At 42.0% G+C, this 57,671-nt stretch carries 55 protein-coding genes, 7 tRNA genes, 1 pseudogene and 1 riboswitch (2 of these 64 cut by a window edge); of the genes and pseudogenes, 24 read left to right on the top strand and 39 right to left on the bottom strand.

The features are described from left to right. From pgi to plsB, 17 genes are all read right to left on the bottom strand, one after another. Positions 1-1,640, bottom strand: partial view of a glucose-6-phosphate isomerase gene (gene pgi / locus A4G17_RS05105; protein ID WP_123957153.1) — the 5' portion only. Its footprint begins 1 nt before the window's first position; the window shows 1,640 of its 1,641 coding nt (coding positions 1-1,640); the start codon lies at positions 1,638-1,640; only part of the stop codon is in view: it crosses the left edge, with 2 bases visible at positions 1-2. Positions 1,641-1,708: 68 nt separating this feature from the next. Continuing rightward, entirely contained in the window at positions 1,709-1,954 is a 246-nt protein-coding gene (gene ubiK, locus A4G17_RS05100; RefSeq protein ID WP_123957154.1) for a ubiquinone biosynthesis accessory factor UbiK, read from the bottom strand. A gap of 111 nt (positions 1,955-2,065) precedes the next feature. Beyond that, positions 2,066-2,140: transfer RNA gene (locus A4G17_RS05095), tRNA-Gln, on the bottom strand. A gap of 47 nt (positions 2,141-2,187) precedes the next feature. Further along, a tRNA-Gln gene (locus A4G17_RS05090) sits at positions 2,188-2,262 on the bottom strand. A gap of 24 nt (positions 2,263-2,286) precedes the next feature. Next, positions 2,287-2,371 (bottom strand) — tRNA-Leu (locus A4G17_RS05085). 2 nt (positions 2,372-2,373) lie between these two features. Further along, a tRNA-Met gene (locus tag A4G17_RS05080) sits at positions 2,374-2,450 on the bottom strand. A gap of 175 nt (positions 2,451-2,625) precedes the next feature. Beyond that, the gene (aroE, locus tag A4G17_RS05075; RefSeq protein ID WP_123957155.1) at positions 2,626-3,453 is read right to left on the bottom strand and encodes a shikimate dehydrogenase; all 828 of its coding nucleotides are present in this window, start codon (positions 3,451-3,453) and stop codon (positions 2,626-2,628) included. Positions 3,454-3,456: 3 nt separating this feature from the next. Beyond that, positions 3,457-4,011, bottom strand: coding sequence for an L-threonylcarbamoyladenylate synthase type 1 TsaC (gene tsaC, locus A4G17_RS05070; RefSeq protein WP_123957156.1), 555 nt, complete (start codon positions 4,009-4,011; stop codon positions 3,457-3,459). After that, positions 4,011-4,541 carry a DNA topoisomerase family protein gene (locus A4G17_RS05065; protein ID WP_123957157.1) on the bottom strand — a complete coding sequence of 177 codons (531 nt, stop codon included), beginning with the start codon at positions 4,539-4,541 and terminating at the stop codon, positions 4,011-4,013. Before A4G17_RS05065 ends, tsaC begins: the two co-directional genes overlap by 1 nt. A 3-nt stretch (positions 4,542-4,544) precedes the next feature. After that, the gene (yqfB, locus tag A4G17_RS05060; RefSeq protein ID WP_123957158.1) at positions 4,545-4,880 is read right to left on the bottom strand and encodes a N(4)-acetylcytidine aminohydrolase; all 336 of its coding nucleotides are present in this window, start codon (positions 4,878-4,880) and stop codon (positions 4,545-4,547) included. Continuing rightward, positions 4,864-5,316 (bottom strand): recombination regulator RecX, encoded by a 453-nt coding sequence (gene recX / locus A4G17_RS05055; RefSeq protein ID WP_123957159.1) that lies wholly within the window; start codon positions 5,314-5,316, stop codon positions 4,864-4,866. Before recX ends, yqfB begins: the two co-directional genes overlap by 17 nt. Before the next feature lie 43 nt (positions 5,317-5,359). After that, entirely contained in the window at positions 5,360-6,463 is a 1,104-nt protein-coding gene (gene recA / locus A4G17_RS05050) for a recombinase RecA (RefSeq protein ID WP_123957160.1), read from the bottom strand. Positions 6,464-6,570: 107 nt separating this feature from the next. Beyond that, entirely contained in the window at positions 6,571-7,173 is a 603-nt protein-coding gene (locus tag A4G17_RS05045; RefSeq protein WP_123957161.1) for an aminotransferase class IV family protein, read from the bottom strand. Beyond that, positions 7,151-8,122: an aminodeoxychorismate synthase component I gene (locus tag A4G17_RS05040; protein WP_123957162.1), complete on the bottom strand. Its 972-nt coding sequence runs from the start codon at positions 8,120-8,122 to the stop codon at positions 7,151-7,153. Before A4G17_RS05040 ends, A4G17_RS05045 begins: the two co-directional genes overlap by 23 nt. 124 nt (positions 8,123-8,246) lie before the next feature. Beyond that, positions 8,247-9,224 carry a thiamine ABC transporter substrate binding subunit gene (gene thiB / locus A4G17_RS05035; protein WP_123957163.1) on the bottom strand — a complete coding sequence of 326 codons (978 nt, stop codon included), beginning with the start codon at positions 9,222-9,224 and terminating at the stop codon, positions 8,247-8,249. Between the two features lie 52 nt (positions 9,225-9,276). After that, a riboswitch (TPP riboswitch) is annotated at positions 9,277-9,374 on the bottom strand. Positions 9,375-9,412: 38 nt separating this feature from the next. Continuing rightward, positions 9,413-10,330, bottom strand: coding sequence for a Dyp-type peroxidase (locus tag A4G17_RS05030; RefSeq protein WP_123957164.1), 918 nt, complete (start codon positions 10,328-10,330; stop codon positions 9,413-9,415). Positions 10,331-10,343: 13 nt separating this feature from the next. Then, positions 10,344-12,800: a glycerol-3-phosphate 1-O-acyltransferase PlsB gene (gene plsB, locus A4G17_RS05025; RefSeq protein ID WP_123957165.1), complete on the bottom strand. Its 2,457-nt coding sequence runs from the start codon at positions 12,798-12,800 to the stop codon at positions 10,344-10,346. Between the two features lie 154 nt (positions 12,801-12,954). Here plsB and lexA point away from each other — a divergent pair, with 154 nt between their 5' ends. From lexA to tehB, 7 genes are all read left to right on the top strand, one after another. After that, complete coding sequence (gene lexA, locus A4G17_RS05020; protein ID WP_123957166.1) at positions 12,955-13,584, top strand: transcriptional repressor LexA; 630 nt, start codon at positions 12,955-12,957, stop codon at positions 13,582-13,584. Between the two features lie 152 nt (positions 13,585-13,736). Further along, positions 13,737-14,045: an iron donor protein CyaY gene (gene cyaY / locus A4G17_RS05015; protein ID WP_123957167.1), complete on the top strand. Its 309-nt coding sequence runs from the start codon at positions 13,737-13,739 to the stop codon at positions 14,043-14,045. Then, complete coding sequence (gene recQ, locus A4G17_RS05010; RefSeq protein ID WP_123957168.1) at positions 14,045-15,859, top strand: ATP-dependent DNA helicase RecQ; 1,815 nt, start codon at positions 14,045-14,047, stop codon at positions 15,857-15,859. The genes cyaY and recQ overlap by 1 nt, the downstream gene beginning before the upstream one ends. Before the next feature lie 287 nt (positions 15,860-16,146). Continuing rightward, a complete protein-coding gene (locus A4G17_RS05005; RefSeq protein ID WP_123957169.1) occupies positions 16,147-16,497 on the top strand; it encodes a DsrE/DsrF/TusD sulfur relay family protein in 351 nt (116 codons plus the stop codon). A 9-nt stretch (positions 16,498-16,506) separates the two neighbouring features. Next, the gene (locus A4G17_RS05000; protein WP_123957170.1) at positions 16,507-16,830 is read left to right on the top strand and encodes an HI1450 family dsDNA-mimic protein; all 324 of its coding nucleotides are present in this window, start codon (positions 16,507-16,509) and stop codon (positions 16,828-16,830) included. A gap of 34 nt (positions 16,831-16,864) precedes the next feature. Then, complete coding sequence (hpaC, locus tag A4G17_RS04995) at positions 16,865-17,350, top strand: 4-hydroxyphenylacetate 3-monooxygenase, reductase component (RefSeq protein WP_123957171.1); 486 nt, start codon at positions 16,865-16,867, stop codon at positions 17,348-17,350. 90 nt (positions 17,351-17,440) lie between these two features. After that, positions 17,441-18,304, top strand: a complete 864-nt coding sequence (tehB, locus tag A4G17_RS04990) for an SAM-dependent methyltransferase TehB (RefSeq protein WP_123957172.1) — start codon at positions 17,441-17,443, stop codon at positions 18,302-18,304. 120 nt (positions 18,305-18,424) lie between these two features. Here tehB and hmpA read toward each other — a convergent pair whose 3' ends face one another. From hmpA to A4G17_RS04950, 8 genes and pseudogenes are all read right to left on the bottom strand, one after another. Next, entirely contained in the window at positions 18,425-19,579 is a 1,155-nt protein-coding gene (gene hmpA / locus A4G17_RS04985) for an NO-inducible flavohemoprotein (protein WP_123957173.1), read from the bottom strand. A 150-nt stretch (positions 19,580-19,729) separates the two neighbouring features. Then, a complete protein-coding gene (glgP, locus tag A4G17_RS04980; RefSeq protein WP_123957174.1) occupies positions 19,730-22,123 on the bottom strand; it encodes a glycogen/starch/alpha-glucan family phosphorylase in 2,394 nt (797 codons plus the stop codon). 138 nt (positions 22,124-22,261) lie between these two features. Then, positions 22,262-22,429: a DUF5363 domain-containing protein gene (locus tag A4G17_RS04975; protein ID WP_165894260.1), complete on the bottom strand. Its 168-nt coding sequence runs from the start codon at positions 22,427-22,429 to the stop codon at positions 22,262-22,264. Between the two features lie 27 nt (positions 22,430-22,456). Continuing rightward, complete coding sequence (locus A4G17_RS04970) at positions 22,457-24,415, bottom strand: heme lyase CcmF/NrfE family subunit (RefSeq protein WP_123957175.1); 1,959 nt, start codon at positions 24,413-24,415, stop codon at positions 22,457-22,459. After that, positions 24,412-24,933: a cytochrome c maturation protein CcmE gene (gene ccmE / locus A4G17_RS04965; protein WP_123957176.1), complete on the bottom strand. Its 522-nt coding sequence runs from the start codon at positions 24,931-24,933 to the stop codon at positions 24,412-24,414. The genes A4G17_RS04970 and ccmE overlap by 4 nt, the downstream gene beginning before the upstream one ends. Before the next feature lie 259 nt (positions 24,934-25,192). Then, positions 25,193-26,475 (bottom strand): annotated as a pseudogene (gene dctM, locus A4G17_RS04960) (C4-dicarboxylate TRAP transporter large permease protein DctM). Next, entirely contained in the window at positions 26,472-27,098 is a 627-nt protein-coding gene (locus tag A4G17_RS04955; RefSeq protein WP_123957178.1) for a TRAP transporter small permease, read from the bottom strand. Before A4G17_RS04955 ends, dctM begins: the two are co-directional and overlap by 4 nt. A 73-nt stretch (positions 27,099-27,171) precedes the next feature. After that, on the bottom strand, positions 27,172-28,167 hold the full coding sequence (locus A4G17_RS04950; RefSeq protein ID WP_123957179.1) for a TRAP transporter substrate-binding protein: 996 nt from the start codon (positions 28,165-28,167) through the stop codon (positions 27,172-27,174). 213 nt (positions 28,168-28,380) lie between these two features. On the opposite strand from A4G17_RS04950, the gene A4G17_RS04945 reads away from it, so the two are divergent. Then, a complete protein-coding gene (locus tag A4G17_RS04945; RefSeq protein ID WP_123957180.1) occupies positions 28,381-29,448 on the top strand; it encodes a PhoH family protein in 1,068 nt (355 codons plus the stop codon). Between the two features lie 70 nt (positions 29,449-29,518). Here A4G17_RS04945 and A4G17_RS04940 read toward each other — a convergent pair whose 3' ends face one another. The 5 genes from A4G17_RS04940 to A4G17_RS04920 form a co-directional block, all read right to left on the bottom strand. Then, complete coding sequence (locus A4G17_RS04940) at positions 29,519-29,764, bottom strand: outer membrane assembly protein (protein WP_123957181.1); 246 nt, start codon at positions 29,762-29,764, stop codon at positions 29,519-29,521. A gap of 37 nt (positions 29,765-29,801) precedes the next feature. Next, a complete protein-coding gene (locus tag A4G17_RS04935) occupies positions 29,802-30,803 on the bottom strand; it encodes an SPFH domain-containing protein (RefSeq protein WP_123957182.1) in 1,002 nt (333 codons plus the stop codon). Between the two features lie 12 nt (positions 30,804-30,815). After that, the gene (locus A4G17_RS04930; protein WP_123957183.1) at positions 30,816-32,087 is read right to left on the bottom strand and encodes a hypothetical protein; all 1,272 of its coding nucleotides are present in this window, start codon (positions 32,085-32,087) and stop codon (positions 30,816-30,818) included. Between the two features lie 40 nt (positions 32,088-32,127). Then, positions 32,128-34,008, bottom strand: coding sequence for a SurA N-terminal domain-containing protein (locus tag A4G17_RS04925; RefSeq protein WP_123957184.1), 1,881 nt, complete (start codon positions 34,006-34,008; stop codon positions 32,128-32,130). Between the two features lie 101 nt (positions 34,009-34,109). Beyond that, positions 34,110-34,916 (bottom strand): sulfite exporter TauE/SafE family protein, encoded by an 807-nt coding sequence (locus tag A4G17_RS04920; protein ID WP_123957185.1) that lies wholly within the window; start codon positions 34,914-34,916, stop codon positions 34,110-34,112. 260 nt (positions 34,917-35,176) lie between these two features. Here A4G17_RS04920 and A4G17_RS04915 point away from each other — a divergent pair, with 260 nt between their 5' ends. The 5 genes from A4G17_RS04915 (at position 35,177) to rpsO (ending at position 40,851) form a co-directional block, all read left to right on the top strand. Beyond that, entirely contained in the window at positions 35,177-36,859 is a 1,683-nt protein-coding gene (locus tag A4G17_RS04915) for a solute:sodium symporter family transporter (protein ID WP_123957186.1), read from the top strand. A gap of 3 nt (positions 36,860-36,862) precedes the next feature. Further along, positions 36,863-38,311: a sulfatase family protein gene (locus A4G17_RS04910; protein ID WP_123957187.1), complete on the top strand. Its 1,449-nt coding sequence runs from the start codon at positions 36,863-36,865 to the stop codon at positions 38,309-38,311. A 130-nt stretch (positions 38,312-38,441) separates the two neighbouring features. Next, a complete protein-coding gene (locus A4G17_RS04905) occupies positions 38,442-39,026 on the top strand; it encodes a Crp/Fnr family transcriptional regulator (RefSeq protein WP_123957188.1) in 585 nt (194 codons plus the stop codon). A gap of 89 nt (positions 39,027-39,115) precedes the next feature. Beyond that, a complete protein-coding gene (locus A4G17_RS04900; RefSeq protein WP_123957189.1) occupies positions 39,116-40,432 on the top strand; it encodes a cation:proton antiporter in 1,317 nt (438 codons plus the stop codon). Positions 40,433-40,581: 149 nt separating this feature from the next. After that, the gene (gene rpsO / locus A4G17_RS04895; protein WP_005597777.1) at positions 40,582-40,851 is read left to right on the top strand and encodes a 30S ribosomal protein S15; all 270 of its coding nucleotides are present in this window, start codon (positions 40,582-40,584) and stop codon (positions 40,849-40,851) included. A gap of 128 nt (positions 40,852-40,979) precedes the next feature. On the opposite strand, the gene grcA is transcribed toward rpsO, so the two are convergent. Beyond that, positions 40,980-41,363, bottom strand: a complete 384-nt coding sequence (gene grcA, locus A4G17_RS04890) for an autonomous glycyl radical cofactor GrcA (RefSeq protein WP_123957190.1) — start codon at positions 41,361-41,363, stop codon at positions 40,980-40,982. A 184-nt stretch (positions 41,364-41,547) separates the two neighbouring features. On the opposite strand from grcA, the gene ung reads away from it, so the two are divergent. Next, a complete protein-coding gene (gene ung, locus A4G17_RS04885) occupies positions 41,548-42,216 on the top strand; it encodes a uracil-DNA glycosylase (RefSeq protein ID WP_123957191.1) in 669 nt (222 codons plus the stop codon). Between the two features lie 34 nt (positions 42,217-42,250). Here ung and A4G17_RS04880 read toward each other — a convergent pair whose 3' ends face one another. Beyond that, the gene (locus A4G17_RS04880; protein ID WP_123957192.1) at positions 42,251-43,237 is read right to left on the bottom strand and encodes an oxidoreductase; all 987 of its coding nucleotides are present in this window, start codon (positions 43,235-43,237) and stop codon (positions 42,251-42,253) included. A gap of 94 nt (positions 43,238-43,331) precedes the next feature. Here A4G17_RS04880 and ybaK point away from each other — a divergent pair, with 94 nt between their 5' ends. Then, positions 43,332-43,805 (top strand): Cys-tRNA(Pro)/Cys-tRNA(Cys) deacylase YbaK, encoded by a 474-nt coding sequence (gene ybaK, locus A4G17_RS04875; protein WP_123957193.1) that lies wholly within the window; start codon positions 43,332-43,334, stop codon positions 43,803-43,805. A 49-nt stretch (positions 43,806-43,854) separates the two neighbouring features. Here ybaK and murP read toward each other — a convergent pair whose 3' ends face one another. Next, a complete protein-coding gene (gene murP / locus A4G17_RS04870; protein WP_123957194.1) occupies positions 43,855-45,273 on the bottom strand; it encodes a PTS N-acetylmuramic acid transporter subunit IIBC in 1,419 nt (472 codons plus the stop codon). A 278-nt stretch (positions 45,274-45,551) separates the two neighbouring features. Between murP and ybfE the strand changes: the two genes are divergently transcribed. The 8 genes from ybfE to A4G17_RS04830 all read left to right on the top strand — a co-directional run bounded on the left by ybfE (position 45,552) and on the right by A4G17_RS04830 (position 53,904). Next, positions 45,552-45,824, top strand: a complete 273-nt coding sequence (gene ybfE / locus A4G17_RS04865; RefSeq protein WP_123957195.1) for a LexA regulated protein — start codon at positions 45,552-45,554, stop codon at positions 45,822-45,824. Positions 45,825-45,860: 36 nt separating this feature from the next. Continuing rightward, on the top strand, positions 45,861-46,385 hold the full coding sequence (fldA, locus tag A4G17_RS04860; RefSeq protein WP_123957196.1) for a flavodoxin FldA: 525 nt from the start codon (positions 45,861-45,863) through the stop codon (positions 46,383-46,385). A gap of 33 nt (positions 46,386-46,418) precedes the next feature. Then, positions 46,419-46,865: a ferric iron uptake transcriptional regulator gene (fur, locus tag A4G17_RS04855; RefSeq protein ID WP_123957197.1), complete on the top strand. Its 447-nt coding sequence runs from the start codon at positions 46,419-46,421 to the stop codon at positions 46,863-46,865. 98 nt (positions 46,866-46,963) lie between these two features. Continuing rightward, entirely contained in the window at positions 46,964-49,612 is a 2,649-nt protein-coding gene (locus A4G17_RS04850) for a PqiB family protein (RefSeq protein ID WP_123957198.1), read from the top strand. A 79-nt stretch (positions 49,613-49,691) separates the two neighbouring features. After that, a complete protein-coding gene (gene luxS, locus A4G17_RS04845) occupies positions 49,692-50,201 on the top strand; it encodes an S-ribosylhomocysteine lyase (protein ID WP_123957199.1) in 510 nt (169 codons plus the stop codon). A 117-nt stretch (positions 50,202-50,318) separates the two neighbouring features. Then, the gene (locus A4G17_RS04840; protein WP_123957200.1) at positions 50,319-52,154 is read left to right on the top strand and encodes an ABC transporter ATP-binding protein; all 1,836 of its coding nucleotides are present in this window, start codon (positions 50,319-50,321) and stop codon (positions 52,152-52,154) included. A gap of 128 nt (positions 52,155-52,282) precedes the next feature. Continuing rightward, positions 52,283-53,761: a membrane-bound lytic murein transglycosylase MltF gene (gene mltF, locus A4G17_RS04835; protein WP_123957201.1), complete on the top strand. Its 1,479-nt coding sequence runs from the start codon at positions 52,283-52,285 to the stop codon at positions 53,759-53,761. Then, on the top strand, positions 53,761-53,904 hold the full coding sequence (locus tag A4G17_RS04830; protein ID WP_165894259.1) for a hypothetical protein: 144 nt from the start codon (positions 53,761-53,763) through the stop codon (positions 53,902-53,904). The genes mltF and A4G17_RS04830 overlap by 1 nt, the downstream gene beginning before the upstream one ends. 68 nt (positions 53,905-53,972) lie before the next feature. Here A4G17_RS04830 and A4G17_RS04825 read toward each other — a convergent pair whose 3' ends face one another. The 6 genes from A4G17_RS04825 to serB all read right to left on the bottom strand — a co-directional run bounded on the left by A4G17_RS04825 (position 53,973) and on the right by serB (position 57,205). Continuing rightward, positions 53,973-55,271 (bottom strand): NAD(P)/FAD-dependent oxidoreductase, encoded by a 1,299-nt coding sequence (locus A4G17_RS04825; RefSeq protein WP_123957202.1) that lies wholly within the window; start codon positions 55,269-55,271, stop codon positions 53,973-53,975. A 49-nt stretch (positions 55,272-55,320) separates the two neighbouring features. Beyond that, positions 55,321-55,397, bottom strand: a tRNA-Arg gene (locus tag A4G17_RS04820). A gap of 67 nt (positions 55,398-55,464) precedes the next feature. Then, positions 55,465-55,541 (bottom strand) — tRNA-Arg (locus A4G17_RS04815). 13 nt (positions 55,542-55,554) lie between these two features. Then, positions 55,555-55,648, bottom strand: a tRNA-Ser gene (locus A4G17_RS04810). A gap of 194 nt (positions 55,649-55,842) precedes the next feature. Beyond that, a complete protein-coding gene (locus A4G17_RS04805; RefSeq protein WP_123957203.1) occupies positions 55,843-56,334 on the bottom strand; it encodes a YajQ family cyclic di-GMP-binding protein in 492 nt (163 codons plus the stop codon). Position 56,335: 1 nt separating this feature from the next. After that, positions 56,336-57,205: a phosphoserine phosphatase SerB gene (gene serB, locus A4G17_RS04800; RefSeq protein ID WP_123957204.1), complete on the bottom strand. Its 870-nt coding sequence runs from the start codon at positions 57,203-57,205 to the stop codon at positions 56,336-56,338. Positions 57,206-57,329: 124 nt separating this feature from the next. On the opposite strand from serB, the gene A4G17_RS04795 reads away from it, so the two are divergent. Then, a protein-coding gene (locus A4G17_RS04795; RefSeq protein ID WP_123957205.1) for a YtjB family periplasmic protein crosses the window boundary here: on the top strand, positions 57,330-57,671 show its 5' portion. Its footprint extends 321 nt past the window's final position; 342 of the gene's 663 nt are visible here — the first part of the coding sequence; it begins with the start codon at positions 57,330-57,332; its stop codon lies off the right edge, out of view.

Here is a 57,671-nt window from a genome sequence, read left to right as displayed (position 1 = left end):
TATCTCCAAGCCTTAAACTGATTGATTAACCCATTGGTTGAGCTATCGTGGCTGGTGATGGTTTCACTGTTTTCCAACTCTGGCAAAATGCGGTTAGCAAGCTGTTTGCCAAGCTCAACCCCCCATTGGTCAAAGCTGTAAATGTTGAAAATCACACCTTGTACGAAAATTTTGTGTTCATACATTGCAATCAACGCCCCTAAAGTGAATGGCGTGATTTTTTGCACTAAAATAGAGTTGGTCGGGCGGTTTCCAGTAAACACTTTGAACGGCACGATTTCTGCAACATCTGCAAGACTTTTACCTGCTTGTACGAACTCTTGCTCAACCACCTCTTTCGATTTACCAAAGGCAAGGGCCTCCGTCTGTGCGAAGAAGTTAGAAAGCAGCTTGCTGTGGTGATCACCAATCGGGTTGTGCGTTTGTGCTGGTGCGATGAAATCACACGGGATCAACTTGGTGCCTTGGTGAATCAGCTGATAGAACGCATGCTGACCGTTTGTACCTGGTTCCCCCCAGATAATTGGACCCGTTTGGTGTTTCACCACGTTGCCATCACGTCCAACAAATTTGCCGTTTGACTCCATATTACCTTGTTGGAAATAAGCCGCGAAACGGTGTAAATATTGGTCATAAGGTAAAATCGCTTCCGATTCTGCCCCTAAAAAATTGTTGTTCCAAATACCGACCAACGCTAACGTAGTTGGAATATTTTGCTCAATAGGTGCATTTAAGAAATGCTGATCCATTGCATGTGCCCCATCAAGCAGCTGCTCGAAGTTTTCAAAGCCGATCGATAACGCAATGGATAAGCCGATCGCAGACCAAAGCGAATAACGACCGCCAACCCAATCCCAAAACTCAAACATATTTGCCGTATCAATACCAAATTTCGTAACTTCTTTCGCATTAGTTGAAAGTGCTACGAAATGTTTAGCTACCGCAGTTTCGTCTTTCGCTACAGCTAATAACCAATCACGAGCCGTATGGGCGTTAGTCATCGTTTCTTGGGTGGTAAACGTTTTTGATGCAACCAAAACCAAAGTAGTTTCAGGATTCACTTTACGTAAGGTTTCAGCAATGTGGGTACCATCCACATTTGATACAAAGTGCATCGTGAGATGATTTTTATACGGACGCAATGCTTCCGTCACCATATAAGGCCCTAAATCCGAGCCGCCAATCCCGATATTGATTACATCGGTAATCGCCTTACCCGTATAGCCTTTCCACTCGCCCGAAATCACACGCTCACAAAAACGTTTCATTTTTGCCAACACCGCATTCACATCAGGCATCACATCTTTGCCATCTACTTCCACGGGGGTATTTGAACGGTTACGCAACGCCGTGTGCAATACGGCACGATCTTCGGTACGGTTAATTTTTTCACCATTAAACATCGCATACGTTGCTGATTTTAAATGGCATTCTTCAGCTAATTGACGCAATAATGCGAGTGTTTGTTCATTGATGGCATTTTTCGAGAAATCAACCAGGATTTGATCGTTAAAACGCAGGGAATATTTATTAAAACGGTCTGGATCTTGTTCGAAAAGTTTTGGGATAGCTAGGTTTTCGGCTTTGTGTTGCTCGAGTGCATTCCAAGCAAATGTTTGGGTTGGATTGATATTTTGCATTTTATTGCCCTTTAAAAGTTAAAATAAATGGATAAACAAGCGGTTAGTTTTGCTAAAAATTTTGCAAATTAGTCCGCTTGCTGAGTTAATTCATCTAAACGCTTTTCGAGTTCGTTCAATTTCTCACGGGTACGCAATAACACTTGCGATTGCACATCAAATTCCTCACGCGTTACTACATCTAATTTCGCCAGTTGAGCCTGCAAGATTTGTTTAAATTTTTCTTCGAGATCATTGCCGACATTTTTCAGGCTTTGAGGAAGTGCATTGTGAAGTTGTTGTGCGAGGGATTCTAGATTTTTCGGATTAAGCATAAAATTCTCCAGTCAAATTGAGCGACAATTTTAAAGAATTTTGGCTCAAATCAAAAGGAAAAATCAAGGAATTAAAGGGAAATCTAAGCGAGATCAAAATAAAAAATGAGATGGCTGGAGTACTAGGATTCGAACCTAGGAATGCTGGGATCAAAACCCAGTGCCTTACCGCTTGGCGATACTCCAAAAGAAAAAACTAACACAAGGTTAGTTACTGAGATTTAAAAATAAGATGGCTGGAGTACTAGGATTCGAACCTAGGAATGCTGGGATCAAAACCCAGTGCCTTACCGCTTGGCGATACTCCAGTCGTTTTATTTGCTAAGCCATAATGGTGCGGGACGAGGGACTTGAACCCACACACCTCTCGGCGCCAGAACCTAAATCTGGTGCGTCTACCAATTTCGCCAGTCCCGCAATGGTGGCTACAGCGAGATTCGAACTTGCGACCCCAACATTATGAGTGTTGTGCTCTAACCAGCTGAGCTATGTAGCCATTTGCGTAACCATATCGGCTTTGCGGGGCGTATTATGCTGATTTCACCTTAGCTCGTCAAATACTTTTTTCTAAAAATTCCTATTTTTTGCTTGTTTGAATAGAGTTTCGGCAAATTGCGATAAAAACCAACACTCTTTTACGGAACTTATTGATTTTATAAGGGCAAAATGCACTAAAGTGCTGATTTTTTCATTTCAGCCTGCAAAATGGCTAACACAGGTTCAATCTGCGGTAATACCCCTTCCCACAATTCAAACGCATAGCTAGCTTGCCCAACTAGCATTCCCAAACCATCTTGACACGCCATTGCTCCTTGTGAACGAACGTAGTTTAAAAATGGCGTCTGCATATCCACAGTATATTGCATATCATACACCTTTGCGGTGGAAAAAACTACTGACGGCAATTCGACATATTTGCCTTGCAACCCTAGCGAAGTGGCATTGATGATTAAATCGTAAGACTGTTCAGCCATTTCGTGTAAACAAGCGGTCTGAATCTTGCCACACTTTGCAAATTTTTCCGCTAAACTGACCGCTTTCTCAGCAGTGCGGTTATATAAGGTGACCTGTTGCTTCTCCTGCAATAAAGGGTACAAAACGCCCTTCGTTGCTCCACCCGCCCCTAAAATAAGCACTTTTTGCTGTGGTTTTAGCCATTCCAACCGTTTCAAATCTGCCACTAAGCCTAAACCATCCGTATTATCGGCATACAAACGTCCATCATCTAAACGTTTTAACGTGTTGCAAGCCTTCGCTTGCAGGCAACTCTCACTATGCAAATCCGCTAGAGCAAAGGCTCTCTCTTTGAATGGGGAGGTGATATTTGCCCCTCTAGCCCCTTGTGCAAAAAAGTCTAATAACTGCTGCTCGAACTTTTCTTCATCGCCTAACCTTGCTTGATATTGCAAGCTTTTCTTTGTTTGTTCAGCAAACAATTGATGAATGCGAGGAGATTTACTTTGGGTAATCGGGTTGCCCCAAACAGCATATTGATTCATAACTTAGCCCTGCCTAAAAATTTGTTGGGTGAAAATATCACGAATTTCAGAAGGATTGTTTTTTCCGCCTGTTTCAGCGATGACAACAGGGAAATTGTCACCAAATTGTGCCATTACTTCTTGAGCCGTTCTGCAAGGCGGCAATGTAGTTAAATTTGCACTGGTAGACGTTAAGGCAAAGCCCGTCGCCTCACATAATTTCACCACCGCAGGTACTTGGCATAACCTGACCGCAATAGTTTCAAATTGCCCTTTAAGATAACGTGGCACGTCTGTTTTTGCTGGCATTACCCAAGTAATCGCTTTCTCGTAAGAGTGCTCGAAACGTTGCCATTCTGGCTTAGAAAGCTGAGTTTCATCAATATAAGGTAATAAAAGTTCACGATAAGGAGAGATCAAAATCAACCCTTTCGATTCAGGGCGTTGTTTTAACGCTAACAAGTGTCTCACCGCTTGCTCGCTATTTGGGTTACATCCCAAGCCAAAAACCGCTTCTGTTGGGTAAGCAACCACTTGATCTTGCTTGAGTTTTTCGACTATTTCATTAAAAGAGTACATTATTCGTTATCGCTAAAAAGGTATTGGCACAGTTTATTCGCACAAAGAAATGCAGATTTTCCCCGTATTCTTTTCTGAGTGACCAAAGGGTAATGGCATTGCGGGCATTCTCTCTCGATTGGCTTACTCGGCACAGTAAATTTGCATTCAGGGTAGCCACTACAGCCATAGAAATGTTTACCCGAACGCCCTATTCGTTCGACTAATTTATAGGTTTTACATTCAGGACAGCTAAATTCTTCGCTTGTTTCAGGCTCATTATGCACGGTAAATTCACAATTAGGGTAGGTGCTGCAGCCGATAAAAATACCAAAATGCCCTTGTTTGAGTTGCAGCGGCGAATGGCATTGTGGGCAAAGCTCATCCAAGGTTTTAATAATATGGGCTACTTGTTGCAACGGTTTGAGATAATCACATTTTGGATAAGCCGAGCAGCCGAGAAAAAGTCCGCCTTTCCCGCGTTTAATTTGCAAGGGGGAGTGGCATTGCGGACAGCGTTCCGTCTGTTTGGTGGATTTAAACAAACTCATTGACTACTGCTCTGTTTGCTCATTCTTCAACAATTCAAACTCAATCACCACAAAGTGATCATCTTGTGGATAAATTTCACGAATCACTAGTTTGAGCTGATCTAGCGTCATATTTTCTTGCTGAGCGTGCTGCTCGTTCAAATCCGCAAAGGTAATAGGCGTAACCGATAATACATGAATATGTGCAAACAAGCGGTCAGTTTCGTAGGTCGAAACGCAAAGTTGCTGATTTGGCTGAAAATGAGCTTCAGATAAATCGCGAATTGTGATCGTTTTTTTACCGCTTAAAATATCTGCTTCAAAACGGCTGAAAAAGGTAATTTTATTGGTAATCGTCATAATCTAGATCCATTAAGTGGCTAAAATGATCGCTGTAAAAACCGTGACTGACCATATATCGCCACATTTTTTGCTTAGCCTTGATATCCCAATTTGTTGAGCGTTTTTTCTCAAACACGCGTTCAGCCAGTTCAAACCAATCTACTTCACTATTTTCCATTTCTTGACTAATCAGCCAATCAGCAATGCCTTTAAAACGTAGTTCTTGCTTTAAACGGTTTGGTCCATAGCCTTGCTGTGAACGATAATGAATGAACTGACGACAAAATCTCTCATCGCTTTGCCATTGATGTTCTTGTGCTTTGACAATCGCCTGTTCGATTTCTTCTTCGAGAAAGTCTTTCTGCTTCAGTTTTTGTCGTAATTCTGCTTCGCCGTAATCCCGCTTTGAGAGCAAATATACAACATATTGAATTGCGGTCGATTTTTGTTTCATGCCAATATAACAAAAATGCGGTGCATTACACCGCATTTTTCAATTAAAGTTCTTCAAATTGTTCATCTGCACTGTCATTATTATCCGATCCTGCGGCTGTTACAACCTTATCAGGATTTGCCATTAACAATGCACGTAACTCTTGCTCGATTTTATCTGCTTGTTCTGTATTCTCTTTCAGCCATTTCATTGCATTGGCTTTGCCTTGACCGATTTTTTCGCCATTATAAGAGAACCACGCACCTGATTTCTTAATTAGATCGTGATCAACGGCTAAACCAAGAATTTCACCCACTTTGGAAATACCTTCACCGTACATAATATCAAACTGTGCCGTGCGGAATGGCGGAGATACTTTATTTTTCACAACTTTGACTTTGGTTTCACTGCCTAAAATTTCTTCACCGTCTTTTACCACGCCAGAACGACGAATGTCTAAACGCACAGACGCATAGAATTTCAATGCATTACCGCCAGTTGTAGTTTCTGGGTTGCCAAACATCACACCGATTTTCATCCGAATTTGGTTGATGAAGACCACCAAGCAGTTAGTATTTTTCACATTCCCCGTTAATTTACGCAAGGCTTGCGACATTAAACGAGCTTGTAAACCCATATGTGAATCCCCCATTTCACCTTCAATTTCGGCTTTTGGTGTTAAGGCGGCAACAGAGTCCACGATAATGACATCAACAGCCCCCGAGCGTACTAATGCATCGCAAATTTCAAGGGCTTGTTCGCCATGGTCTGGCTGTGAAATCAATAACCTATCGGTATCAACGCCCAATTTTCGGGCATAAACAGGATCTAATGCGTGTTCCGCATCAATAAAAGCACAGGTTTTGCCGATTTTTTGAGCTTCAGCGATAAGTGATAACGTTAACGTCGTTTTACCCGATGACTCTGGTCCGAAGATTTCGACAATACGCCCCATCGGTAAACCACCGATCCCAAGGGCTAAGTCTAAACCAATTGACCCCGTTGAAACGGCTTCAATATCAAGATCTTGCGTTGCACCTAAGGTCATAATAGAACCTTTACCGAACTGTTTTTCAATTTGAGCAAGTGCTGCGGCTAAGGCTTTTTCTTTACTTTCTGGATCAGTATGTTTAGTAACGGTTGAGACTGATGATTTTTTTTCTGCCATAAAATAATCCTTGTATTTGATTTAACAGTCATAAAGTTTGTTGCATTATACTGTTTGAATATACAGTTTCAAGTTTTTTTTCAAATTTTTCGATCTGTATCGCAAACCTAACGTAAAACACTTGACGAATCGATCGAAACCGCTCGCTCTGGCTCAAAGGGATTTAATGCATTAATAACCATAATTTTCTCATAACCAAACAAATCATCTATATGAATTGGCATAAGTTCCACTTTCTGCTGATCTAATAAATAGGTTAATTGCGTGCCCTTTAATAAATAATGCTGCGGGCTATACCATTTTTCATTCTTTAAAAAGAGTAAATTTCCAATAGTACAATCACTCACAAAACCATTATTGATAATAATCACTTCATCAATTTGCAAATCTTTAGCAAAATCTAACCGCTTGCGATCGCTATATTTGAATTGATAATCTAAATCTTCTGTATAAACACATTGAAAACGTGTCATTTTTCGTGGTGTATAAGCATAGAATTTAATATCAAATGCTATGGCTGAATAATCAATGCGGCAGCGAAAAAAGCCTGATTTAAACGCAGTTGGAATGGTTATTTTGGTTAAATCTAAAATTGTTTCCGATTTAAAAAAATGTTCAAACGCCAAATTGACACGTTGTTGATGGTAATTCAAACGCTGGAATTGACCATCAATGACGGCTAAGGTTTCAAACAAGGGAAATTGGCACATAAACTTTCTCTAATATTTCATTATATTCTTCGTTTAAATCACTTAATGATGTAATACCACCACCACTACGAAAAATAAGTTGGTTATTTTTTTGTTCAATATAACGAATTGCCACCGCGCTATCTAAATTTTCGCCATCAAAATAACCAAAAATACCTGTGTAATAGCCTCGTTCTTGCTGCTCTGCCTGGCGAATAATTTCAACGGTTTTCACTTTCGGTGCTCCGCTAATTGAACCTGCTGGCAATAATTTTGCCAATATTGTGCCGATTTCCGCTTGCCAATTTTCTGACAATTCCCCACAAATTTCGGAGCTCGTTTGATAAATCGCACCACGGTGGGTTTGCACTTTTTCTAAATAGCGATATTTACGAACCTGAATATTATTAGCGACTAACGCCAAATCATTACGAATTAAATCGACAATGGTATTATGTTCGGTAAATTCTTTTTCTGAATGAATTAACTTTTCAACGGCATTTTCTTCTTTTGCATTCATTGTACCTTTCATTGGATAAGAATAGATTTTATTCTGTTCGATCCGCACAAAACATTCAGGCGAGAAACAGACAAACTGATTTTCTAATCGCAATTTATATTTAGCTTTGCTGGCGAGAAAAATCTGTTTTAGATCGTAATTGGAAGCGATTTTTGTTTGACAAGTTAAGTTTAATAAATAGCTATTTCCTGCTTGAATCTGCTCTTTTACTAATTCAAAACTTTGTCGGTAATCTTGAAAATCCGTGGGGGTAATGTTTAATTCAAATTGTGGAAAATGAGTTACATTTTCTGCCCAATTCGTTATTGATGGAAATGCAAAAAAGATCCCATTTTCAACTGCTTGATCTAACGGGTAAATTTGCGGTTTTTTTTGTTCAAAATCTATTAAAAAAAAGAAAGGCTGTTTGCGTTCACCGAATAAATTGGCTTGTTGAATAAAATACTGCATTGGCTATCAATAAAAGCGAAGAATGGCAACATTATAGCAATTTTTGCGAAGTAAGAATGGCGTTTTAGGGAATTGATTTGATAGTTCTTCCCCAACGAAGTGGGGAAGATGTCAATACAAGCGGTTATTTACTCACTGCTTTTTGCCAAGTGGCTAACCATTGCTTCACGGTGTCGGTGCTTGGCTGGGTAAAATTTGTCGCAGGATAGGTTGGTAATGTCTTGAATAATGGATCTGCTTGGCTGCTAACTACAGGCTTCATCACGTTGTGGAATGAGATGATTTTTTGTGCTTCTGGCTGTTGTAAGAAAGCTAAAAATTGTTTAGCTAATTGTGGCTGCTTGCTGGCTTTGGTGATCGCTGCAACTTCCACTTGGACTAAATGCCCTTCAGCAAAATTTGCTGCCACATAGTTTTCATCTTTTTCGTGCCATTGGTGATAAAGTGGTGAAGTCGCATAGCTGAGTACTAAATCCGACTCGCCTTTTAAAAACGCCCCGTAGGTTTCTGACCAACCTTTACCCACGGTCACTGTATGCTTGGCGAGGCTTTGCCACGCTTGTTCAGCGTTATCGCCATAAACACTATTTACCCAAAACAGTAAGCCACGCCCAACAGTACTTGTGCGAGGGTCTTGATAAATTACTTTGAGATCTTGACGTTCAACCAATTCTTTGAGGCTTTTTGGTGGATTCGCCACTTTTTGTTTGTGGTAAATAAAAGCATATTCGCCAAAGTCAAAAGGAACGAAAGTTTTATCTGTCCAGTTAAGATCTAACCCTTTGTTTTCTAACCCGCTTTCCGCAAATAGTCCTGATTTTTCCGCTTCTGGCATCACAAAGTTATCAATGCCTAACATCACATCCGCTTTGGTTTTATTGCCTTCCAGACGGATACGATTGAACATTGTTACGCCATCTTCAAATGGCATAAATTTCAGGTCGCAGCCACATTGTTGTTCAAAAATCGGCTCTAGTTTTGGACCAGCCCCCCAGTCGGAAGTAAAAGAATCGTAAGTGTAAACCGTTAAAGTTGGTTGGTTTGCCAACACTGAAAAAGAAAGGGCAAGGGAAGAAAGGGCAAAAAGAGGTTTAAGTTTCATTGAAATTTCCTTCTAAATAATTGAAATAGAAGGATTTAAAACTGGAAAATACGGCTGTTCCTGTCTCAAATCCCTACGCTGATATTAGTCAGATCAGGTTCTATGGGTATTTCTCAGCTTCTGCATTACAAAGCACCCCAATGAGAACGGGCGGATTATACCGCCCGATTTAGGCTTTCAGCAAGCGGTCAGTTCCGCTCAATTTTTTGCAAATTGCACAGCTGCTCAAGGCTTGGAGCATAATAGTAGCTGCCCGTTACCGCTTTGGTAAAGCCAAGCAAGCGATCAGTTTTGCCGTCTAATTCGCCAAACATACTTAACAACTGTTTGTCTATATTGTGCAAGCGTTTTGAGAATGCCAAGAAATACAAGCCGTGTTCACCACTGGCTAAGCCGTATGGCAAACTATGGCGTAAAATTTTTAGCCCCTTACCATCTTCTTTCAGATCCACTCGCCCAACGTGTGATTGTGGCGGTACATCATCTAATTCTACGCTATCTACTTTGGTTCGACCGATTACTTGCTCTTGGCGATCAACCGACATCTTGTGCCATTTATCTAAATGATGCACATAACGTTGGCTTAATACATAGCTACCACCAGCATCTTCACCTTCGTCAATCAACGCAATTTCACGCAGTTTTTCATCGGTTTTTGGATTCTCAGTACCATCAATAAAGCCTGTAAAGTCCCGCTCTTCCACCCAACGAAAACCGTGAATTTCTTCAACCACTTGAATGCACTCTTTGAGTTGCTCAACAAGCATCAATGCTACGCTGAAATTGACATCTGGACGATTTGATTGAATATGCACTAACAAATCCCGTTGCGTTGCTGGAGCAAATTCCCGTTCAGCTTTGCCAAGCGGTTGGAAATCGTGCAATTCCGCTGCGGATTGCGCACTTGCTAACTGCTGCCAAAGCTTTGTGCCAAAGGCAATAGTAAGCCCAAGAGGCTCGTTTTCAAATTGTGCTTGAATTTGTTTAAATTGTTGATGAACATGTTGAATTTTTGAACGCAAAGATTCCGTATCGGATACCATTGCTTCAATAAAAATACCCGCTTTACGATGGGTTAAGGTCATGCCACTTTGTGGGGTTGCCATTGTATTCTCCAAATTATGCTTCTGTTGATTGCGACTGAGTATTCTCTTCGCCTTTTTCTAATTTTACCATTGCCCCTTGGATTGTTTGTTGCACTTCAAGGGAAATCAAACCACGCAGTAGTTCTTCTGTTTCTTGCACTTTAGCAACCACGGCATTGCCCTCTTCATCAAAATACCCTTGTTCTTTAAGTGTGTTACTAAAAGTTGAAAATAAGGCTTTATCGAAGAATTCAGGGGCATTGATGCCATGCAACACCGATAAACGTTGAGCAATTGAACGGCTCTCTTTTTCCAGTTCATTGCGGCTGATTTCAGGTTGTTCAATTAAAATGCTTAAGCTAATGTAGTAACGTTGCAACACTTCTCTCACACCAGCAGAATGTAGCTGTAAAGTACGAATTCGATGACGGTTAATCATCAACATTTCACTTTCATTCTTAATCAGTTGCTGGCGAGTGAACTCCTGCAAAATGGCTTCCACTTGGTTACGCACATCGTTTTGATCAAAATGCAAAAACAATTCTGCTTGTAAGAAAGGGTAAATGCGATTGATACTTTGAATAATGAGATCTTTTGAAATTGCCTCGTGGTGCAACACAATACTTGCTACCAACGACGGCAGCACAAACAAATGTTGAATGTTATTGCGATAGTAAGTCATCAAGACCGCCGATTGACGATCTAAACGAATAATTTCACCGAAGCTATCTTTCTCAGAAACCACACCTGAACGTGGCAAGGTGATAACATGATCGAGCATTTCATCGGCTGAATCTGTTGGCAAAGTCACATCTTGTGAATACGGCACATTTTTGAATAATTCTAGATAGCTTTCGACTTGTTCGATCAATTGTTCACGAGTAAGCGAACGCTGGCGAGAAGCCAACAACACTGAGCCAATTAAATTCTTCGCATTCACCGCGGCCGCATTATTGATATTGACCATCACCTGTTTAGATACTGCTTCCACTGCATTATTTAGCCATTTCGGGCGTTCGCCCTCTGCAAGCGGTTCTTTCCACTCTGGAAATTGCAAATTCAGATAGTGGTTGAGCTGAATCGGTTCGCCAAAATTCACATAGCCTTGACCCAGGTTACGAAGTTTTTTGATCACCCGTAACACTAAGCCTGCGTTTTCTTTCTCTTTCTCCGCCCCACGCAATTCTTTGGCGTAGGTATCCACTTCTAAAACATGTTCGTAGCCAATATACACTGGCACAATGCTGATCGGACGAGACAAACCTCGTTGCAAGGCTTGTAAGGTCATCGACATCATACCCGTTTTCGGTTCAAGTAAACGCCCCGTGCGTGAACGACCACCTTCGATGAAATATTCCACCGAATAGCCACGGTAGAATAATTCTGCGAGATATTCACGGAAAATCGTTGAATATAAGCGATTGCCTTTGAAGGTACGACGTAAGAAAAAAGCGCCCCAACTACGGAATAGTGGACCTGCAGGCCAGAAGTTTAGATTCACCCCCGCAGCAATATGCGGTGGTACTAACCCTTGATGATAAAGAATATATGAGAGCAATAGATAGTCCATATGGCTACGGTGGCAAGGCACATAAACCAGTTCGTGTCCTTCTAATGCCAATTTACGCACACGTTCAGCGTATTGGACGTTAATGCCTTGATAGAGCTTGTTCCACAACCAACTCAAAACACGATCAGCAGTACGCAAACTTTCGTGTTTTACGTTTGCCGCGATTTCATCCAGAATTTTTTCGGCTTCTTTACGAGCTTTCTCAGGCGAACTTTTCGGCTTTTTCGCTTCATCTTCAATGGCAGCTAAGATCGCAGGCGATTGCAATAACTTGTTAAACATCGCTTGACGATTTGGCAAGCGAGGTCCTGTTGCTGAATAACGCTGTTTAGCAAAGTGCATTTTTGCTACACGAGCCAGTTTTTGTGCGATACCTTCATCGGCTCCATGCGTTTCGACCATATAACGTAGTGAAACCGCTTGCGAGAAGCGTACAAAATTGTCTCGACCGAACCATAAAATCATCCAAAAACGCTCAAATCCCCCCAGTAAGCGTAATACAGGCAGCCCTTTTTCTTTACCTGGTGCACGCCCCCATAACACGGAGACAGGAATCACTTGCACGTCCAGCTGTGGATTTTCTCGGTGTAAATCTAAATAGCGATAAAAAACAGATTCAGTTTCACTTTTGGCACCTTTACTTTTAAAAAAACGGCGACCTTCATCTAAAAATACATAACGTGGCAATAATTGCCCATTCACTTCATTATGTTGCAAAGGATCAGGCAAATTTAATGCCAAACAGTTTTTCTGTAAAACTAATAAATCCGTCTGTGAAGTATAAGGTAGTACGTAAACAAAAGGCTGATTGAGATTCAAACCAAGTTCTTGAACAGGCTCTGTTGGGATTGAATGTGATTTGACTAATAAAGAAAGGGGTAAATTTAAAACTTTACGATAAAAGCTAACCAGACTAGACATTTTTATATCCTTTTATTTAATAGTTATGGATTGGATTAAAATTATTGTGATTTTAACATAAATTTCTTCAAGAAAATTCAATTTATTAGTTACAAACCACTTTTCACTGTATATAATGACACTGTTTTCTGTATATAAAGACAGTGAGGAATTTATGAAACGTCAGCATCTAACTGCTCGCCAGCAAGAAATTTTCGATTTTGTGAAACAACATATCGAAACCACTGGCATGCCGCCAACACGGGTTGAGATCGCTCGTGAAATCGGCTTTAAGTCCCCAAATGCCGCCGAAGAACATCTCAAAGCCCTTGCTCGCAAAGGCTATATCGAGATGCTTTCGGGTACTTCGCGTGGTATTCGTATACTCGTTGATACCGAAGCTGCCGCAAATGACGATGGTTTACCATTAATCGGTAAAGTGGCTGCGGGCTCTCCAATTATGGCAATTGAACATGTGGAAAATCATATCCCCGTAAATGGTGCAATGTTCTCTCCCGCAGCCGACTATTTGCTCAAAGTGGAAGGCGACTCCATGGAAAAAATTGGTATTTTAGATGGTGATTTACTTGCCGTACATAAAACCACCTCGGTTCGTAATGGCCAGGTTGTCGTCGCTCGAGTGGATGATGAAGTGACGGTTAAACGCTTAGAACGCAAAGGCGACTTAATCTATCTCCATCCAGAAAATGATGCACTTAAGCCAATTATTGTTGATCCTCGCACTTCATTTATTGAAATTGAAGGCTTAGCCGTCGGCGTTATTCGCAGTAATTCGTGGATGTAATACATTTGCAAAACGTTCTGCGGAACTGACCGCTTGTTCTCAACGACAAGCGGTCAGTTCCTATGCATTTTTTGCAAATCTAGATTGAAAAGCCACGCAGAAAAGCCCAAAATAGCAGTTTATTTTTTATCTAGCAAACAAGAGAAACAACGATGAATTTAGCGGAATTTCAGCAAGAAATTGAAAAGGTGTGGGCAAAGATTGAAGAACAATTAGATGAGCAAGGTTGCGATGTGGATTGTGAAACACAAGGCTCGGTAATGACGCTCTATTTTAATGACGATTCACAGATCGTAATCAATAAACAGGAATCAATGCTTGAATTATGGCTTGCCAGCAAATTGGGCGGTTTCCATTTTGCTTACCGTGATGGCGATTGGCTAAGCTCAGAAGGTCGTTCATTTTGGCGTCACTTAGAAGAAGCGGTTGCTCGCCACGGTGAAACCGTTTCGTTTAGTTAATGTCCTATTCCCCCCTTGCTAAAGCCGAAGACATTTTACATAACGTCTTCGGCTACCAATCTTTTCGTCACGGACAAGCAGAAGTCATTGATGCCATTTTGACAGGCAACGACTGTTTAGTGATTATGACCACGGGCGGCGGAAAATCCCTTTGCTATCAAGTGCCCGCACTCTGTCTAGATGGCATCACATTGGTAATCTCGCCGCTGATTTCCTTAATGAAAGATCAGGTCGATCAGCTTTTGGCAAACGGGATCGAAGCGGCTTATCTCAACTCTAGTCAAACTTTAGCCGAACAGCAGCTTGTTGAGCAAAAAGCGTTATCGGGACAACTCAAACTACTCTATCTTTCCCCCGAAAAAGTGATGACCTCTAACTTTTTCCACTTTATTCATCACTGCAAAATCAGCTTGCTCGCGGTGGATGAAGCCCATTGTGTTTCTCAATGGGGGCATGATTTCCGCCCTGAATATACTTTGCTTGGTGGATTGCGAAAAACTTTCCCAAACACACCGCTTGTTGCTCTGACCGCCACGGCAGATCCCACGACTCGAGCTGATATTATCCAGCATTTGCAGCTGGAAAATCCGCACACTTATCTAGGCAGTTTCGACCGCCCAAACATTCGCTACACCGTGCAAGAAAAATTCAAGCCGATGGATCAGTTAGTCAGATTCATCCACCGTCAAAAAGGCAAAAGTGGCATTATTTATTGCAATAGCCGCAAAAAAGTGGAGGAAATTAGCGAAAGACTGGCAACTCGTGGTATTGCGGTAATGGGCTACCACGCAGGGATGACGGCCGAGCAGCGGGAAACCGTACAAAATGCCTTTCAACGAGATAACATTCAAGTGGTGGTGGCAACTATTGCGTTTGGTATGGGGATCAATAAATCGAATGTGCGGTTTGTGGTGCATTTTGATTTACCCCGCAGCATTGAGTCCTACTACCAAGAAACCGGACGGGCAGGACGAGACGATCTGCCCGCAGAAGCAGTGCTGTTTTACGATCCTGCGGATTACGGCTGGCTGCATAAAATTTTATTGGAAAAGCCCGAAAGTGAACAACGTCAAATCGAACAACATAAATTGCAAGCCATCGGGGCATTTGCCGAATCGCAAACGTGCCGCCGTTTAGTACTGCTCAATTATTTTGGCGAATCTCGCCAACAGCCTTGTAAAAATTGCGATATTTGCCTTGATCCGCCCCAAAAATATGATGGCTTAGTCGATGCCCAAAAAGTGATGTCGGTTATTTATCGTACCGGGCAACGCTTTGGTTTACACCACATTATTGCGGTGCTACGTGGGTTAAATCATCAAAAAATTCGAGATCTTCAGCACGATACCCTTTCCGTTTACGGCATCGGCAAAGACAAATCTCAAGAGTATTGGATCAGCGTCACCCGTCAGCTCATTCATTTGGGCTTTATTCAGCAAAACATTGTGAACCATTCTGCATTACAACTCACCGAACAGGCTCGTCCAATTTTGCGGGCAGAAATACCGCTGGAATTAGCAATGCCACGGTTGAGCTTTTCTGCGACCGCTTATGTGCAGAAACCGCAACCAACACGCCATTATGATAAGGATCTGTTCGCCCGCTTGCGCTTTTTACGTAAACAGATTGCTGATAAAGAAAATGTGCCACCTTATGTAGTTTTCAACGACGCCACTTTGCAAGAAATGGCAGAGTTTTTACCGATTACGGAAGAAGAAATGCTTTCGATTAACGGAGTTGGAGAGCGAAAATTAGAGCGTTTTGGCCCTGCATTTTTACAGCTAATCCAAGAACATACCCAATATAGAAATTAATTATTTCTACAATAATTCGTCATCTTTGTCACAAATTCTGAAATACCTGTGGCATTCGCGAATTGCAAGCTCCGAAAATATTGATGGGCATGTCATCCACTATTGTGTAATGAAATTAGCAGCCGATCGTCTAACAGAAATTAATCCAGCTGTTACGATGGTTTCACGACTATTTATTGCAAAATGCGTTTGGGTGGGATAATAATAGCTTCTCTTCCTTTTTGCTTTTACTAAAGGAAAAATTTGTAAAACTTTCTCAGTATCTAACCGCTTGTAAGGATGCTTTTATGCAAAAACTTCTCTTTATTATCAACGCCGCCCCTTATGGTAATGAAACATTCTTCAGTGCATTACGTTTGGCATTACAAATTCAAGACCAGCACAACGCAGAAATTAAGCTATTTTTAATGTCTGATGCCGTCGTTGCTGGACTAGCCAAACAGAATCCAACGGAGAGCTATCACGCTCAGCAAATGTTGGAAATTCTCTCTGCTCAAGGAGCAATCGTTAAACTATGCAAAACCTGTACTAACGCCCGAGGTATGACCGAATTGCCACTGGCTGATGGCGTGGAAATTGGTACACTCATTGAACTTGCTGACTGGACAATGGCTGCAGACAAAGTCTTGAATTTTTAAGGAATACAAATGACAACGGAAAATAATACACTCTCTCCCGATGAAGCCATTGATATCGCTTACGATATTTTCTTAGAAATGGCTGGGGAAAATCTCGATCCTGCCGATATTCTACTGTTCAATTTGCAATTTGAAGAACGTGGCGGAGCCGAAATGGTTGAAACCAGCGATAATTGGGATCAAGAAATTGGTACCTTGATCGATCCTGAAGCCTTCGCAGAAGTTTGGATTGGTTTATACAATGAAAAAGATGAAATGGACGATATTTTCGCCCGTTTCTTAATTTCACACAATGCAGAAAATCGTGAGTACCACGTGATTTGGAAAGAATAAAAACAACAAAAATCAAAAATAAAAGGAGAAAATAATGGCTGAATTTTCACAGCAATTTCGAGACGCAATGGCACATCTTGCTGCTGCGGTACACATTGTGACAAGTAATGGTGAAGCAGGTAAAGTGGGGATTACCGTTTCATCGGTTACCTCGGTTACTGACAGCCCACCAAGCGTACTTTTTTGCGTTAATCAAAATAGCGAACTGCACGATGTGGTGAAACAGAATGGTAAAGTATGTATTAATGTACTTAGCCATGAACAAGCCGATCTTGCCAAACATTTTGCGGGAATGTCAGGCAGCACGATGGAAGAACGTTTTAGTTGGAACCAATGGAATGAAGGTCAGCACGGTGTGCCACTACTTCGTGATGCGGTTTCTTGCTTACAAGGCGAAATTGTCGAAAGCTACCCCGTTGGCAGCCACTCTATTTTTATTGTGAAACTCTCTGACATTAGCCATTCACCAAAGCACGGGCTGATTTATTTTTCGCGCCAATTCAAGGCCGCTGAAATTTGATCTTAATCAAATAACAAAAAGACCGACTAAAATAGTCGGTCTTTTTGTTATAAGATAGCTACGTTTTATCACTTCATTTTAGGAAAAATTATGCAAGATCTTATTCTCTACAAACAAATGCCCATTTGGACGAAAGACAGCCTGCCGCAAATGTTCCAAGAAAAGCACAATACCAAAGTGGGAACTTGGGCGAAACTGACGATTTTGAAAGGGGCAATTAAATACTACGAGCTCACCAAAGAAGGCGATGTGGTGAGCGAAGAAGTATTTGATGTAAATCATCAACGCCCCTTTGTTGAACCACAAGTTTGGCATAAGGTGGAAGCCTTAACCGATGATCTTGAATGCCAACTTGGTTTTTACTGCAAGCCTGAAGATTATTTTGCGAAAAAATACAATCTCACCACGACTCATTCAGAAGTGTTAAATGCAATGCATTATATTCAGCAGGGCAAAGTGTTGGATTTAGGCTGTGGACGCGGGCGTAATTCGCTCTATTTGAATCTGCTAAGCTTTGATGTGACTGCAGTCGATCACAATGCCGAAAGTATTCATTTTCTTGACCACATCATCGAAAAAGAAGGGATGAAAAATATTCGCACCGATGTGTACGACATCAACCAAGCAGATATTTCGGGCGACTTTGATTTTATTGTTTCTACCGTAGTGATGATGTTCTTAAATCGCGATCGCATTCCCGCTATCATCGAAAATATGCAGAAAAACACCAAAATCGGCGGCTATAATTTGATTGTGTGTGCAATGAGCACCGCAGATTACCCTTGTCCAATGCCGTTTTCATTCACTTTTGCGGAAGGTGAATTAGCGGAATACTACAAAGGCTGGGAATTGGTTAAATATAATGAAGATCTCGGCCATTTACATAAAACCGATGAAAATGGCAACCGCATTCAGCTTAAATTTGCCACTATGTTAGCTAAGAAAGTCGCCTAATTCAGACTTACAAGCGGTCATTTCCGAGCAAAAATTTGCAAAAAATGGGGATAAACTGACCGCTTGTCATGAAAAATGCGAGCATTACGCTCGCATTTCTACACGGTTTTAAGTGCTATTTTATACACTTACTACACTCATTTTTGGCCCAAACGGCTCAAAGTGTATATCGCTTTCAGCCCAGCCACTCTCTTTTAACGCCGCAAGCACATCTTCCATAAAGCCAATTGATCCACAGAGATAAACATCTGATCCTTGTGGTAAATGTTGCTTCACGAAATTCACATCAATACGTGGTGCATTTTCAGTATATACAATGTGAGCAACTGCGTGTTGAGCTTTTTCAAGTAAGGTTTCAACTTCTGCTTTAAATGCGTGATTTTTTTCATTAAAGCAAGAATGAACCCAATAAATTGGACGAGCAGGATTTTGATTCACTTGTTGCTCAAGCATTGCAACAACAGGGGTAATCCCTACCCCACCACTGACCAATACGAGTGGTTTATCGCTCTCAGCTAATAAGAAATCGCCCGCCGGTGCAGTAAATTCTAATGTGTCCCCGACTTGGATCTCATCATGTAAGTAGTGAGATACTAAGCCTTTACGCTCACCTGTTCCTTCACGTTTTACCGCAAATTTAAGACCAGTTGAGGTATCCACGGAGCAAATAGAATAGTGGCGAAGAGAAAGGTTTTCTTCCCCTTTTGGTTGAACGCGAACAGTAATGTATTGACCAGCTTCCACTTTTGGTAATGGGAAATCGGCCGTTACCGTAAACTCCACGATACTATCAGACACTGGGCGTTTATTAACCACTTTAAATGGTTTGAAGCCTTGCCATGCTGCCTTATCGTACATCGCTTGTTCAACTTGAATAAAGACATCTGCAATCACGCCATAGGCTTTTGCCCACGCATCAATAATCTCTGGTGTCGCCGCGTCGCCAAGCACTTCTTTAATGGCAATCAATAAATTTTCGCCTACGATTGGGTAATGCTCTGCTTTGATTTCTAATGCACGGTGTTTATGACCGATTTGCATAACATGTGGAAGAATGTCACCTAAATTATCAATATGTTTTGCTGCAGCAAGCACTGTGCTCGCTAATGCCATTGGCTGACGTCCTTGCTTTTGGTTGGTTTTATTGAAAATGTTGAGTAATTCAGGATGGGCGGCAAACATATTTTTATAGAATGTTTGCGTAATCGTTGTGCCGTGTTGTTCTAATACAGGAATTGTTGCTTTAATAATGTCTTTTGTTTGTTGATCTAACATAGTCACTCCACTATTTAGGTAAAGTTGAAAAAGAAATACCCGACCATTTTTGTCAGGTATTTCAGATGCAAGATACTTAAAAATAAATGTCTATGCCTTGAGAAAAATCAAAACTTTCTTAAGTTTCCCGCAACAAGCTCAACATTTTCTTTACGCTTTTTTCCAAATTCGCGTTTGGTAATCACGAATAGAGCGGTCTGAACTAAAGGCGCCAAGACGTGCGGTATTCAGAATTGCCGACTCTACCCAAGCGGTCTGATTCTGGTAACGTTTTGCAATTTCTTGCTGTGCCGCTCGATAGCTTGCAAAATCGGCCAGTGTACAGAACGGATCGTGGTTGATTAAGTTATCCACCAACGCATCGTAACGGTGTTGATCACCGTTAGCAAAGCTGCCGTCCGTTAAGGCATCGATCGCATTGCGTAATACGTCGTCTTGTTCGTAGTATTCACGAGGGTTGTAGCCGTTGGCACGCAATTCACGCACGCTTTCTACTGTATGCCCGAAAATCACGACGTTTTCTTCGCCCGCAAATTCAGCGATTTCGACGTTTGCCCCGTCTAATGTGCCGATGGTAATCGCCCCGTTTAGTGCCAGTTTCATATTACCTGTACCAGAGGCTTCTTTACCAGCTAAGGAAATTTGTTCAGATACATCCGCTGCTGGAATGATTTTTTCCGCCAAGCTCACTCGGTAGTCCGGCAAGAACGCCACTTGCAGTTTACCTTGCATATCAGGATCACTGTTAATCGTCGCCGCTAAGTTGTTGATCGCTTGAATGATCTGCTTCGCCAAGAAATAACCAGGTGCAGCTTTTCCTGCAAAGACGAATAAACGTGGCACTACCGCTTGTTCAGGGTTGGCTTTAATTTCCTGATAAGTGGCGATGATGTTCAACAAATTGAGCTGCTGACGTTTGTATTCGTGGAAGCGTTTGATTTGAATATCAAAAATTGCCTCGCCATTCACTTTCAAGCCGATTTCTTGCTCGATCACTTGGGCTAATGCCTGTTTGTTTTGCTGTTTGATCGCTTGATAAGCACGCTGGAACTGTGGATCTTTTGCAAGTGGTTCGATTTGACGGAGCAATTCAAGATCTTTTGTCCAGTCGCCTTTAACGTGCTGGTCAAGCAAGGCACTTAACGCAGGGTTGGCTTGGCGGATCCAGCGACGAGGCGTTACACCATTGGTCACATTGTGGAAACGCCCTTTAAACAAGCGAGCGTAGGCTGGGAACAGATCGCTCACCACTAAATCCGAGTGGATTTGTGCCACACCATTCACTGCAAAAGAACCGACCACACATAAATTCGCCATTCGCACACGGTTGTCCATTAATACCGCCGTTTCATACCAAGCTTGTGCAAATTCGTCTTCGTTAAATTCCGCTTTCACCAAATGATGCAATTCGTTGTTGATTCGCTCAATGATGATAATGTGGCGTGGCAACAATTTTGCAACCAAGGTTTGATCCCATTGTTCTAAGGCTTCTGGCAACAAAGTGTGGTTAGTGTAAGCGAACGTTTTTGAACAGATCGACCACGCCTTTTCCCAGCTCAATTCATATTGATCGAGTAACACGCGCATCAATTCGGGAATCGCAATTGCTGGGTGAGTGTCATTGAGCTGAATCACTTCAAACTCTGGCAACTGCTCAAGGCTACGACCTTGTGCCAAATGCTGACGCAGAATATCCGCAATAGAACACGCACAATGGAAATATTGTTGCATTAAACGCAACGCTTTACCTTCTTGGTGGTTATCATTCGGATAAAGCACCTTGGTCAACTTAGAGGCATCAATGACACGGCTTTCTGCATGCAAATAATCGCCATCGTTGAACACAGCAAAATCGAAATCCGTTTCGCTATAACCTTGCCATAAACGTAACGGCTGCTGCACGCCTTTATAACCCACCACAGGCAAATCAAAGGCTTCGCCGAAGATTTCCCACTCAGGTTGCCATTGATATTTGTCGTCTTGCAAATGCACCACTTGACCACCAAAACCAACTTTTTGTTGCAAATCAGCACGGTGATATTGTTGCGGATAAAAATCACGGTTCCACGCATCGCCACGCTCTAACTGCTCACCGTGATAGCCGATTAATTGCTTAAACAAACCGTATTGGTAATGTAAGCCATAGCCTACCGCCGCTTGCGATAAGCTCGCCATGGAGTCTAAGTAGCATGCTGCCAAACGCCCTAAGCCACCGTTGCCCAAAGATGGATCACGCTCTTGTTCTAAAATATCGACCAAATTCTTACCGCACTTTGCCAGCAACTGTTGCACTTGATCATACACGCCTAAATTCATTAAATTGTTACCAAGCAAACGCCCGATCAAAAATTCCATCGACAAATAATTCACTTTGCGTGTACTTACAAGCGGTGGGTTGTGAGGAAAGCTTTGCAAAACCGCTTGTTGGCTCACTTCGGCAATAAATTGGTACCATTGACGGTCCGTTAATTGTTCAGGTTGAACGAAACGTTCTTCGCAATACGTTTTCAGCGAAGTTTCTAATAAAGTTTGAAAAGAAGACATTTAACACTCCGAATCTGTTTTCGATTGATAGTGGCATTATTAGCGACAATTTCACCAGAAAAATCATCCTTAGGGGGAAAAATCAGCGTATGAAAGGGGGGTAGGAAAAAAGAGAAGGGGACGACTTGCCCCCTTTGGTTACGATTTTTGTTCCGGCTTTTCGGCTTTCTGTTCATCTTGTTCAGGGTCGAATTTCACCACTGGCACGCAACTACGACATGCCCCATTATCGACACCTAAATCTTTACACAGTTGATTGTATTGTTCGATGAGTTTTTTAAACCAGCTTTTGTTTTCTTCAGCCATTCTATTCTCCTCATTTGCAGAATTTTACTAGGAAGTGACCGCTTGTGGCTTCACTACTTTTAATCGGTAGCGTCTGTCCATCATACACAACAAGCCGCCCAATGCCATAAACAAGCCGCCGAGCCAGATCCAGCGGATAAACGGTTTGTAGTATAACCGCAAGCCCCATGAGCCGTCATCTAAGCGTTCGCCAAGGGCTGCGTACAGATCGCGAGTGAAGCCCCAGTCAATTGCTGCTTCAGTCATCCCCATTTTACTGACATTGTAGAACCGTTTTTCCGCGTGTAAGGTTGCTTCATATTTGCCGTTTTGGGTGATTTCAATATCTGCCGTCCCACCAATATAGTTTTGCCCATTGCTGTCGCGTATCCCTTTGAATGTAAAGCTATAATCAAGAATTTGAGCCGTATCTCCCACCTTCATTCTCACGTCTTTTTCAATGCTGAAGTTTTGGCTAAAGGCAATACCAAACACCGTCATCGCCACCCCTAAGTGAGCTAACACCATTCCCCAGTGGGAGCGGGAAAGTTTGAAAATGCCCGTCCAAAAGGGGTGACGGTGGGTCGCTCGTTGGTGCAGTTCATATAGGCTTAATGCCACAATAATCACCGCCATCATGGTGCCAAGCACGACACTGACAGTAATCACATCGGCAAACAGATACGGCAAGCCAACGCCGAGCACAATCATTACCGCAAGGCTCATCAGCACGGGTTTACGGATGCTAGAGACTTGATCTCGTCGCCATTTCACCAACGGCCCTATGCCCAATAAAAAGGCAAATGGCACCATTAAAATCATAAACATTTGATCGAAGAAAGGCGCTCCGATAGAAATCGTGCCAAGCCCGATCTGCTTATGGATCAACGGTAAAATCGTACCGAGAAAGACCACAGATAAAAACGCCATCAACAACACATTGTTGAGTAGCAGCACACTTTCCCGTGAATAGCGTTCGTAATTATCTAAACTTTTGATTTTGCTGCCTTGATAGGCGTAAAGTAGCAATGATCCACCGATGATTACCACCAAATACGCTAAAATGTACAAACCTCGCGTTGGATCGGAGGCGAAAGCGTGTACCGATACTAAAATACCCGAACGCACCAAGAAAGTACCGAGTAGACAAAGCGAAAAGGCCAAAATGGCAAGTAATACTGTCCATGCTTTGAAAGTACTGCGTTTTTCGGTTACCGCTAATGAGTGGATTAACGCCGTACCTGCAATCCAAGGCATTAGGGAGGCATTTTCCACAGGGTCCCAGAACCACCAGCCTCCCCAACCTAGTTCATAATAGGCCCACCACGAACCTAACACGATACCAAGAGTTAAAAAGACCCACGCAGCCATGGTCCAAGGGCGAGACCATCTTGCCCAGGCCGTGTCTAATCGCCCTGTCATCAAAGAAGCGATCGCAAAGGCAAATGCCACCGAAAATCCCACATAGCCCATATAAAGCAGTGGCGGGTGAAAAATCAACCCAACATCTTGCAGCATTGGATTAAGTTCTTTTCCATCGGCCGGAAAGTTCGGGAAAGTGCGGTCAAACGGGTTAGACGTGAAGATCATAAACACCAAAAAGCCGATGCTCACCAACCCCATCACGCCCAACACTCTCGCGACCGCCTCTTCAGGCATCTGGCGAGTAAAGGCCGCCACCGCTACTGCCCATAGCGAAAGTAGCCAGCCCCACAATAGCAATGAACCTTCGTGCGATCCCCACACAGCAGACAAGCGGTATTGCAGCGGCAGTAAACTATTCGAGTTATTTACCACATACTGCACGCTGAAATCGTTCACCGCAAATAAATAGAACAACGAACCGAATGCGACGCTAAGCGATAAAAATACCGCCCACGTCATCGGTCGAGCTAGTAAAATCAAGCTTTGATTGCCTTTTGCCGCCCCCACAAGCGGTAAGATTGCCAATAATATTGACAACGCCAAGCTCAAGGCAAGGGCATAATTTCCAAGTTCTGCAATCATTTTTTATCCTCGATTTGCATCCGATCCCGTTCGGATTGTCCTTTCAAATCGCCTTCAGAGATCCCCATTGGCTGATGCTGTTTTTTCATCTGATCATTAAGCTCTGGTGGCATATAATTTTCATCGTGTTTCGCTAACACTTCGGTTGCTCGCAGTTTGGTCGGTTCAATCAATACGCCCTGTGCCACAATGCCCTGCCCCTCACGAAACAGATCTGGCAAAATGCCTTCATATTCCACTTGGATCGCAGGCCCGATATCGTTTAATCCAAATTCGACTTTTAAGCTCTTTTTATCACGCTTTACCGAGCCCTCAACCACCATTCCACCAACCCGAATACGTTGCCCCACTTCCGGTTTCGTTTTCGGATCGTTTTCTTTGCCATAGACAATTTCACTTGGTGTATAGAAAAGATCGATGTTTTGGCTTAACGCATACAATGTCAGCCCAGCGGCCACCGCAACACCCGATAAAATGGCTAATACCGCTTTCAGTCTTGATTTACGTCTTGGATTCATATTCACTCCGAAAATAGAAAATCGCCCTAAAAAGTTGAGCGAAAAAATCGGGATTAGTGTAACAAAAAAGCAAAGAGTAATCGCCTATCTGTTTAATAAATCCATTACATATTGTTCAACAATATGCCAAAAGTTTGACTATCTTCAAACTTTTGGTAGACGTCAAAAATGTGAGATGAAAATTAAAGGAGCAAGCGGTCAGTTTAGCTCTACATTTTGCAAATTTTTTGCTGGATCCGACCGCTTGTAAACGCGTAAATTAATTAATTCCAATCCAATTCGGCAGAGCCATTGAAATGGCTGGAATATAAGTAATAAAAATAAGGAATGTGAGTAAGAGTAATAACCACGGCATCGCAGCTTTAATCACCTCTGTCAATGGCATTTTTGACACCGCTGAAGCGACGAATAAGTTCAAGCCAATTGGCGGGGTAATCAAACCGATTTCCATATTCACCACCATAATGATCCCTAAGTGAATCGGGTCAATACCGAGTTGCACTGCAATTGGGAACAGAATCGGAGCCAGGATCAAAATAATCGCCGACGGCTCCATAAAAGCCCCCGCAATCAATAAGATCACATTGACAATGATTAAGAATGTCCATGGCTGTAATTCCCATTTCAATACCGTTTCAGTAATCAGTTGTGGGATCTGTTCCGTGGTCAACACGTGAGCAAAAAGCATGGCATTTGCGATGATAAACATCAACATCACACTCAGTTTTGCTGAGTCTAGTAATACACGTGGGCATTCGCTTAGTTTGACATCTTTATAGATAAAGACCGCAACAAAGAAAGAGTAAACTGCCGCAACGGCCGCGGCTTCTGTTGGCGTAAAAATACCACTGTAAATGCCACCTAAAATGATCACCATGAGCAGTAGGCCCCAAATAGCCTTACGCCCCGCTCTTAACCACTCTTTGACGGTTGCTCTTGGCTGTGCAGGTAATTTTTTGATGCGGGCAACGATATAAATGGCGACCATCAACGCAACGCCAAGTAATAACCCTGGTACAACCCCTGCCATAAATAAACGACCCACCGAAGTTTCCGTGGCGGCAGCATACACCACCATCACCACAGAAGGCGGAATTAAAATACCGAGCGTACCCGCGTTACAGATGATCCCGGTACCAAAACCCACTGGGTAGCCAGAACGCACCATTCCCGCAATCGCGATCGAGCCAACTGCGGCAACCGTTGCAGGACTTGAGCCAGAAAGTGCCGCAAATAGCATACAAGAAAGTACCGCCGCAATGGCTAACCCCCCCGAATATGTCCAACCGTCGCATTGGCAAAGTCAATTAAACGTCTTGCCACGCCGCCCGTTGTCATAAATGCACCTGCAAGCAAGAAGAATGGGATGGCGAGTAAAGTATAGTGTTCTGATGTTTCAAAAAGCTTGATTGCCAAAGAACTTAATGAGTCTTGGCTAAATAGCATAATCGTCACTGCCCCTGACAACCCCAATGAAATCGCAATCGGCACGCCAATGAACATCAATAAAAAGAGTAACGCAAATAGCACTAAAATGGTCATTTTTCTTCTCCTTGTGCGAGTTTCAACGCATCTTCACTTTCATCTGCTAAGCCAAGATTCGTTTGCTTACCTTGCCAAATACGGATCAAAATTTGTAAAAAGCGAATTGAAATTAACGCATAGCCAAGTGGCATAATGAGCCCCACTTGCCATAATTTGATATTGAAATGATGCAAATCATCAGCCCCAATATCTGTCACGAACATGGCATAAATCCATTCATAACTCGCATAACCGATGAGTAAGCCATAGGCTAAACACGCAAAACCTGCGACTAAACTGACCGCTTGTTGTCCTGACTTAGACAATCTTTTCACCAAGACATCAACGCCAATATGCCCAGCGGTACGCACACCATAAGACGCACCAAAGAAAATCAACCAGCCGAAACAAACTTTAGTAACCGCCACACTCCATGTCATATCTTGTGCTGTGGTCATAATAAATTCACCAATAGGCTCTGCTACAGCAGCAGTGCTTGGAAATTTCTCTGCAAGGTCAAAAAAAACGTTATATAAATTATTAAAAACAACATAAAAAAACGTGACGAGTGTCATCACCATTAAGAGAATCGCGATGAAGCACTCTTCAAAACGCTCCCAAAACCATTTTAAAGCAGCCATTTTCACTCCTAAAAACAACAAAAGTGCGGACAGAATTCACACTGCCGCACTCAATTTACGTCAAAAGATGAGATTATTTTTTGTTTGAGGCTTCAGCAGCTTGGATTAACTCTTTACCAATTGCATCCTCAAACTGTTTCCAAACGGGACGAACCGCTTCACGCCATTTTTCACGCTGTTCTGGCGTTAATGTGATAATTTGAGATGAACCAGAGTCGATAATTTTTTGCTTATCGCCAAGGTTAAGTGCATGTGATTGTTTATTCACTTCTACAGAAACTTCATCAAGAATTTTGCTTAATTCAGTACGAATATCTGCTGGTAAACCGTTCCAGAATTGCGTATTCACAATCACCATATAAGAGAGTAGGCCGTGGTTAGATTCGGTAATGAATTTTTGTACTTCATGTACTTTTTGTGAATAAATGTTTGAGTATGGGTTTTCCGCCCCGTTCACAACCCCTGTTTGTAACCCTTGATACATTTCACCAAATGCCATTTTACGCGGAATCGCTTTCAATGCTTTGAATTGAGCATCTAACACTTCTGACGCTTGCACACGGAACTTCAAGCCACGGGCATCTTTTGGCTCACGCAATTCCTTGTTCGCAGAAAGTTGTTTTAGGTCATTGTTCCAATAGCCAAGACCTGTAATTCCCTTGCTTTCCATTGAACGAAGAAGTGATTTACCTGCTTCGCTTTGCTCAAAACGTTGAACCGCTTCAATATCATCAAACAAAAACGGCAAATCGAAAATTTGGATTTTTGATGTGTATTTATCAAATTTTGCCAAAGATGGCGCCAACATTTGTACATTGTTGAGCAACAATGCCTCCATTTCTTTACCATCACCATAAAGTGAGGAGTTTGGATAGACTTCCACTTTCACCTTGCCTGCTAAACGTTCGTCCACCAATTTTTGGAACATCAAAGCACCTTGACCTTTTGGTGTTTCATTTGCAACAACGTGCGAGAATTTAATCACAATCGGATCTGCCCATGCAGAAAAAGAAAGTGTTGCGGTAAGTGCTAATGCACCGACTAACTTTTTAAAATTGTTATGTAACATGGTGTTTGCCTCACTGAAATAAGTTAGGGAGAAAAGACAGGCGGTAATTTGCCCGATTTTCTAAAAAAGTAAACATTCTTGTTACAAAAATTTGACATACTTCTCATTTTTTTCCAACCTTCACAAAAAAGTCGGTCACAAGCGGTCAGTTCCATTGAGAATTTTGCAAAGGTTGTTTACACTCTTGCCAGTTTCATTCTTTGAGGAATAATTTTGAACGAATTGATTTTCACCCTTGAACCACAAGATAATGCCCGATTGCAATCTTTATGCGGTGCATTTGATGAGAATTTGGCATTAATTGAAAAAAGTTTCAATTTAATCATTGCCCGCCATGCATTTACTTTCACCTTACAACCTGCCGAAGAAAATCACTATTCCCACAGCGTTTTACACAACAGTGCCAAACTCATTCAGCAGCTTTACAGCGAAACTGCACCAATTAAAGGTAAAATTAAAGAATTAGATTTAGAAAATGTGCATCTTGCCATTCAAGAAAGCCGAATGTTATTACAAGGGCAATGGCAATCGTCAGGGCACGAAATTGCGATTAAAACCAAACGTGGGGTGATCAAACCGCGTGGCGAACATCAGCAAGCCTATTTACGCAATATTTTGAGTCACGACATCAGCTTTGGAATTGGACCTGCAGGAACGGGAAAAACCTTTTTAGCCGTAGCAGCTGCGGTGGAATCACTCGAACGCCAAGAAATTCGCCGCATTTTACTCACCCGCCCTGCGGTGGAGGCAGGCGAAAAACTCGGTTTCTTGCCTGGAGATTTAGGGCAAAAAATTGAGCCTTATTTACGCCCTTTGTACGATGCGTTATTTGAAATGCTCGGCTTTGAACGTGCCCAAAAATTGATGGAGCGAAATGTGATTGAAATTGCACCACTTGCCTATATGCGTGGACGAACACTCAATGATGCCTTCATTATTTTAGACGAAAGCCAAAACACCACCACCGAACAGATGAAAATGTTCTTGACTCGCATCGGTTTTAACTCAAAAGCAGTGATTACAGGTGACGTGACCCAAGTTGATTTGCCTCGGAACACCAAATCTGGCTTGAAACACGCAATGGAAGTATTAAAAGACGTGCCCGATTTGAGCTTCAACTACTTCGATAGCCAAGACATCGTGCGTCACCCTGTGGTGGCAAAAATCGTCCAAGCCTACGACATTTGGGAAGCCGCAGACGAGCAGCGTAGAGAAGAACGCCGTTTAGCCAAATTAGAAGCCGAACAGCAGAAAATCTTAGAACAGGCTGAACAGCTTTAACAGCAAGCGGTCAGTTTCTGGCAACATTTTGCAAATAACTGACCGCTTGTTACAGTACGATGCTACTTTTCTACGGTTTCTTTTTAGGCTGTGCAATTCCTTGGTGTTTTTCGATGTAGCCTTTTGCATTATTTTTGAAGAAAAACGGCACAAGAATCAATAGCAAAATCAATACCGTGCCTACAATCATCACAGTAATAGCATTTTTTTTAAGATCTTCGGGAGTAATGAGTGTGTATCCCCACAAATCTGCTAAAAAATAAGCTCCGATCGATAAAACAATCAGCACTACAATCGTTCCAATAATGTATTTCATTTTTTAAATTTAAAGAATTAAGTGAAAAATTCAAAAACTACATTTTTCTTAAGATTTCTTGCTTCTTAAGCTCGAAATCTTCCGAAGTGATGATGTTTTCGTCCAGCAAGATTTTTAGTTTACGAAGCTGTTCGGCAGCATCGGCACTTCCTTTGGTCAGAGTAGTCTCGGTTTGTTCGTTGAACTTTTTACCAATTTCCATACCCACACCAAATTGAAGCCCTGCACCAGCCAGCCCGCCTTCATTACGAGCCGCATCGCGTAAAGCACGCAGTTTTTCCAATTCTACATAATCCAATCCCGCTTGCTGAGCCGCTTGTACATCGGCAGCCACATCGGCAACACGCCCAATACGCTCTTGGGTTGCTTCATCAAATTGCGTTCCTACAATACGAAAATCCGTGAGTGCTAGCCCTAAATTTTGATATTCGTCACTGATCTTTAAGGAGATATCACGGGCAATGTCGTGAATTTTTCCGTCAATTTCAATGTAGGAATACCGCTTTTCATGAATGATTTCAGCAATAAGTTGCGGAATGCGTTCGGCTACGGATTGGCTCATTGTTTCAGCCATAAATTCATCGGTTTCGCCGATAATTTCCGTGTAAAAATGTTTAGGATTGGCAATTTTGTATGAAAAATTGCCGTTTACCCCCAATTCCACAGGGATTTTATAAGTACTATCGATGAATTTAATTGGGCTTGGTGTCCCCCAACGCTGATTGAGAATCTGTGCCTTACGGAAAAAATAAATTTTGAGCTTGTGTTCACTTTCAAAACTCTGACGCAATTTGGTAAGCGTAGTGATAAACGGATGGTTGTCGGTTTTGAGATTATAAATCCCCTCTTCTTCGATGATTTCCACCAAAGCCCCTTCGTACACCAAAGCACAGCCTTGTGCGGGAGCGATAATAAGTTTGCTGGCATTAATAACTTCATCGCGTTTTAATGGATATTTCCACCAAATTACATTCGGTTTCGGATTTTTCCACTCAATGACAGCGGAAAGTTGATTGCTAAAAATGTTGAGTATGCCCATAATAATTTGATTTTACCTTTGCGTTAATGCTTCTCTAAGCTCAAGCTCCTCTAAGTTTCCTTCTTTTGTGTTTAGCAGGAAAATACCGTGGAGCGTTATTAAATAACCGTCTTTTGTTTTAGCAACATAATCATCTCTCAGATAATCCATGTCTTTACGTTGTAAGGTAAATTTTACCTCGCCCGTCTGTGCATCAAGCCCTTGGAAAAAGTAGGGACTGCCTTCTGCCAACTCGTATTTGAAAAGGATAAACACCTCATTTTCATCGTAATGCAATACTTCAGGTTTTAAATAAGTTCGCTCAGGAGTAAAATTTTCATAAGACGTAACTCGTGACTCTTTGTCTATATACAACCCCTTTTTACTCCAACGCAAATAAAGCCACTTATATGGATACCCCATTTGCCCTTGTGTTTTTACTTTAAAAAGCCCAGGCAGTTTATCTTCCACGCCTTCGTCTTTAGAAAGAGATGCTTTTGAAAAAGCAAATCGAGTTACCTCCTGTGGTGCTGTCGGAGATTCTAAAATAGCACGGTTTACTTCTGCATAAGCGTCCTCACGAAATGCCTTATTCATCATTGGAAAATAATAATATTCTTTACCCAAGTTGTTGGTGATGCGAAGTGAATTTTGGTAAGCACTGTTTGTTTCTACCTTGGCAAATCCTTTGTCGAATTCAGGCAATCGGATGCTTTGCGGTGTTATTTCGTTGATGCTCAATGTTTTTTCATCTAACAAAAACAAACGATTTTCATTGATTACAACATAGGTTTTGCCTTCGTCCATTTTTTTCCAACGAACTTTGAGCACTTTTTCTATCTCAATCGGTACCGCGGCAATTTCTTTGAAGGTTTTGGCGTAAAAAAAGCCAAAAGTAGGCTTGTAGATTTCGTTAGGATGATTACCAGAAATAATATCGCCCACCGCTATGGCAATCGGTTCGCCCTCTTTGTTGGCGGTGGGGATAACTGCCTCAATATCCCAATAGGATTTGTTTGCTTGAACAGTAGCAGGAGAATAGGTTGATTTAGATGGCAGCAATGAGATGACCATCATTATCAGAAAAAATACGGCAATTCCGATACCTAACAATTTGAGTGTTTTTAGGTTTTTAATCGAAATTTGGGGTGTATCGTAGGTATGTCGATGATTGATATTTATATCATCGCTATCGATAAAAAACGCAGAATTACAGCTATTACAACGGTAATAATCAGGTTTGGTTTCGGTAGCTTGTGTTGCACCACATTGCGGACACTTAATGGGTTTTATTCGTTTTGCCATTTGTAAAACTGTCCTTTTACAGCACTCCCCGTTTTTATCACTATTTATTGTCTAATGTATTGATTTGCTCGATAAAATCTTCATTAAACTCGATTTTTGCTCGCTCGCGTAAATCCTGCACAAGATTATAACGCAACACAAGGCGATCAGCTTGATTGAACTGGGCTTCAAGCGGTTTGAAGTCTTCTACTTTTCCATCTTCCACTTTATCTAAGCCAACAATAATCACATCGCCTTCTGCATTGCGTGCCACTTGATAAGCCGTTTTATCCTTAGGCCTTGCCATTGAAAAAATAGTTTTGGTTAACACGGGATGAGTAATTTGTGCTTCAGCAAAAACTAACGTTTGCTCTGGAGCAAAACTTACCGCCTGTGCGTTGCCCTCTTGCAAGGCTTTTACTTGCTCTTCTGCTTTCGCTAATAATGCTTTTTCCGCTTTTTCACGTTTTACTGCACGTTCAACGGCAACTTTCGCTTCGTCAAAGGTTTGATTACTTTGAGCCTTGTAGTCACTTACACGAACAAACATCGTTTCTATATGGTTGCCATTGGTTAAATCAATCGCATCGGAATTTTGTCCATTTTGACGTAATTCACCGTCGAATAGCACTTTTAACACTTTATCGTGGTTCAATACTGCAGGTACACTATCACGACTAAATGCTTCCGTTTTTTCGACTTTAACATTGCCTAATTGTGCAACACTTTCAAGTGAGCCACTACTTTCAAAAGCTTTGTTTGCCATTTCACGAGTAACTGCTGAATATTCCGTTGCCACTAACTCATGACGAATAATGTTGGCAATTTGCTCTTTCACATTCTCGACTGGCACTATATTTTCAGGCTTACGCTCTAACACTTTGATGATGTGGAATGCACTATCCACTTTCACTGGCTGACTGACTTGCCCTGCTTGTAAGCCGTTTAATGCCTCTTCAAAGGCTTTCGGGAAAGTACCTGCTTTCGCCCAACCAAGTTCACCGCCTTGTACCGCAGACAATTTATCCGCTGATTTTTCTTTGGCTAAGGCAGCAAAATCGCCACCTGCGTTAAGTTGTTGAGCAATTTCATTTGCTGTATTTTCATCAGCCACTTGAATATGTGCAATTTTCGCTTCGCCTTGGGTAACAAATTGAGAACGATTGGTTTGGTAGTAAGTGTCAATCTGCTCCGGGGTAATTTGGATCCGAGACGCTAAATCTTTTGGCGTAATACGAACATATTCAACCGTTAATTTTTCAGGATTGATAAACTCTGCTTTATGTGCATCATAGTAAGTTTGCAGTTCTTCGTTAGAGGCAACTTGAGTGTCTGTTTCTTTTGCCAATGAATGCGTCGCTAAACGCACTGAACGCTTTTGAAGCAACAATTTTGCTAACTGTTCTTGCTGTACTGGTACCGTAAAATAACTATCCACAATACCTTCTTGCAGTTGCGAAAAAAGCACACCTTCATAAACGATGGAAGCATATTGATCCGCACTGATATTATTGTTACGCAATAGTTGCTGATAAAGTGCGTTATCAAACTTACCATCCTTTTGGAAATTCGGCGAATTCACAATTTCAGACTTGATTTGATTAACACTTACGCCCAATTTCAGTTGCTTGGCATATTGACGAAGCAATTCATCTTCAATTAAACCGTTTAAAATCGACTGGTTAAACTGTTTGTTGTATTCTGGGTTGTCTAGTAAATCCCAAAAACGCTCACCTAACTGAGCATTCATCGCATTTTGTTGGCGGTTTTTTGCTTGGCTAAAGGCGTATTGTGAAATTTCTTCGCCATTGACTTTCACCGCTGAGGTATCTGCTCGTAAAAAACCGGTTCCGATCCCACCAAGCACGAAGGATACCGACACTAATGCAAAAATAATTTTAAAAGCAAGACTGCTGCTCTTATCGTGCATTTTTTCAATCATTGTGATGTTCCTAACATAAAAAAATTGTGCCGATTATACTGAAAACTCCCTTTTTCTCCAATTTGAATTTTTGCAAAAAATCTTAAGGAACTGACCGCTTGTTAAAATGATAAATGCTGTAAGACAAACATGTAAGTGGCGATCAGCAACAAAATGATGCCAAGTAATTTACGAGTAAGGTCTGGTTGCAATTTGCCTTTCACTTTCATTGACACAAAACTCGTGAAAAAAGAGCTTAAAACGACCAAGGCAGCCACCGAAAAGTTGATGTAGCCTAGCTGCCATGAGTTATCCAATTGTAATTCAGGTGTTTTCGTTACATAGCCATACATATTGCCAAGCCCACCTATCACCATCATGTAGTTAGAATAGACCGCAATTTGATGCGGCTTCACGCTTTTAAGCTGTGCAATCAGAGGAGCCATCACTGACCCGCCGCCAATCCCCGTCATTCCTGCCACGGTTCCGCCAAATAGACAAAGAAAAATGCCTTTTGGCAACTCACAAGCGGTCAGATTCTCACTATATTTTGCAGTGTTGTAAAAACATAATGTTCGAATAGCAAGCAGTAAAAGCGTGATAATAAACACTCCGATAATAATATTTTTCGGCAAGTAAAAGCTGCTTTCAAAGCCAATTTGAGCACCAATCAACATGCCTACCGACCAAACCAACATTGCTTTATAGCTAATTTGAATATGTTGCCGATAAAAATAGTAGAGATTGATTAAGGCCGTTCCCATCACAATGGTGAGGGAGGTTGCGGAGATCATTTGAAAAGGTAAGTCAGGAAAAAGTGTGCTTAACACGGGTACAATCAATACCCCACCACCAATGCCAAATAACGCTGACATGAAATTTGCGAGAATGCCACAAGCAATTAAAATTAAGATGAGAGATAGGCTCATAATTCCCCCTTTCATTATTGGGTGCTAATTATGGCAATGTTGTTTGGGCTTTATTTATGATCATTCTCATATTTTGAGAAATTTTCTGAAATGTGATCAAGATCACTTTAACTCTATGATTATTATCATAATCACAAAGTAAATAATCATACTATGCTTAAAAACATTCTAATTGTGGTTTATTTAGAATAGGACTTTATAAGGAGCGTTTAGCAGTAATCAAGGATAGATGAATTATAGATAACGTACGGGAGGACTATATGTTTTTAACCATAGTCAGTTTTTTAATCGTCACAGGCTTGGTGGCAGGGGTTTCTTGGTATAAAACCAGAAACGATGATTTAACAACTTCTAAGGGCTATTTCTTGGCAGGACGTGGGTTAAGTGCCGTTGTCATCGGCTGCTCAATGGTGCTTACCTCACTTTCTACCGAACAGTTAATCGGAGTGAATGCAAACTCTTATGCAGGCAACTTCTCAATTATTGCATGGACAGTTCAATCCGTTATACCGCTCTGTTTCTTAGCTCTCTATCTACTTCCAAAATATATCCGCAACGGATATACCACTATTCCAGAATTTTTTGAAAACCGTTTTGACCGTCAAACTCGCTTGATTATGTCGACACTTTTCTTAATTTTCTATCTTTTTATCGTGATTCCAACCGCACTTTATACGGGGGCAATCGCCTTTAATAAAGTGTTTAACTTAGAAACTTTATTCGGTTTAAGTTACGGTCAAGCCATTGTTTATACTGTTATCACTATCGGGATCGTAGGAGCAATTTATGCGATTTTCGGTGGATTGAAAGCAGTTGCGGTGTCAGATACTTGGAATGCCGTGTTGTTGGTAATCGGAGCGTTGCTCGTGCCCATTTTCGCCTTGAGCTATTTGGGTAACGGCAGTATTTCCGAAGGGTTCCACATTATTACCACGACACATGTTGAGAAGTTCAATGCTATCGGTAGTGCTACCGATGCAGTACCTTGGCCAGCTATGTTTACAGGAATTTTAATCGTAAACTTCTTCTACTGGACGACCAACCAAGCAATTGTTCAACGTGCCTTAGGTGCGAGAGATTTAAAGGCGGGCCAAAAAGGAATCTTAATTGCCGCATTATTCCTACTTTTACTTCCAATCATTCTTAATTTACCGGGTTTATTGAGTTTCCATATTCTTGGAGAAGGTTTAAAACCAATTGATGCGTCTTATCCACAATTAGTCAATAAAGTACTGCCAACCGCATTACAAGGCTTCTTCGTTGCAGCGTTATTCGGTGCAGTATTGAGTACCTTCAACTCATTCTTAAACTCTGCAGCAACTATTTTCTGTAAAGACTTATTACCATCCATCAGCAAAAAAGAACGTACGGATACGGAACTCATTCGCTTTGCAAAACAAGTCTCTGCCGTTATGGCGGTGGTAACCATTATTATTGCACCGTTATTGATGTTCGGTACAGACGGTATCTTCCTTGTCACTAAACGTTTTGCAGGCTTTGTGAACATTCCTATCGTGGCACTCTTTGCCGTTGGCTTATTCAACAAAACCGTATCTGGTTTAGCTGCACGTATTGCCTTGCTTGCTCACGTTATCCTTTACTTCTGCATCGTTTGGGTATTCCAAGTAAAATGGAACTTTGTGTATGTAATGGCGTGCTTGTTCGTATTTGATGTGGTGTTAATGTTAGTGTTAGGTCAATTCCTCAAACGCGAAACACCGTATGAAGACAACACCGTAAACCACGCTAATGTGGATTTAACTAACTGGGAATACGCAAAAGTAACCGTTGCATCCTTAGTATTAGGTTTAGTCACACTTTATGCCATTTTATCACCGCTGGGTTTAGCCTCACCAGAAGGCAACGCCACCTTAATTTTAGGTGTATGGGCAGTACTACAAGTGATTATAATTGCGGTATTAGGTCGTAAACAAAAGGCGTAAATTATGAATAACATTATCTATATTCTGTTAGATCAGGTTCGTAAGGATATGTTGGGGACTTATGGACATCAGATAGTGAAAACCCCAAATTTAGACCGACTAGCGAAAGATGGTATTCGTTTCAATAATGCGTTCACGCCCGCTTCGGTGTGTGGACCCGCTCGCACATCGCTGTTCACAGGGTTAATGCCGTCTAGCCACGGCATTATCAAAAATGGCGAAAAAGGTGGCACAGGCGAAATCAGCCAAACTGCCCCAAACATTGCCAACTTGAAAGGCTACAATGCTTATGTAGTGGGTAAATGGCATGTTGGTACTAAATCTGTGCCTGAAGATTATGGCATTAAAGGGCATAATTTCGACGGTTATGGCTATCCAGGTAGTGGGGTATATAAAAATTTGGTGTTCAACCAACCACCAACACACTCAAACCGCTATAAAGAGTGGTTAGAAGAAAAAGGGTACGAAGCCCCAACGGTAAGCAAAGCCTACTTTGGTGATAATCCCCATTTGCGAGTGCAGGAGCTATGCGGTTTATTGTCTGGCACGCGAGAAGAAACTATTGAGTATTTCATCATTGATGAAGCCAAACGCTACATCACAGAATCTTTGTCGGAGGGAAAACCGTTCTTTGCGTGGATCAACTTCTGGGGACCACATACTCCATGCGTTGTGCCAGAGCCTTACTACTCAATGTACGATCCGAAAGACATCGTTCTAGATAAAAGCTTTTTCCAACCGCTTGAAGATAAACCAAATCACTTTCGCACCATTTCAAAAATGTGGGGAATGTGGGAAGCAAGCGAAGAGCGTTGGCGTGAAGTGATCTCAAAATTCTGGGGCTACATCACAATGATCGACGATGCTATCGGCGAGCTGTTTACCTTCTTAGAAGAAAACAATCTGTACGATAACACCTTCCTTGTTGCTACTGCCGACCACGGCGATGCCATGGGAGCACATCGAATGATTGAAAAAGGTGAGTTTATGTTTGAAAGCACCTACAACATTCCGTTGATTATCAAAGATCCGAAGTCAGATCGCGTCAATCAAGTGGACGACAATTTGGTCTATTTGCACGATTTAACCTCCACCGTTTTCGACATCGCAGGGCAAAAAGTGCCCGAAGCTTTCCAAGGTGAAACCATTCTGCCGATCACCCGCCAGAATCAACCGAACGACCGCAAAGGCTTGCTCGGTCAGCTTGCAGGACATTTTGTCTATTTTGAGCAACGAATGTGGCGACGTAAAGATTACAAATTAGTGTTTAATGCCACGGATCTGTGCGAACTCTATGATATTCGCCAAGATCCTGAAGAAATGCACAATTTGTTCTACGACGACCGCTATCGTGAAATCAAAAAAGAGATGTTAGAAGAAATGCGTGCCGAGATGAAACGCTTGAATGATCCTCTCGAAAACTGGGTGTATCGGATCATTGATGAAATCTAAATGTGCATTTGCAAAATCTTGATAAAAACTAACCGCTTGTTTGTCAGTGACACAAGCGGTCATTTTCTTCAAATTTTTTGCAAATATACTTAGAATACTGCCTCACGTTGACATAATTATGGAGAGTTCAATGGAAATGAATTTAACCCCCGATCTGCTTAATGCCTGTAAACTCACTCATCTCCATCCCCTTTCAAAAGGCATGAGCATTTACAAACAAGGAGAAACCGCTAAGGAGTTTTATTTCATTCAAAACGGTTTAGTTGGCTTATATCACACTTTGGATAACGGCAAAGAGAGCTTAGTAAGGTTGTACCAGACAGGTGAATATTTTGGCTACCGAACACTATTTGGTGATAGCCAATATCACTGTAATGCTAAAGTGTTGGTTGAAGCGGAAATTATCCGTATCAAACCCGATGACATCAATCAATTTTTCCTTGAAAACCCCATCGTCAGCAAGATGCTACTGCAAACAATCGCCAACGAATTGCGTGATGCAGAGCAACGACTCGCTAAAAGTGCCTATCTACGTACCTTGGATCGTGTCATCGACAGCATCTATTTTCTTACCCAACACTTCCCCTATTATAATTGGACTTATCGTGAAATTGCTGAATACGCAGGCTGCGAAACTGAAACTGCGATCCGCATTGCTAACGAATTAAAACGAAATGGCTTGCTAACTGATGTGCTGATTCACAAACACAAGTAGTCGTTAAAATGATGTGAATTTTTATACGGCATCTAAAAATTAGTTTATAATCCGCCACTTTCGTGACACTTCAATTCTAAGGACGCCCTATGGGAATTTACGCCTATATCTGTTTTCTCTCGGCGTTGTCGATTTTACTTGGCTTTATCACCAGCAAAATCAGCGACAAAGTCCAATCCACTATTGCGATTACTGCTTCAGCGATGGTCGGATCATTACTGCTTCTTTTCTTTGGTTGGCTTGGTTGGTTTAACATCGGCAGCGTTGCTAAAGACGTGATGGAACAAGTTGATTTTAATAGCTTTTTATTAAATGGCATTTTAGGTTTCTTACTTTTTGCAGGATCACTTGGCATCAAATTACCAGTTCTCAAAGATCAAAAATGGGAAATCACCATTTTCGCATTATTCTCCACAACGACCTCCACCTTTTTTATCGGCGGTGCCGTTTACGCCATCAGCAATCTCATCGGCTTGCCGATTGATTTCATCTACTGCTTACTGTTTGGTGCGTTAATTTCACCAACGGACCCCATCGCCGTATTAGCCATTATCAAAAACTTGCGGGCGCCAAAACGCTTATCAATGCAAGTGGAAGGCGAATCGTTATTCAACGATGGTGTGGGCTTGGTGGTCTTTATCACTATTTTCGCGGTGGCATTTGGTGGGCAAGAAGCCAGTTTTTCCAGCATTCTAGGCTTGTTCTTACACGAGGCAATCGGCGGAATTTTACTCGGCTTCGTGCTCGGGTTCATCGCCCATATACTGATTTCATCCACCGATGACGGTAGTATGGAAATTTTGCTTACCCTCACTATTCCAACCGCAGGCTTTATGTTGGCGAACAACGTGTTACACGTTTCAGGAGCATTAGCAATGGTAGTTTCAGGGATTATGATCGGCAACTGGACACGCCATTCAGGCTTCTCAGAGCAAAGTCAACGTTATCTTGATCACTTCTGGGAAATGATCGACCACTTCTTAAACTTCTTGCTGTTCTTCTTAATCGGCTTTGCATTGTTACTGGTGGATTTCAACATCTACGGCATCATTTTGATGATCGCTGCAATTCCAATCTGCTTAGCTTGCCGCTATGCCAGTTTATGGCTACCGTTTAAACTCTTGCAACGTGTCCGCACATATAACCCATACACATTGAAAATTATGACTTGGGGCGGCTTGCGTGGTGGTTTGGCATTAGCAATGGCGTTAGCCATTCCAGCCAAAACCGCCTATGTGAATGACATTGATGTGAAAGATTTAATTCTAGTGATGACCTATTCTGTGGTGATGTTCTCCATTCTCGCCCAAGGTACCACCATTGAACCGATTATTCGCAAAGCAAAAACCGTTGATCCAAACAAAGAGGAATATTTGCAACCAACAGGGCAAATAAATAAACACTAGATTTGCAAAAAATCACACAAAAGTGACCGCTTGCAAGATAAAGGCATTGAAATCTCGTCTCTTTACCTTTAGAATTTGCAACTTCGTGTCGTAGCTGAATTAGAGATCGGCTATTGATGAATATTCACTCAACCTTTTAGGAGTAAAAAATGTCTCTAAGCGTAGAAGCAAAAGCAAAAATCGTTGCTGAATTTGGTCGTGATGCAAAAGATACTGGTTCTTCAGAAGTGCAAATCGCACTTTTAACTGCACAAATCAACCACTTACAAGCACACTTTGCAGAGCACAAAAAAGATCACCACGGTCGTCGTGGTTTATTACGTATGGTTTCACGCCGTCGTAAATTATTAGACTACTTAAAACGTACTGATCTTGCTAAATATTCTGAAACTATCGCACGTTTAGGTTTACGTCGCTAATTTCAAATTTAGAAAACCGAGCCAAATGGCTCGGTTTTTTTATATTCCGTGGACCACAAGCGGTCAGTTCCTGAGATAATTTTGCAAATAAAAAAGCACCCGAAGGTGCTTTTTAGTTTTAAATCTAATTATAAACTTTCTGTAAAAGTACGAGTAATTACATCACGTTGTTGCTCTGGTGTTAATGAGTTGAAACGCACGGCGTAGCCAGAAACGCGAATGGTTAATTGTGGGTATTTTTCTGGGTTTTTCACCGCATCTTCCAACGTTTCACGGCGTAATACGTTCACATTTAAGTGCTGACCGCCTTCCACTTTAATTGTTGGGGCAACGTTTACTGGCACTTCACGGTATGCAATTTCACCTAACGCATCAATTGCAACCACTTGGTCTTCTGCGAAGTCGCCTTTTGCAACTAAGCAACGTGCTTCATTTTTCTCTTCATCTAATAACCAAAATGAATTTAATAGGTTATGATTAGCAGATTGAGTGATTTGAATACCTTTGATCATGGGGAACTCCTGAGATTATTAAAAAAGTTTAAAGTTTCAAAAAATTTTGAGTATTCTAACAACTCATCAAGAAAAAGCGAGAAAAAGTTGCTTATTTTTTGTTTAAATTGCATTCAAAGAACAAATTTTGAGCACTTTTAACATTTTACAACCGTCAATTTACCTATTGCTAACAAGGATAGATATGAAAACCTGGAAAGAGGCCATTGGAGAAGAAAAATCACAACCGTATTTTCAAGCTATTTTGCACACCATTCATCAAGAACGACTGGCAGGGAAAACCATTTATCCTCCGCAGAATGAGGTGTTTAGTGCTTTTTCATTAACGGAATTTGAGCAAGTGAAAGTGGTAATTTTAGGCCAAGATCCTTATCATGGCCCGAATCAAGCCCATGGTCTCTCCTTTTCGGTTAAACCCAACATCGCTCCACCGCCGTCATTACTCAATATGTATAAAGAGCTGTCCCAAGATGTTGGCTTTCAAATTCCACAACATGGTTATTTAATCGACTGGGCAAAACAGGGCGTTTTGATGCTCAATACGGTGCTCACGGTTGAACAAGGAAAAGCACATTCACATGCGAATATTGGTTGGGAAAGGTTTACCGATAAAGTGATTGCTCAATTGAATCAACACCGTGAGCATTTAGTTTTTCTGCTTTGGGGCAGCCATGCACAGAAAAAAGGGCAATTTATCGATCGCAATCGCCATTGCGTACTAACCGCCCCCCATCCTTCGCCTCTTTCGGCTCATCGAGGTTTTTTTGGTTGTCGCCATTTTTCTAAAGCGAATGCGTATTTACGCCAACATCATCTCACCGAAATCAATTGGCAATTACCCCTATCGCTCTAACAAAAAATGCTTGAGATAACTCAAGCATTTTTAATCAGTATTCCAACACGTCTTTCAACAACTCAACGGCCAGAAACGCCAAGCTGAAACACTGTTCATCTGCTACACTCCAGAATTGTACGCTGTTATCGCTTTTTGCGAGTAGTTGGCTAATTTGCAATCCGTTTGACTCTTCATTCTCACCATTTTTGACTGCGGTAATCACCTCATTTTCGTGGAAATCAATCCACTCTTGTGATTGCCAGAACTGGCTCATTTCATGGGTATCTAACGGATATTCAGACTGCACGCTGATCATCTGTGAAATACCGTAAAATACGGGCACTTGCACAGAATGGAAGGTGACACAAGCGGTCAGATTCGGCAAAACTTTTGCAAGTTGTAACTCAAATGCTCGAGAAAAAGGCAAACTTGCCTCGTCACCTTGTACATTTGCAGGAACGGCATCAAATGCCACTCGTGGCTTTTCATCATCTAATGGAATACCGTTAAGCAACTGCGCGGTTTGCCCTGCTAACTCACGCACTTTCTCATCACCGAAATAGGCTGATGGCAATAAAGATGAAACAAAAATTTGCTGTAATGGCTTATCTAACAATGGCTTCAAGGCTAACGCTAACTGGCTGATTTGCGGGTTAGCTAACGCCACGATATTGCGTTCTCGAACATGGGCAACCGCTTCATTGTTCACACTCGGCACAACCACAGGCACATTGCCAATTAACGCCGTAATGCCGTAAAGATCTAGCACAATACAACCTGCTTGCACGGCTTTCGCTAACAGCTCTGCATTTGCCATTTTTCCCGCAAATAATACGTGGCTGAACTGCGACCAATCCACTTCATCAAGTGATAATTGAGGCACGGCTTTTGCTCCAAAACGCAAGTTATGCTCTTCGCCAAAACTCTCCAATTCCACGGCGGAAATCGCATCAATTGCTAAATTACATTGTTCTAAAGCATCTAATAATTTTTCAGCAAGTAAAAAATCAGCTGCAATTGCTAAATGGAAATTTGCCATTTTCGTTCTCTCTGTCAAAATAAGGCGTAAAAATTATGGTAATTCTACTCTTTTTTACCTAATGATGCGAAAAGAAAAAATATAAGGATACATCATGACCCCAGCAATCAACTTACTCAAAAAACAGAAAATACCTTTTAGCCTTCACCCTTATGAACATGATCCAAACAATACCCATTTTGGCTTAGAAGCGGTTGAAAAGCTGAATTTAGAGGCAAATCAGGTGTTTAAAACCTTGCTCATTGCTGAAAATGGCGATCAAAAAAAGCTCGCCGTTACAGTTATTCCTGTTGCGAAGATGCTCAATTTAAAACGTGCCGCACAAGCGTTAGGAGTGAAAAAAGCTGAAATGGCAGATAAAGACATCGCACAAAAAACGACAGGTTATTTGCTAGGTGGAATTAGTCCTCTAGGGCAAAAGAAACGCTTACCCACATTGATTGATAGCTCTGCTCAAGGCTTTGATCAAATTTATGTTTCTGGTGGCAAACGGGGGTTAGACATTGCACTCTCACCACAAGATTTAGCCACATTACTCAATGCCTCTTTTGCAGAGATCAGTGAATAACAAGCGGTCACTTCTGCCCCATTTTTTGCAAATGTGACCGCCAAATGATTTAGCTTAAATCGACGTTCTTCGTAGCAAACAAGTAAGTAGTGACAAATCCCGTAATATACGCCACGAGAGTACCAAATAGATAAACGCCCATTGCAGGGAAAATACCGCTGTTTGATGTCATTAATGGCACCGCCAACAAACCTGATGGGCCAAATACGGTATTTAACCCCATTGGGAAGCCGAGATAAGCAATCAGCCCGATTGTAAAACCGCCTGCAGCCCCACCGATACACGCAGTAATAAATGGTTTCACTCGTGGTAAAGTCACACCATAAATCAAAGGCTCACCAATCCCCAAGAAACCAGGAATAATTGCCCCTTTAATTTGCGAACGCAATAACGAGCCTTTATTTGCTTTGACATACAATGCCAATGCTGCCCCAACTTGCCCTGCACCAGCCATTGCCAAAATTGGGAAAAGGGCATTAAATCCTTGCGTTTCAACTAATGCAAAATAAACGGGAACAAAACCTTGGTGAATACCTAACATCACGGCTATCAAGAATAGCCCAGCTAATACTGCACTGCCAAATGGATTGCCGTTTAAATGGTTAAATAACCAAGACATTCCATCAAATAGCACTACGCCAATAGGCATAATGACCAAGAAAGTAAAACAACCCATGATGAGTAACGTAATAGTGGAGGTCAACACCATATCTAAGTTGTCTGGCACAAATTTTCTGACCCAATTTTCTACTTTTGCTCCCACAATGGCGGCAATCAACACACCAATAATATTGCCTCTTGGATCAATCGCTAAGCCGAAAAAGTCACTCAATCCTGAATAAATGCCTTTCGCATCAGGGTTGTAAGTCAGAATAAAGAAAGACGCTAAGATTGCCCCATTGACACCTGAACCACCAAAAGCTTTAGCCGCATTGTAACCAATCAAAATACTGAGAAAACTAAATAACCCCTTACTAAACACTTTCATATAATTAATCAGTGCGACTAAAGTTGTATTTGGTTCTGAAACGCCAGTGACAAATATTTGTTGTAATAAAGTGGCAATCCCAAGCAAAAGCCCCGCTGCAATAAAACCTGAAATGAGAGGCGTAAAAATCGTAGCGAATTTTGCGAAAAATTGTTGAATAGGATTCGTTTGTTGGGCTTTGATTTGTTGCTTATTTGCTCGTGAGACTTGAGCTAAAGATGGATGGCGTTGCAAATATGCCTTCATCATTTCAGCCGCTTTATTGGCTTTAGCAGGACCTAAAATAATTTGAATTTGTTCTTCTGCATTGACGACTCCTAATACTCCCTCAATGCCTTTTAGTTGCTGTTGAGCAACTAGGTCTGGATGTTGGACACTCACACGCAACCTTGTCATGCAATTTGTGACATTCTGAATGTTTTCATTTCCACCTAAATGTTCAACTAAACGTTGAATCATTGCCTCATTGATATGTGACATAGTGCCCTCCTATATATGAGTTTAAACACGATGAAAAAGCCTAATTGACACGAAGCACACTCGTATAATATTCATACAACACTAAACTGAAAAGCACGACTTGTTCATTTTGTGATCTCTATCACTATTTAGTCAATCTCCCAGCAGGCAAAACACACAACCCATACTTTCGCCTATTCTCAAGTTTGGGAGATTATGGTATAGTTCATACTTTAATAGTAGCGTATCATTCTCATCTCGTGTTTAGCTGAAAATGAACGTAGCCCACCAATTTCAAGATGGCAAAACAAGACTCAGATTGTATAACCCTTGATCTGTTCGAAAACCTGCCAAAAGTTGGGCGTCCCCGCACCAATCCGCTTAGTCGAGAACAACAGCTCCGCATCAATAAACGTAACCAGCTCAGACGAGATCGCTCATCTGGATTGCGACGTGTGGAACTCAAACTCCATTCGGATTTAGTTCTTGCTTTGGAAGAGCAAGCTATCGCAAAAGGGATTTCTCGCGGACAGTTAATAGAACAGATTTTAAATCATCACATCAATGTCTAACACATTGATATAAAATAAAAAACAGGTAAATTTCAAATGGCAGTTGTTGGCTTATTTTACGGTTCTGATACCGGAAACACAGAAAACATTTCAAAAATGATCCAAAAGCAGCTCGGTGCAGAGCTTGTTGATATTCGTGATATCGCCAAAAGCACCAAAGAAGATATCGAAGCCTACGATTTCTTACTCATCGGTATTCCCACGTGGTACTACGGTGAATCACAAGCCGATTGGGACGACTTCATGCCAACCTTAAAAGAGATCGACTTCACCGATAAAGTGGTTGGCATTTTCGGCTGCGGTGACCAAGAAGACTATGCAGAATATTTCTGCGATGCAATGGGTACGGTGCGTGATGTTATCGAACCTAATGGTGGCGTAATCGTCGGTCATTGGCCAACAGAAGGTTATACCTTTGAAGCATCACAAGCACTCGTTGATGAAGAGACTTTTGTTGGTTTATGTATTGATGAAGATCGCCAACCAGAACTCACAGAAGATCGTGTAAACCGTTGGTGTAAACAAATTTTTGATGAAATGTATTTAGCCGAATTAGCCTAATTCTTTGCAGAATACCTATTGAAGGAGCATAAAATGTCTGAAGAAAATATCAAGCTGTTGAAAAAAGTCGGTTTAAAAGTGACTGAACCACGCTTAACAATTCTAGAGTTAATGCAAAAGACTCGTGAAAATATGCAACACTTCTCTGCTGAAGATATTTATAAACTCTTGCTTGAACAAAAATCAGAAATTGGTTTAGCCACTGTTTACCGTGTGCTTAATCAATTTGAAGAAGTGGATATTTTGACTCGTCATAATTTTGACGCCAATAAAGCTGTTTATGAGCTAAATTTGCATCAAGAACATGACCACATCATCTGTATGGATTGCGGTAAAGTCTTCGAGTTTAAAGATCCTGATATGGAACGCCGCCAGCGTGAAATCAGCCAACAACACGGAATGGAATTAACAAATCACAGTCTGTATTTATACGGTAAATGTAGCAATATTCAGAAATGTGATGAAAAAGACAAAAGCTAATTTTGTTCTCATTTTCTAGACTACTCCTACAAGCGGTGAGATTCTGCAAATTTTTTGCACAATCTGACCGCTTACCTGTATTTAATCAATAAGCATTTATGACCGAAAATAACAATTCTCCTGTTCCTGCTAAAGTCAGAGAACCCCGTAAAATTTCACCGTTTTGGCTCTTGCCACTTGTTGCCTTTTTAATTGGTTGCTCACTTTTTTTTCAAATTTTGCGTGAACAAGGCGAAGAAATCACCATTCGTTTCCAAGATGGTGCGGGTATTTCTGCAGGAAAAACCACGATTCGTTTCCAAGGCTTACAAATTGGTTTAGTCAAAAAAGTCAATTTCACGAATCAAATGCGTGAAGTTGAAGTCACCGCAGAAATTGATCCGCAAGCTAAAGCCGTGTTGCGTAAAGACACGAAGTTCTGGCTTGTTCGCCCAACGGCTTCATTAGCGGGTATTTCTGGACTCGATACGCTGGTGTCAGGCAACTACATCAGTTTAATCCCTGGCGAAAGTCACGATAGTGAAGATGAATTTGTTGCAGAAAGCGAACCCCCTATCGTGCCTATTAATGACGGTGATTTATTAATTAAATTGGTGGCTGACGATCTCGGCTCTATTGGAGTAGGAGCAAGCGTTTACTATCGCAAAGTTCCCGTTGGAAACGTTTCTGACTACCGATTCACTGCAGATCAAAACAAAGTTGAGATTGATCTTTTAATCAATAAAAAATATGCTCATCTAGTCAAAAAAGATAGCCATTTTTGGAATATCAGTGGTATCAAAGCAAATTTGAACTTATCTACTGGCGTTTCTATCGAGGCTGATAGCTTATTGTCTGTTGTACAAGGTGCTGTTGCTTTTGACTCACCCAGTGATTCCGCCAAAGCGGAACAAGAACAAAGTTATCGGTTATTTAATGATTTAAAATCAGCTCAACGTGGCATTGACGTTACCGTTGAACTCCCAACAAACTTGGGCATAAAACCCAATGAAACCGGGGTATTCTATCAAGGAACACAAATTGGCACCTTTTCTACCTTTGTCTCACCATACGATAATCCGCCAAAGTCAGAAAATGGCATGTTACAAGGTTCACTATTAATTGATCCAAGTTACAAAGATCTCCTGAAAGAAAAATCAGTCATTTTACTGAAAGAACCCAAATTCAGCTTCAATAAAGATCAATTAGACAAATTAAGCGAAGTTTTCCGCGGTAACTATTTCGAGATTATTGCAGGAGAAGGGCAACCAAGCCGCCACTTTGTAGTACAAAACCATGATAGTTATTTGCTTAACCGAGCAGATACATTATCATTGAGTTTAACGGCACCACAATCTTATGGTGTCGATAAAGGACAAAGCATTTTTTATCATGATGTGCAAATCGGGGAAATTCTCAAACGTGAATTAAATGCCGATAACGTAAAATTTACGGCGATTATTTTCCCGAACTTCCGCCATTTAATCGGAGCAAATAGTAAATTTGTCACGGTTTCCAACGTTGATATCGCCGTAGGCTTAGATGGCGTAAAGCTGAATGCAGCTTCACCAACTCAGTGGCTACAAGGTGGTGTTCGCCTGCTCAATGGTAACTCCGAAGGGACTGCGTTAAAGCAATATCCTCTGTACAAAGATTTAGACAGTGCCGAAAACAATATCATCAGCGATGAAAAACAGACCACACTCACACTCTCCGCAAACGAGTTAACGGGAATCAGTCAAGGTTCTGTGCTACTTTATCGTAACTTCCAAGTAGGCGAAGTGTTGAGTGTGCGTCCGCAAAAAAATCGCTTTGATGTGGATCTCTTTATTGAGCCGAAATATCGCCATTTATTGAGTGAAACTAGCCGCTTTTGGATTGAACCTGCGGTGCAAGTGGATCTTTCTACTAAGGGCTTAAACTTGCAGGCATCCCCGCTAATGCGAACACTCAAAGGGGCAATCAGTTTTGATAACAACGGAGCAAAAAACAGCCGTACGCTCTACGCCAGTTTTGACAAAGCACGTTCAGGCAATACCTACATCACCTTAATTGCCAAAGACGCCAGCAAGCTGAGTAAAGGAATGCCGCTTAAATATATGGGATTAACTGTCGGACAAGTGGAAACGTTGCAGCTTGAAAATGCCAAAAAACAGGTAAAAGTCACGGCTTTCATTGACGGCCAATACTTCCCACTCATCGCTAAAGCAGGCAGTCAATTCCGAGCCGTGTCGCCTGAAATTAGCACAACCGGCGTGAAAAATTTGGATGCGGCCATTCAAAATTATATCGGCATTGACATCGGCAGCGGCGAACGCCAAACGCAATTTCCCCTGGCTGAAACTGACAGCCAAAGTAGCAAATTCCAAAATGGCCTAGCGATCATTGTCGAAACCAGTGATGCCAACGGCATTACACCAGATGCCCCTGTATTGTATCGAGGAATGCAAGTTGGCGTGGTGCAACGTTTAAGTCTGAGCGAACTGGGCGATCGTGTGCTGATCCACCTAAAAATCAGCAATCAATATCGCCATTTGGTACGTAAAAATTCACAATTCTGGGCAGCATCCGGCTACACAATGGATATTAGTCTCAGCGGTGCAAGCATCAGCTCAGGCACAATGTCGCAACTCTTAAATGGTGGTATTGCGTTCTCCAACCCATCTGACAAAGTTGTTCAGCCACCGGTGGAAGCTAACCACCGCTTCCGCCTACAACGCAAAGTACCAGAAGGGGCTGCAGGTTGGAATCAAGGCATTGCGGAATAAATATATTCCTTTCGTTGAAAAACGAAGGGAGGCAGTCTTATTAAAGTAAAAGTAAAAATAAACAAAACAGGAGCAGAAAATGCCTTTATTAGATAGTTTCAAAGTTGATCATACTAAAATGAATGCCCCCGCAGTACGTGTTGCAAAAACGATGACCACACCAAAAGGCGATACAATTACCGTTTTTGACCTGCGTTTCTGCCGACCAAACATTGATATTCTGCCAGTGCGTGGCATTCATACAATGGAGCATTTATTTGCTGGTTTTATGCGTGATCATCTCAACAGCGACAGTGTCGAGATCATCGACATCTCGCCAATGGGCTGTCGTACAGGCTTTTATATGTCGCTCATCGGCACGCCGTCTCCAGAAACCGTGGCAAAAGCATGGGAAAATGCAATGCTTGATGCGTTAAACAAAGTGCCTGACGAGTCTAAAATTCCAGAACTCAACAAATTTCAATGTGGTTCGTACAAAGAACACTCTTTAGCCGAAGCACACGACATCGCCCGCAATGTGTTGAAGCAGCCAATTGGTATCAACCGTAACGAAGATTTAGCCTTAGACGAAAAATGGTTAAATCCATAAGCAGACAAGCGGTCACTTTCGCCTAACAATTTGCAAAAAATCCGCAGGATCTGACCGCTTGTATCGCAAGGCTCAACAAGGCGTACCCAGTACGCCTTTTCAGTATAAAGGAAGAAGATGAAACAAACATGGTTTGAATGGTTCGAAAATCGCATTGAGCCGTATCCCGATGAATCCCCCAAAGCACCGAAAGGACGATTGCTACCGTTTATTTGGCAATCGACCAAAGGGCTACGACCGTACTTATTATTAGCGATTGGCTTGAGTATGGTCATCGGCATTGTGGATGCGGTTATGTTCCAATTCATCGGCGAATTTGTCGATTGGGTTGGAAAACTCTCTCCTGCTCAATTATGGGCGGAAAAAGGCTGGGAAATTGCCAAAATGGTGTTGGTGGCATTAGTCGGGATTATCGCCACTTATCTCTACTCCAGCTTCCGTTTTCAAAGTATGCAAGGCGTTTACCCAATGCGACTGCGATGGCATTTTCACCGCTGGATGCTGGGGCAAAGTATGCGATTCTACCAAGATGAATTTGCAGGACGAGTCTCCGCCAAGGTGATGCAAACGGCATTATCAGTCCGAGATGTGGTGATGACCTTTGTGGAAATGGTGGTGTATGTCAGCGTCTTTTTCATCACATCAGGCGTGATTTTGGTACAGTTTAGCAGTTGGCTGCTACTGCCATTTCTGATTTGGCTTGCGGTATTGGCGATGTCGATTTGGTATTTTGTGCCTCGCCTGGCAACGGCTTCGCAAGAACAATCCGACGCCCGCAGCTTGATGACTGGGCGAATTACTGATGCCTATTCCAACATCGCCACAGTGAAGCTCTTTTCCCACGGCAATCGTGAGTCCGAATATGTGAAAGAGTCGATGCAGGAATTTATGGTCACAGTGCATAAACAGATGCGTTTGGTGACCCAAATTGATGTGATTACTTACATCAACGGCATTTTGCTGGTCTTCACCACCGTGGTTGTCAGCCTTTCGCTCTGGTCGTTTGGTTGGATTTCCGCAGGTGCAATCGCTACCGCCGCTGCACTCGGTTTACGTTTAAAAGGCTTTGCACAATGGATTATGTGGGAATTTGCTAGCCTGTTTGAGCATATCGGTACGGTACAAGATGGTATGGAAACCCTTTCCAAACCACATACGGTAGTTGATTCGCCAAATGCGAAAGAACTGAACGTGACACAAGGGGAAATCAAGTTCGATGCGGTCGATTTTGCCTATGAAGAACACAAGCCGCTACTTAAACAGTTTAATTTACATATCAAAGCAGGCGAAAAAGTCGGCTTAGTCGGACGCAGTGGGGCAGGTAAATCTACGCTCACTAATTTGTTGTTGCGTTTTTATGATGTACAAAACGGTTCAGTACAAATTGATGGGCAAGATCTCCGCAATGTCCGCCAAGAAAGTTTACGCTCACAAATCGGCTTGGTGACGCAAGATACATCTCTACTGCACCGTTCTGTGCGTGAGAACTTGATGTACGGTCGCCCAAGTGCAACGGAAGAAGAAATGCGACAAGCTGCAGAACGAGCGGCTGCCGCAGAGTTTATCCCACAGTTGCAAGATGCAAAAGGTCGAATGGGCTACGACGCTCACGTTGGCGAGCGGGGCGTGAAACTCTCGGGTGGACAACGCCAGCGGATTGCCATCGCCCGTGTGATGCTCAAGGATGCCCCTATTTTACTGCTTGATGAAGCAACCAGTGCGTTGGATTCAGAAGTGGAAGTGGCAATTCAAGAAAACTTGACTGAGCTAATGAAAGGCAAAACCGTGGTCGCCATCGCTCACCGTTTATCCACCATTATGGCGATGGATCGCTTGATTGTCATGGATAAGGGACAAATCGTTGAGCAAGGCAGCCACGAAGAACTGCTCGCCCAAAACGGCGTTTACGCCAAACTTTGGGCACACCAAAGTGGGGGATTTTTACCTGAGTAACCCTTACAAGCGGTCAGTTCCTTGCAAAATTTTGCAAAAATCTGACCGCTTGTTACCCATGATAAGCTATTTTGCTTTAAACCGAAGTTTGTTACACTTCGGTTTTTATTTATTCAGAGAAAACGAAATTGAAAGGTTTAGCAATTCGCATTGTCATCGGGCTAGCGTTGCTGCTATGGGCGTGGGATATGGTTTCCCCCTGGCAAAAAACGATATTGTCTGAGCAGAACCGCTACGCACAAATTCAGCAAACAAAAACCTTACGAGTGGGGATGATCAACCACCCGTTAGGCTATTTTGTAGGTGTAAACGGAAATGTTGGCATTGAGTACGATCTCGCCAGTGCATTCGCAAACTATCTCAATGTCTCACTGGATGTGACTACCTTTGAAAATAGCGAATCGCTCTTCAATGCCTTGAAAGAAAATAAAATTGATATGGCCGCCGCCGGATTGCTCTATCAATCCGAACAAGCAAAACAATTTCAGATCGGAGCAAGTTACTATTCCGCTTCATGGCAAGTCGCCTACAAAAAAGGCACACGACGCCCTTATACATTAAATGATTTACATTCCGAACTACTTATTCCAACAGGCTCTGCCGTTATCCCGCTTCTACAACAATTACAAGAAAACCACCCGACATTACGCTGGCAAGTCACCGATAAATTCACCCAAGAAGAGCTACTCATTCAAGTTGCAGAAGGCAAAATTCCTTATACGGTAGCCGTTTCTGTTGACATTTCCGCAGCGCAACACATCAAACCTGATATTGCGGTAGGATTTGATCTCACCGATGAAGCCCCCGTCGTATGGTATTTGCAAAACAGTGCATATAGCGAATTACAAGCTGCGGTTTTAGAATTTATGAATCAAGCCAATGAAAATGGCACCATCTCACGTATTGAAGAGAAATATTTCAATCATCTAGCCCGCTTTGATTATGTAGATACCGCCAGTTACTTGCGAGCAATCGAAACGGTTCTGCCTAAATATCAGCCACTTTTTGAAAAATATCGAGGCGATTTTGATTGGCAAATGCTAGCCGCTATCGCTTATCAAGAATCTCATTGGGATCCAACGGCAACATCACCAACAGGTGTTCGTGGCATTATGATGCTAACTCGAGATACCGCAGAACGAATGGGAATTAGTGATAGAACAAATGCCGAACAAAGCATCAAAGCAGGCTCAGAATATTTGCATTTATTAATCAGCCAATTGCCACAAACGATTGCCAAAGAAGATCGCATCTGGTTCGGGCTTGCAGCCTATAATATGGGAATGGGGCATTTAATTGATGTTCGCCGTTTAACGAAACAACTTGGTGGCAATCCTGATAATTGGTTAGAGGTGAAAAAAAATCTCCCGTTACTTGCTGAAAAACGTTATTACACTGGGTTAAAATACGGCTACGCACGAGGTTTTGAAGCCTTTAACTATGTGGAAAATATCCGTCGTTACTATCACAGTATAATTAATCACCAACGTGTCAAAGAACAAGAAAATCAGGCACTGGAAAAAGAGAAAGAAGAAAAGTCAAAAGCTGAGTTAGCGAGTCAAATCTCACAAGAATCGAGCTCATTAGCTGAAAATAAGGAAAAATAATGCAAAAAAGATACCGTTTAAAGCAACGCACTCGTCGTTTACGCAGTAATAAATTCCGTCGTATTTTGCAAATTTACCGCTTAAAACGCCGAATCGCTCACCGCCACCGTGTTGGTTTTGTTATTTTGCAACAGCAACAATAAGACAAGCGGTCAGATCCTAGAAATCATTTGCAACATTTTTGCAGGATCTGACCGCTTGTTAACAATGATCAGCGATATTTATCAAGAAAACGATAATAAGGAATCCCAACCTTTACAGCCATTTTTTTGATCCATTTACCACCATAAATACTTGGCACCTTGAACTTTTCAAATACACGCAAACGTTCATCGTTGCCGTCAATCGCTTCGGCAATGATTCGTCCTGCCAGCCCCGTTAATGCGACACCGTGCCCTGAAAAACCTTGGGCAAAGTAAATGTTCGATTTCATTCGCCCAAAGTGGGGGGAGGCATTAAGCGTCATATCAATCGGCCCCCCCCAGCCATAGTCGATTTTAACATTCTCAAGCTGCGGGAACACATCCAACATATTGCGACGCATTTTCTGTACCATATCAGCATTAGAGCTAGAATCGCTCCCAAATAGCAGGCGATTATCCGCAGTCAAGCGGTAATAATCGAGCAAAATATTGTTATCGCAGACTGACATCCCATTGTTGATAATGCTGTCTGCGGTAGCTTGATCAAGCGGTTCAGTGGCGATAATAAAACTCTCTACAGGCAGAATTTTGCGAGCCAATTTTCCACGAATTTTTTTATTCGATTTATCATCAATATAAGCATTGGTTGCTAGAACAACATTTTTTACTGTAATTGAGCCTTGTGGTGTCATGACTCTTGACGCTTTGCCGTCAGATTTCAACTCTAACGCAGGTGAATGCTCAAAAATGTCCACGCCAAGTGAAAGACAAGCTTGAGCAAGCCCCAAGCAGTAGTTGAGCGGGTGTAAATGCCCTGATTGTGCATCGTATAACGCACCGCAATAAATATCACTACCAAGGTGCTGTTTGAGTTTGGCTTGATCCCAAAGCTGCATCTCGCCATAACCAAATAACTCTCGACTGGCTTTTTCCACCGCAATTAAATCGTCCATACGACGTTCGTTTAACGCAAGGGTCGCATAGCCTTTTCGCCAGTCACATTGAATGTGGTATTTGGCGACACGTTCGTCAATAATCTGAATTGCCTCAAGGGACATATCCCACAATTTGCGAGCCTGCTCAAAGCCCATTTGCTCGATATATTCGTCAATACCTTCTTCAAAACCGTTGATTGCCTGCCCGCCATTGCGGCCAGAAGCCCCAAAGCCGACACGAGCACCTTCAAGCACAATCACTTTTTTGCCTTTTTCAGCAAGCTCTAATGCGGTGGACAATCCTAAAAAACCCGCTCCAATAATACAAACATCAGCTGTACGATTTTCGGTTAATGTCGGTAATTGAAAATCGATATTTCGCGTTTCGGAATAGTAAGTACGAATGTGTTCTTGATGTGAAAAATTCAGCATAAAGACCGCTTGAATAACTAAATTGCAATGAATATGAAGACATTTGAAATGGCGCACCCGAGAGGATTCGAACCTCTGACCGCTCGGTTCGTAGCCGAGTACTCTATCCAGCTGAGCTACGGGTGCGTATTTGAATTGATACGGTGGTATTTAATTTATCTGCAACCATTTAATTCTGATAGATAAAATTAAATGGCGCACCCGAGAGGATTCGAACCTCTGACCGCTCGGTTCGTAGCCGAGTACTCTATCCAGCTGAGCTACGGGTGCGTGATAAAGTAAATGGCGGTGAGAGAGGGATTCGAACCCTCGATGGAGTTTTTGACCCCATACTCCCTTAGCAGGGGAGCGCCTTCAGCCTGCTCGGCCATCTCACCACTCACTGTGTCTGTGGGCGTGCATATTACTAGGTTATAAAAATATGTCAAACGCTTTTTTGAAAAAATTAAATGATTGGCGACTAACTCGCCAAAACGGCGGATTTTTGCAAACTCTTGAGAAATTTTACTCAAATATCAGTGAGTTAAATTATAAGGTTTACTATTTTCCGCCTTGTGTAATTTAAAGCGACTTAATCACGGAAATTATTAAATTGGAATGGTTGCCCTAAGTCTGCATTTTTCACCAACGCAATTACCGCTTGTAAATCATCGCGTGATTTGCCTGTGACTCGCACCTGCTCGCCTTGAATTTGAGTTTGTACTTTGATTTTAGAATCTTTCACTAACTTCGTGATTTTCTTCGCCATTTCCGTTTCAATACCCTGTTTTAGCTTGATCTCTTTGCTATACAGTTTGCCATGATGCTCACTTTCTGTCGGAATATCTAACGAACTGTGCTCAATACCCCGCTTTACACACGCCCCGCTCAACATTTCAATCAGTTGCTCCAGTTGGAAATCAGATTCAGTGGTCAGTTTGATGGTTTCATTTTTTTCGTTAAGTTCGATCACCGCTTCGACACCACGAAAATCGTAACGCGTACTTAGCACACGGTTCGCATTTTCCACCGCATTACGCACTTCGTGCAAGGTAATTTCAGACACAATATCAAATGATGGCATATTATTTTCCTTTCAGTTGTTCAAATAAATTTTTTGCATTGAGTAACAGTACCAATGCAGTTAAATCACCAAAGTTTACCACAGTTTGAGCCTGTTCTTGCACTTTTGGTTTAGCATGTAAAGCAACGCCAAGGCTAGCCGTTTTCAGCATCGGTAGATCATTGGCTCCATCACCAACAGCAACCCATTGATTTTGGGGAATTTGGTAACGATCTGCCAAGGCTTTCAAGCTTTCGGCTTTATATTGTGCATCAACCACTTTGCCCTGCACTTTACCTGTCAATTTTCCTTCTACAATTTCTAATTGATTGGATACCGCATAATCTAAGCCATATTTTTCCTTCAAATAATCGGCAAAATAATCAAATCCCCCTGAGGCTATCGCCAACTTCCAGCCATGTTGCTGCAAAATTTGCACCATTTGCTCAAAGCCGTCCATAAGCGGTAGGTTTTCACGTACTTTTTGCAAAATGCTTTCAGACGCATTTTCAAGCGTCCCCACCCGCTTGCGTAAACTCTGCTCAAAATCGAGTTCACCCCGCATCGCACTTGCCGTAATCGATGAGACAATCTCCCCCGTGCCTGCAAGTTTGGCGATTTCATCAATACACTCAATTTTAATCGCGGTTGAATCCATATCCATCACTAGCAACCCTGGCTGTTCAAGGCGTGGAATCATTTCAAGATTGCTGATATCGCAGCCGATTTGCTCGGCATGTTGGCGAAGACAAGCGGTCAGATTTCCTGAAAAAAATGCAATTTGATAATCCAAATAGCGAAGTGAACCTAAAAAAGTGAGCTGATTGTGCTGGTGAAATTGCACGATTTGTTGATTAGACAAGGTTTTGGCGTAGATAAAAAAAACAGACATAGCGGAAATTCTCATCAAAAAAAGATAACGGATAATAAAAAAATAATCCGTTTCTGTCTATTCGCCATTGCTTGTTGATTGCAAATTTACAGGCTAAAATCACCGCTTGTTATCGGGAGAAACTATGCAAAAAATCAGCGGAAAAATGTGGAAAATCGGCGTACTCGCAGGAGTGATGTTGCTCTGTGTAGTGATTGTGTCGATGATTGTGACTGGTATCAATCAATTCAAAATCGGCTCACAGTTAGCAGGGATTAACCAAGTATCGAACTTGTCACATCTGCTTGTTCGCCAACAAGCGAAGCTATTTTCATTGATGTTGGTTCGTAATGTGAAAAATGAGGAGTTGATTGAAGCGTTGGACACGTTTTCCGAAGAGGAATTTGTGATCGATGCAAATCTCTACTCACCAACGGGCGTGCTGATTGCTCAAAGTCGCAATGCACAAACCTTCAAGCCACTTGCT

This window comes from Frederiksenia canicola, assembly GCF_011455495.1.
GTDB lineage: Bacteria > Pseudomonadota > Gammaproteobacteria > Enterobacterales > Pasteurellaceae > Frederiksenia > Frederiksenia canicola.
The sequence above is the reverse complement of the archived record's forward strand: the minus strand, read 5'-3'. Positions and strand labels throughout refer to the sequence as shown.

Bases quoted from the DNA above. Each gene is read 5' to 3' on its own strand.
- ubiK (WP_123957154.1), bottom strand. From the start codon at position 1,954: ATGCTTAATCCGAAAAATCTAGAATCCCTCGCACAACAACTTCACAAT.
- aroE (WP_123957155.1), bottom strand. From the start codon at position 3,453: ATGAATCAATATGCTGTTTGGGGCAACCCGATTACCCAAAGTAAATCT.
- tsaC (WP_123957156.1), bottom strand. From the start codon at position 4,011: ATGTACTCTTTTAATGAAATAGTCGAAAAACTCAAGCAAGATCAAGTG.
- A4G17_RS05065 (WP_123957157.1), bottom strand. From the start codon at position 4,541: ATGAGTTTGTTTAAATCCACCAAACAGACGGAACGCTGTCCGCAATGC.
- yqfB (WP_123957158.1), bottom strand. From the start codon at position 4,880: ATGACGATTACCAATAAAATTACCTTTTTCAGCCGTTTTGAAGCAGAT.
- recX (WP_123957159.1), bottom strand. From the start codon at position 5,316: ATGAAACAAAAATCGACCGCAATTCAATATGTTGTATATTTGCTCTCA.
- recA (WP_123957160.1), bottom strand. From the start codon at position 6,463: ATGGCAGAAAAAAAATCATCAGTCTCAACCGTTACTAAACATACTGAT.
- A4G17_RS05045 (WP_123957161.1), bottom strand. From the start codon at position 7,173: ATGTGCCAATTTCCCTTGTTTGAAACCTTAGCCGTCATTGATGGTCAA.
- A4G17_RS05040 (WP_123957162.1), bottom strand. From the start codon at position 8,122: ATGCAGTATTTTATTCAACAAGCCAATTTATTCGGTGAACGCAAACAG.
- thiB (WP_123957163.1), bottom strand. From the start codon at position 9,224: ATGAAACTTAAACCTCTTTTTGCCCTTTCTTCCCTTGCCCTTTCTTTT.
- A4G17_RS05030 (WP_123957164.1), bottom strand. From the start codon at position 10,330: ATGGCAACCCCACAAAGTGGCATGACCTTAACCCATCGTAAAGCGGGT.
- plsB (WP_123957165.1), bottom strand. From the start codon at position 12,800: ATGTCTAGTCTGGTTAGCTTTTATCGTAAAGTTTTAAATTTACCCCTT.
- lexA (WP_123957166.1), top strand. From the start codon at position 12,955: ATGAAACGTCAGCATCTAACTGCTCGCCAGCAAGAAATTTTCGATTTT.
- cyaY (WP_123957167.1), top strand. From the start codon at position 13,737: ATGAATTTAGCGGAATTTCAGCAAGAAATTGAAAAGGTGTGGGCAAAG.
- recQ (WP_123957168.1), top strand. From the start codon at position 14,045: ATGTCCTATTCCCCCCTTGCTAAAGCCGAAGACATTTTACATAACGTC.
- A4G17_RS05005 (WP_123957169.1), top strand. From the start codon at position 16,147: ATGCAAAAACTTCTCTTTATTATCAACGCCGCCCCTTATGGTAATGAA.
- A4G17_RS05000 (WP_123957170.1), top strand. From the start codon at position 16,507: ATGACAACGGAAAATAATACACTCTCTCCCGATGAAGCCATTGATATC.
- hpaC (WP_123957171.1), top strand. From the start codon at position 16,865: ATGGCTGAATTTTCACAGCAATTTCGAGACGCAATGGCACATCTTGCT.
- tehB (WP_123957172.1), top strand. From the start codon at position 17,441: ATGCAAGATCTTATTCTCTACAAACAAATGCCCATTTGGACGAAAGAC.
- hmpA (WP_123957173.1), bottom strand. From the start codon at position 19,579: ATGTTAGATCAACAAACAAAAGACATTATTAAAGCAACAATTCCTGTA.
- glgP (WP_123957174.1), bottom strand. From the start codon at position 22,123: ATGTCTTCTTTTCAAACTTTATTAGAAACTTCGCTGAAAACGTATTGC.
- A4G17_RS04975 (WP_165894260.1), bottom strand. From the start codon at position 22,429: ATGGCTGAAGAAAACAAAAGCTGGTTTAAAAAACTCATCGAACAATAC.
- A4G17_RS04970 (WP_123957175.1), bottom strand. From the start codon at position 24,415: ATGATTGCAGAACTTGGAAATTATGCCCTTGCCTTGAGCTTGGCGTTG.
- ccmE (WP_123957176.1), bottom strand. From the start codon at position 24,933: ATGAATCCAAGACGTAAATCAAGACTGAAAGCGGTATTAGCCATTTTA.
- A4G17_RS04955 (WP_123957178.1), bottom strand. From the start codon at position 27,098: ATGGCTGCTTTAAAATGGTTTTGGGAGCGTTTTGAAGAGTGCTTCATC.
- A4G17_RS04950 (WP_123957179.1), bottom strand. From the start codon at position 28,167: ATGTTACATAACAATTTTAAAAAGTTAGTCGGTGCATTAGCACTTACC.
- A4G17_RS04940 (WP_123957181.1), bottom strand. From the start codon at position 29,764: ATGAAATACATTATTGGAACGATTGTAGTGCTGATTGTTTTATCGATC.
- A4G17_RS04935 (WP_123957182.1), bottom strand. From the start codon at position 30,803: ATGGGCATACTCAACATTTTTAGCAATCAACTTTCCGCTGTCATTGAG.
- A4G17_RS04930 (WP_123957183.1), bottom strand. From the start codon at position 32,087: ATGGCAAAACGAATAAAACCCATTAAGTGTCCGCAATGTGGTGCAACA.
- A4G17_RS04925 (WP_123957184.1), bottom strand. From the start codon at position 34,008: ATGATTGAAAAAATGCACGATAAGAGCAGCAGTCTTGCTTTTAAAATT.
- A4G17_RS04920 (WP_123957185.1), bottom strand. From the start codon at position 34,916: ATGAGCCTATCTCTCATCTTAATTTTAATTGCTTGTGGCATTCTCGCA.
- A4G17_RS04915 (WP_123957186.1), top strand. From the start codon at position 35,177: ATGTTTTTAACCATAGTCAGTTTTTTAATCGTCACAGGCTTGGTGGCA.
- A4G17_RS04910 (WP_123957187.1), top strand. From the start codon at position 36,863: ATGAATAACATTATCTATATTCTGTTAGATCAGGTTCGTAAGGATATG.
- A4G17_RS04905 (WP_123957188.1), top strand. From the start codon at position 38,442: ATGGAAATGAATTTAACCCCCGATCTGCTTAATGCCTGTAAACTCACT.
- A4G17_RS04900 (WP_123957189.1), top strand. From the start codon at position 39,116: ATGGGAATTTACGCCTATATCTGTTTTCTCTCGGCGTTGTCGATTTTA.
- rpsO (WP_005597777.1), top strand. From the start codon at position 40,582: ATGTCTCTAAGCGTAGAAGCAAAAGCAAAAATCGTTGCTGAATTTGGT.
- grcA (WP_123957190.1), bottom strand. From the start codon at position 41,363: ATGATCAAAGGTATTCAAATCACTCAATCTGCTAATCATAACCTATTA.
- ung (WP_123957191.1), top strand. From the start codon at position 41,548: ATGAAAACCTGGAAAGAGGCCATTGGAGAAGAAAAATCACAACCGTAT.
- A4G17_RS04880 (WP_123957192.1), bottom strand. From the start codon at position 43,237: ATGGCAAATTTCCATTTAGCAATTGCAGCTGATTTTTTACTTGCTGAA.
- ybaK (WP_123957193.1), top strand. From the start codon at position 43,332: ATGACCCCAGCAATCAACTTACTCAAAAAACAGAAAATACCTTTTAGC.
- murP (WP_123957194.1), bottom strand. From the start codon at position 45,273: ATGTCACATATCAATGAGGCAATGATTCAACGTTTAGTTGAACATTTA.
- ybfE (WP_123957195.1), top strand. From the start codon at position 45,552: ATGGCAAAACAAGACTCAGATTGTATAACCCTTGATCTGTTCGAAAAC.
- fldA (WP_123957196.1), top strand. From the start codon at position 45,861: ATGGCAGTTGTTGGCTTATTTTACGGTTCTGATACCGGAAACACAGAA.
- fur (WP_123957197.1), top strand. From the start codon at position 46,419: ATGTCTGAAGAAAATATCAAGCTGTTGAAAAAAGTCGGTTTAAAAGTG.
- A4G17_RS04850 (WP_123957198.1), top strand. From the start codon at position 46,964: ATGACCGAAAATAACAATTCTCCTGTTCCTGCTAAAGTCAGAGAACCC.
- luxS (WP_123957199.1), top strand. From the start codon at position 49,692: ATGCCTTTATTAGATAGTTTCAAAGTTGATCATACTAAAATGAATGCC.
- A4G17_RS04840 (WP_123957200.1), top strand. From the start codon at position 50,319: ATGAAACAAACATGGTTTGAATGGTTCGAAAATCGCATTGAGCCGTAT.
- A4G17_RS04830 (WP_165894259.1), top strand. From the start codon at position 53,761: ATGCAAAAAAGATACCGTTTAAAGCAACGCACTCGTCGTTTACGCAGT.
- A4G17_RS04825 (WP_123957202.1), bottom strand. From the start codon at position 55,271: ATGCTGAATTTTTCACATCAAGAACACATTCGTACTTACTATTCCGAA.
- A4G17_RS04805 (WP_123957203.1), bottom strand. From the start codon at position 56,334: ATGCCATCATTTGATATTGTGTCTGAAATTACCTTGCACGAAGTGCGT.
- serB (WP_123957204.1), bottom strand. From the start codon at position 57,205: ATGTCTGTTTTTTTTATCTACGCCAAAACCTTGTCTAATCAACAAATC.